Source organism: Shewanella halifaxensis HAW-EB4, assembly GCF_000019185.1.
Taxonomy (GTDB): domain Bacteria; phylum Pseudomonadota; class Gammaproteobacteria; order Enterobacterales; family Shewanellaceae; genus Shewanella; species Shewanella halifaxensis.
Genome location: NC_010334.1, coordinates 4843308 through 4900978, shown reverse-complemented (window position 1 = coordinate 4900978; position 57671 = coordinate 4843308). Strand labels below are relative to the sequence as shown.

Sequence of the window (57671 nt, the reverse complement as noted above, 5' to 3'; positions counted from 1 at the left end):
TGTATTTGCCGTCGGCCAACACCGGCTGAGGGATATCAAGTTTGATGAACTTCTCTTTCATTAGGCGCTCATAGGTTACGCCTTTGTAGTCAGGAGAGTCGGTATCAAGCAGCTCTTTGATGATGTCATCATTGCTGGCCTTAAAGACGTCATCTTCGAAGCCCATAGCTTGACCTAGCTCGCGGAAGAAGGTCCAGTTACACTTAGACTCACCAACTGGCTCAATCACCTTTTGGCATACTTGAATGTAGTAACCGTGATAATCACCCACGATATCGTCGGTCTCAAATTGACTCGCCGATGGCAAGATGATATCGCAGTACTGGAGGGAGTCCGTCATTACCATGTCGTGGCCGACGACAAACAGATCTTCACGTTTCATGCCTTCGATAACGGCATTGGTGTCAGGGGCGACGACCACCGGGTTGCCGTTATAGATAATCATGGCGTGGATAGGCTTACTTGGTTTGTCATGACTGGTTGGATTTGTTGGATGAATAGCTTTGGCTATTTCAGTCATATTAATGCGTTGAGCATCTTTGTTCTTACGCATATATTTGCCGCTGGCGATAGATTGATTTAGACCTGCACCAGCATGAATGTTGTCATAGACCAGGCCATTACCTCTTTTACCAAAGTTACCTGTAACACCAAGCAACATGGCCACAGCACGAGACATACGTGCACCATTAAAGTTACGTTGGAAACCGTATCCCATTCGCAGCATGGTTTTTTCGTTTTCACCTAGAATCTGTGCGAACTCGAACATCTTGGCTCTGGGAACACCGGTGATTTGCTCGATTTCGTCATAGCTAAGCTCGTCTAAACGCTTGAGTAGGTCGTCATAACCAATCGACTGTTCTTGGATAAACTTATGGTTAACTAGGTCTTTTTCTACCAGATACTTCATTATGCCAGCGCACAGTTGCACGTCGGTACTTGGTTTTGGCTGTAGGTACACATCAGCCTGGTTGCATAACGGTGTGCGCTGAGGGTTAACCACTAGAAACTTAGTACCATTGTCGCGTGCCTTGTTAATTAGCTTAATCGCGATGGTGTTAGAAACGGTTTCATCGTGCCCCCAGTTTAGGTAGACATCGCTCAACATGACGTCTTCTGGATCTGGACCTAAGAAAGTGCCATAGACAGACTCTAAGCCATCATAAGCTGCGTAAGTACAGACTTTACGCTCTAAAATAGAGGAGCCGATTCGATTCCAGAAACGTTCCCCCGACGCTGACATACCGATGGCACCATAGTTGCCTGAATAACTGTAAGGAAGGATTGACTCTGAGCCGTGTTCAGTAATCACTGATTTTAAGCGATCTGAGATTTTCTTATAGGCCTCATCCCAGCTAATACGACGCCATTTACCTTCACCTTTTGCCCCTACACGTTCCATAGGGTGCAAAATACGATCAGGAGCGTAGGTATACTGAACATAGGCTTGTCCTTTTAAACATGGTGCCTTACCCGTCTTGGCCTGCTCTTCGGCGCCAGAGACATAGGTCATGCGGCCATCTTGCACTCTAAACTTTAATAGGCAGCGGGCGGCGCAGTTGCGCAAACAGCTGTGATAAACAACTTCACCATTACGTTTAGCGAGTAGGTTTGAATGTGCCCCCGTTGTTCGCGCATTGGCGATACCCGGTGTTAATCCAGATAATGAGGAGAGTATCGCCGTCGCTCCGGCTCCTTGCATAAATGTACGTCTATTGATTTTCATATGTTCACTCTGCATCTATTTTCGTTAATTTAATATCTTGATTTCGCTCGCTTAGCGTTTCGCCCCTAGAGTGATTTCTGGGGGCGGAACAGCCTTATAAGCCGTAGGTTTGTAAGATGTTCTTGCCGTTAATTTGGCTAACAGTCGATACGAGTTGATCTTTAATAAGCAGCCCTTGTGGGTTGTTCACCTGAGGTAGGATGGCTAAAGGTGAGACTTGTCCATTGAGTAGGTCGAGTTGCATTATCTCGCCTGCATCGTTATTTAATATCCAAGCCTGAGCGTCTTCGATATGAATACCGCTGATCTGAGGTAGAGTCGTTAGGCCTTTAAGATTCGATTCTGCTGCTAGCGTCATATCTTGTTTGTCAAAACGTGAGACGACTAGGTTGTCTGCTAACTCATTTCGGGTGGTGACAGTGACAAATTGGTCTAATTTGTCGCTATATCCTAGTGCTAGGCTATAACTTGTCTTGGCACGAATCGTGCTGAATTGACCGCGATTAGTTTCGCCCATACCTACATCGCTTTCATTGAATCGACGATAGTTAAGTTCCCAGTTTTGCTCGGGATCTAAAATCAATTCGGCATATGCCTTGTTGAATCCCATCACCACAAGACTATTTTCGCTGGTGAAGCTGACGCCATTGAGCTTCTCTATATGTAACATGTACATACCGTCAACTTGTGCTTGAGTTAATAGCTTGAAATTACGATCTAAAATGTATACCCAGTTTTCCGAAGTCGTTAGTGCATAGAGTTTGGCATCTGCTTGATAATCGATAGCGGTGACTCGACCCTTTATCTCATCTGGAAGTTGAGTCTCATTGAGTAGGTTGAGTGTTGGGGTCGATGAGAATGTGGCCGTTGTCTGCTGCCAGTTATCGATATCTGGGTTATCTATGGCGTATGCTCCACGGGCATTAGGTGCATAGGTTGGCCAGTGATCTAATTCCCAGCTCATATACTGGGGGTTAAATGAGACTCGACCGGGGCTATCTTGGCCGATGAATGGAGCTGGGCCTGTTTGGGTAAATGCTTGAACTATGTTGCCGGCAATAACCACTAAAAATACGATAAAGGCATATTTAGGTAGAGGGTCTAACGCTTTTTTTCCATAAGCATTGTCAGGAAATTTATTACCCAATGTAAACATGAGTAGAGCGACGACGACGAGCACCATAACAAAAACAAATAATGCCCAAGTGTAAGTGTGAGCGCCCATTATTTTAAGCGAGAAACCTTGACCTATATCACTCCCTAGGTTTATCGATGTATGCACTGCCGCCATAAATGCGCCATAAACACCTAGCCATACTAAAGCGGCAATATATTTAGGTTTTAAACCATAGCGAACGGAATATAGTGCCGTTAAGGCTATAAGGATCATTGCAGTACGTTCTTGCCAACAAAATGCACAAGGGTTATCTAATAAAATAAAACCGAAGAAGAAACAGGCTATACCCACAGGAAGGGCCATAATAGCTAACGATGCACCAGAGGCTAACTTATTAAATACATGATTATTCATAATGACTCTTTAATAATTTCCGATGGGAAGAAGGATGCCCCAAGACATCATGATCCAAATGAAAAAACTCAATCCGATACAGCCAAATAAAAGTCTGTCGGCTAACTTTTCTTTTTCTGGTTTTTTAAAAACAATGTATGCTGCGTAGGCGGCAATACAAAACAATGTAAACTCCATAAAAGCCTCACTTGCTAAGTAAAATAATAGTGGTTATTAATTTGATTTTAACGTTTATTAATTCAGGTTGTTAATTGCCAGAAGGTGACTGGCAACTTATATTTATTAATGTGACGCTAGTTGTAAATGATTACTTTTCAGATGCGGTTCGCCATTCTTTTTCTAGTCCATAAACTAATTTTGATTTCACCCAGTTAAATACCGGTGAGTTATTGGTGTTACCATAAAGAATATAATTACCCACGGTACGTTGTTCGCTGCGGATCTCTTTAATACTTTTGATTATTTCGTCTGGTAAGCGTCTGCTACGAACACTTGGCATCATGTCAACAAACTCACGGGTGAAGTGATTGCAACTAAGAGTGATGCTATCGCTGACTGATAACAGCCTCATTGCGGTTGCTACGCTATCGGTATAACCATGAACATCCATTTGCAAACCTGAGTCACGGCATAAGTTGACTAATAGAGGGCAGGAGAGATCACTATAGTTATCGATCTCCAATAATGAATACTTCGATAGATTCTCTAGCGATAATGTTTCATGATGAATTGGGTGTTCTTTATTAGCTAAAATATAGATATCACCTGTCTCAGAGAATATTTCGTAATTTAATCTAGTGTCATCAAATCCTTCGTAGACAACGATGAAGTCAACGCTACCAGCAACTAAGTCTTGAGTGCAGTCATGGCTAAGTCCTCTCACATCGAATCTTATATTTGGTGCTTCTGGTGATATGTAGGTTTCAATCACTTTATGAACGGCGTAAATGAATTCATCATAAGCTCTAATAATAAAGTGTCCGCCTGATTGACTTGGTGAAAAAACAGAATGCTGGTTCTCTATTAAACGATACTGTTCAATTAACAGTTGAGCGTGCGGTATCAATTCTTCTGTTTTTTGTGTTGGAATTAACCCATTAGATTTTCGGATAAATAAAGAGTCCATGAAAATATTGCGTAAACTATTTAGCGTTCTAGTAATTGTGCAGTTTGTGACGCCCAGCTCTAGCGCAGCTAAATTGCCCTGCTTGTGTTTATAAACAGCAAGAAGAGTTTTTATTTGGCTATAGTTCAAATTATCCATTTTCATTTTGTAAACACCATGATTATCGCTTAGTCATACTATGATTCCTCATTGTTAATTCAGTTAGGATCTTTGTCACAAATATACGAGGTGAATTTTTGATTATATGAGTTGTGATGTAATTTTCAGTATGGGAAATACATGGATTTTAAAAAGTGAAATACGCTTCTTAATAAATGAAATAAACTGAATGTTAATTTAATATATGCTTATTGAAGGTTTGGTTATTTATTGTTTGTTAAACAATAAAGGGGGGGCAATGGGGGAGAGATTTAAACTTTAATGAAGTGATGGCTGGGGCAATACTCATCACTTCTAGTTGTGTTGGCGTGCTATCAGCATACCGACGCTACGGAGTTAACACGCTATTTCCTTCTCAATTTAATATAAAGAACTTTCACCATCGGGGCGATTTTTGAAGCGTCTATGCAGCCACATATATTGACTCGGGGCATCCATAATCGAGGTTTCGACAATCTTATTGATAAAGCGAGCACCTGCGTTTTCGTCCCCCTTAGGGAATTGATCTATCAACGGCTCTTTGATGGTTAAGGTGTAGTGACCATTATCGTCATTACGCACCATCACAATAGGTACAATCGCACAGTCTGAGCCTTCGACTAAGATACTGGTTCCTGTCGTAGTGCAGGCATTTTCTACCGCAAATAGCGGCGCAAATGTCGAGCGACGGCGACCATAGTCATGGTCGGGGGCGTACCACATAAACGCACCGTTATTGAGTGCTTCCAGCATAAATTTAACGTTCTTACGATGAATTAGCGTATGTCCACCACGAGAACGCCCCTTTAATTGAAAGTAGTCGAAACAAGGGTTGTTGTTGGGACGATAGACACCCATGCCAGAATTAAATAAACCAAATGCTCGGCCGCCGAGCTCTAGATTGAGTGAATGCACCGCTACTAACAGTGCGCCGCGTCCCTCTGCCTTTAGCTTGTCGATATGTTCCATACCTACAACTGTCATGTGTTTAGTCACGCGGGTTTCAGACCAAAACCAAGCCATCCCCGTTTCAAAAAGTGCCAGCCCGGTATTTTCAATATTTTGCTTAACCAGCAGTTCGCGCTCGGCATCACCCATCTCTGGGAAGCATAACTCTAGATTACGCTTAATCGTGTTGCGGCGCTTCTTCATAAGGCCGATTGCGATGCGCCCAAGAGCCTTACCCATACGGATTTGGATGGCATAGGGTAATAAACTACATAGATAACTAATGCTTACCATTAGTAGCACACCCCAATATTTGGGGTGAAGCAATGCAATTGAAAAGGTGGGAGCGGTGTACTTACTCATAACGCGGTAGTGCTTTTAGTCGATAGAAGAAAATGTCGCGCGAGTATACGTGATTGAGGCTGCTTAGGCGCTTTATATATGTGGTTTCTGAGTGATTGAAGCTGAGTTGCCGCAGCATGGCTGCGGCTAGGGTGGCTTACTTAAGCTTGAACTGGCTTACTATCAGCTCGAGTTGGTGGTTGGCCGTGGCTAAGTTGACGGTCTCTCGACTGGTATTCTCACCATTTAAGGCTAGCTCGTTAGCCATCTCGCTGATGGCCGACATATTGCGGGTGATCTCGCTCGATACTGAGCTTTGCTCTTCGGCTGCAGTCGCTATTTGAGTATTGAGATCATTGATTTGATTGACGGAGGCTCCGATTGCGTCGAGATCGCTAGCCACCTTCTTTGTGGTATCGGCGGTTTTAATGCAGGTGTTTTTAGTCTCATCCATAGAGAGTATTGCCGCATTAGAGGCTGCCCTGAGTTTATTTAGGGTAACTTCGATCTCTGCGGTGCTGGACTGAGTTCGGGCGGCTAAGGCGCGAACTTCGTCGGCCACCACTGCAAACCCACGCCCCTGCTCACCGGCTCGGGCGGCTTCAATAGCCGCGTTAAGCGCTAATAGATTGGTTTGATCGGCAATTTCACCAATCACTTTAAGTACTTGAGTAATATCGACCGTGTCTTTATCGATTTGGGCAATATTGGCAGACGTATTTTCGACCTCTTGGACCAGCTGAGCCACGGTACTGGTTGCTCGGGCTACAACCGCTTTAGACTCGACGGTCTGTTGATTGGTCATCTGGGTAAAAGAAGCGGTTTCGGCGCCATTTCTGGCTACGTCGTTGGCGGTGGCGCTCATCTCTTCGACGGCTGTGACGATCTGCTCTGTTTCTGTGGTATGCGCCGCTAAAATGGTGGTATTAGCCTCAGTTTCAGATCGTAGGCGCTCAACGCTGCTGGCGATATGGGTCGATGATTGCAACACCTCTAGCATCATCTTCTGCAGGTTCTCGATAAAGCGGTTGATGCCTTTTGAGATCTGACCTAGATCGTCATCACTCTTGGCTTCAAGACGTCGAGTCAGATCACCATTGCCCTTGGATAGTTCGGTGACCATCTCTTTGAGTGACAAAATAGGCTGATAGAGTACGAAGAGCACGCCAAGTAAAATACAGATGGTTATTGCCAGTATGATGCTAGAGGAGATAATGGCGTTGTAGAGGGCACTATTGACCGCGGCATAAGCGACAGATTTATCTAGGCCGACAAACAAGTACCACTTCTTGCCGTTAACCAAGTGGATGGCTTTTGAGAAGGCCAGTTTATCTTGGCCATCTAAGCTGTACTCCTGTCTGGCTTCATCATTAGCTAGCAGCTTGCGTTCGACAGCTCCGAGTCCGAAATCTGAAAAATGGCTGCCCGCGACTAAGGTTTTAGACTCTGAGGCTAACACTTTTCCGGTTTGATCTGTGATTAATACGACTGCACCAGGATAGTCGACCGACTTTACGATGTCGCTGAGATAGGTCAGCTCAATATCTCCCAGTACCACGCCGTCACCCAGGTTCTTCAGAATCGAGATCACATCGTGGCCGGTACCATCATCGACATAGATATCGGTGATATCGAGGTTGTTAGTGGATTTTCCTTGTTGGTACCAGGGACGAGTGCGTGGATCGTATTTCTCCGCTATTGCTTTGCCGTTTATCCACTTGTCACTGCTCTCTGTTGAGTAGGCGCTGCCGTCATCAAAGCCGAAATAGATACGGGCGACGCCACCGACATCGGTAGAGATCCGTGCAGCATTAACATAGTTATTACGGTAGCTACCCATCCGGTAATGATTAGCGAGTGCGTCAATAGCAGAAGCTTTTTCTGTAAACCAGCTTTCAATCTTGCTGGACTCATTATTGACCACGGCGCTGAGTTTCTCATTAGTGTAGGCAATGGTGCTTTGCTTGATCTCGATATAGGACAAGTAGTTTGAGATCAAAAGGCAAAGGGCGACTAGAGTCACCATTGACGCGATTAGCGATTTTCTAAATCCTAGCAATTGTTTATCTCCACGCTGTAACGCGAATAAAAGAGGCCGGGGTCGGCCCCTTAGAAGGGAGTATTAAGGTTTACGGCTAAACTTTTACGTCAGCTTATACGTTAGTTTTTACGTCAGCTTAGCCTTGCCATGTGAGATTAAAGTCGTATCTAAAACCGATAGTGATCGAGCGGTCGTCATCACGATTGTCGAAGTTTTTATCGAGATACTCTAAATGCACTCGTACATTATCGACAGGGTTCCACTCAAGCGTGGTATTGAAGCCGTCATAGTCGGCAGAGGTGTTATCGTCGATACCGTCTTTAAACTGGAAGTAACCGAGTTTGACCTTGTAGTCGTCAAAGATAGGATAGGCCAGTGCGGTGTCTAAGGTGCTGCCACTGCGATCTTTATTCATACTGCCAGCATCATAGTTGTATTGCTTATCTTGATAGCTCACGGCTAGATACAGATCATTGCTAAAGGTATAAGCCACAACTCCGCCAAGGGTATTGTCATCGCCCTCGATATGCTGGTTATCGACAGTGTTTTGGCTGACATAACCTAGACCGATATGTAGCTGGTTTAGATCGTATCCCACACCGACGTTAACCATATCCGTAGCATCCTCACCGCTATCGCCATTAAACTGTGCCCCTGCCATCCAGGTAAAATCGCCGGTGACCAGTTGGTAAGTCACGAAGTTATCGACAAAAAATGGGCTTTCATGATCGTAGCCAAAAGGACTATTAGCGTTGTTAAAGATATCCACATATTCAGCCACTAAGGTGTATTGCGCTGGGCGCTGCTTACCAATGCCGACTTGGCCGTAAGGTGAGGCGATAGCGGCATAGGCTTGGCGCGCTTTACCAAAGTTGCCAGAGTTAGCGATATCGACGCTCCATTCGCCTTGGGCGATAGCGCTCCAGCCATCGGCAAATTCGGTGCTGGCTTTAATACCGATGCGAGAGAGCGCATCACGCACATCCCAAGTTTTATCTTGATTGTCGTCGAGGTAGCTTAAGCTTGGGCGAAGTGAGCCGTAGAGGCTGACTTGGCTATTTTTAAATTGTGATGGTGCAGCGTTGTTTTCGAGTTTGGCGATACGGGCTTCAAGTTCGGCTGTTGTGGCAGAATCATCGGCATAAGCGTTTATACAACATAGGCTAACGGCAACGGCCAGTAGTGATTTCAATGTTTTCATCTATGCATTTCCCTATATTTCGGCTGCAACAAGTCGCCCTCTCTAAAAGGCTAGAGTTGGTGCAAAGCGAATAAATATTATTGGTATAAGAGCCCACCAGCAGTAGTGCTGGTGGGGGATGGTGCATTAACTAATGTTTTAGTTGGGCTGAGTTACTTCAGCTCTTTGAACCATAAGTTGTGATGCTGTTTAGCCCAGTTTTCATCGCAGTAGCCAGAGGTCATGTTAGACATGCCGCCTTCAGACATCACAGTCGCCATAAAGATATGCACAACCGAGAAAGCCGTGATGATGATGGTCGAGACGATATGCATCAGTAGCATGGTATTAGCGGTGTTTTTGGTCACCACAAAGGTTTCTGGGAACATCATGGTGAGGCCTGATATCACCATTAAGCCGCCAAACAGGGCAAATACCCAGAACCACAGCTTTTCTCCTGCGTTGGCAAAGCCCGCATCTGGATGATGTTTCTTACCTGTGTTGAGGTAACCGCCGAGTACGGCAAACCACTTAAGATCGTAGCTGGCAGGAATTTGCTTCGGTGCCCACATCAAGATCATCAACACGTAGCCTAAGATGAATGGGAACGCCATCAGCTCATGCAATCCGCTAGAGAGCCCTATAAGTGATGCCCAGCCAGATTGATTCATGCTTGGTTCGAGATACAAACGCCCACCAGATAGTACTAAACCGGTTAGAATTAAGAAGATACAGGCGATGGCTCCTAGCCAGTGCACACTGATGCTTAAACCTGACCAGCGCTTAATTCGCTTGCCTGAATAGCCGTCCTCTAGACGTGAAATACCATTTACCACGATGAAAATGATAAATAGCGTGATAACCGCAAATAGGCTGGCGTAGACCAACAACGCGATAGTATCGGTTGCGGCTAAATAGCCTAATACCACTTCGTTGGCATCTTCTGGAACGGACTCAGGTAACAGTAGCTGGGGATCCGTTGGCATACCGCGTAGTTCTGGGATATCGCCAGCAATGGCTTCGACTTTAATCGGTTGCCACTGCTGTGGCTGTAAGTTTGCCTCATCTGCCGCCATCGCTGCGGTAGAGACAAACAGGCTGATCACAATAAAACTAAGCCATTTTATTGCTCTGTTCATAGGTAACTCCTTTAGCGGCTTAAGGCCGCCTCTTTTGCTTTATCTGGCGTTTAGATACGTCATAGATAAAGTCTGATCCTGATGTGTAATAGACTGTTTTTACAGGCAGCCTATTCATGCAGTTGTTTGGTGATAAAAAGTTGCAGTTCATTAGCAAATTCTCGCCAGAAAGCCTGCTTAGCGTGCTGCTTAATGCCTTCACAGAAAGGATTAATCCACACTCCAAGGTGCTTATTAACAAACTCATCCGCCATGGCGTCGAGTTCGTTAGCCGCCTCTAGGTTATCTGCTTGTCTCTGCTCACTCGCAAGGGCGTGCACACAGTAAAGAAACTCCAACTCGTTACCGATAAAATCGGCGGGTTCATTGAATTTGTCGTCAATGACCAGTCCTATCTGCTGATAGAAGTCGGCAACCTCAACGGTTTCATCTGTGTTTATGACGTGGTTACCGCTGCGGTATATGCCCTCATAAGGGGCGACCAGCAACTTATATGGGCCTATACACATGCGGTTGAAGTCAAACTCCAGCTCCGATGCATCGTCGATAAACTGTTTCGCCTCTACTAACAGCGGACTTTGTGGATTGCTCGACTCTAGATAAGCGATTAATCCGTTTAATGCCTCAGCTTGTGAAGGAAAGAAAATCATCGATTTAAAGGCAAAGTAGGCCGTTGCCATAGGACCATATTGGTTTGTCATTATGCGCGTTCCTTAATAATCACCATGTTAGGTTTCGTGATGCAGTCGCCGTAGCCAATACCTTCTTTACTGGCAGATGGCTTCTTCAGCACCTCTTGCAAGTTGCCGACTTTGAGGCACTCTACTGGGCAACCGTGGACGCACGCTGGCTGCATACCGCGATCGAGTAACTCGACGCACATGTTGCACTTATCCGCCTTGCCATCGTCCTCACGAATGCTGACTGCAGAATATGGACAGGCGCTGGCACATAGGCCGCAGCCAGTGCACTTCTCACGATCTAGCACCACAATGCCGTCATCTCTTACGTGGTAAGCCTTTGCAGGGCAAACCATCAGGCAGGCTGGGTTTTCACAGTGCATGCAAGAGTGCGATAGCCACACATCAATTGCGCCATCATCGCGCTTAACCTCATAGCGGTCGACCTTACGGAATCTGTGGTTCTCTGGTAGCTCGTTGTGAATTTGGCAAGCTACAGTACAGGCACCACAGCCGACACAGTTCTCTTGTCTGAAGACAAAGCCTACTTTTTTGTTCATAGTCATTATTTACTCCTTAGGCTTTTTCTAGCGCGACTTTGGTCGAATGGTAAGCTGAGCAGTGGCCCATATCGCTAAACTTGTCGGTGGTCAGGTTGTTGGTACAGCTCGCTTTACCGTGTGGATCCATACGGCGCCAGTTGTTCTTAGGTGCCATAACAGTACCGCGGCCAACTTGTCCAGAAACCTGCGCAGTAAAGAATGCTTCACCTCGGTGGTTACTGAGTCTGACTCTGTCGTTATTTTTAATGCCTAACTCTTTAGCATCTTCGGTGTTGATCTTGGCCAAGTATGCTGGGAAGTTACGGATATATTTAACGTTATAGAAAGAGCTGTTAGCACGCTGCGGAATGGCAGGTGACAACATACGGAAAGGCAGCTTCTTCTCTTCAGGGATCATCTCGTCTTCGGGTAAACCGAAGTCGATAACAGGGTGGTAGCCTGCATCTTTCATCATCTGCGAGTAGAACTCGATCTTGCCACTGTCAGTCTTGTATTTGCCATCACCAAAGTAAGGGCGCTGATCATAGACGGTGACAAACTTGTCTCTGATGATCGTCTCGTAGGTGATGTTGTTGTGTCTAAATGCTGGCTCGTCGGTATCGAGGAAGTCTCGTAAGATCTGCTCGTAATCGACGCGCATCTCTGGGTGGTAGTCCAGTCCCATATGCGCGGCTAACTCTTTAAAGAAGATCCAGTTATCTTTAGATTCACCTAAAGGCTCAATCACTTTCTCTGAGATTTGCATATGATACCAGTTGTAGTCGGTACCCATATCTGGGAACTCAAACTGGGTGGTTGATGGCACGATGATATCGGCAAGTTCTGCGGTATCTGTCATCAAGAAGTCGTGTACCACAAGGAACAAGTCATCACGCATTGCACCTAAGCGACAAGCATTTGAGTCTGGCGCAACCGAGACGAAGTTACCGTTGTAGTTAATCACCGCCTTAATAGGCTTGATAGGCTTGCCGTAAGCCGTTGGGTTGGTGGGATGAATCGCCTTGGCGATTTCAGTCATGTTGACGTGGCCAACGGTGTCGCCGTTAGGGTGAATATGATCGGCGCGGCCTTTTGAGTAGTTAAGGCTGTCATCGGCCTGGGTATTATCATAGATAAAGCCGTTACCAATCTTGCCGTATTGACCCGCGACAGCGTGCATCATGGCGATGGCGCGAGACATACGTGCGCCGTTGTAGTTACGCTGCATACCGTAACCTAAACGAATGACTGACAGTTCTGATTCGCCATAGACTTTGGCAAACTCGAACATCTTTTCTCTCGGTACACCAGTGACTTGTTCGATCTCGTCATAGCTCATCTCATCGAGACGCTTCAATAGATCTTGATAATCAAGGGTATTGGCTTCGATAAACTTCATGTCGGCCAAGTCGTTCTCGACGAGGTATTTCATGATGCCCGTTGCTAAGTATGTATCGGTACTTGGCTTAGGTTGTAACCAGACATCGGCTTGCGAAGCAATTGGCGTACGCATTGGATTAACTACGAGTAGCTTGGCACCTTTATCGCGCGCTTGGTTAATAAACTTGATACCGTGCACGTTAGTGGCAGTTTCGTTTTGACCCCAAGAGATATAGCAGTTGGTGTAAATATTGTCGTAGGGATCTGGGCCTTGGTAAGAGCCAGTAACAGACTTAAGCCCTGCATAAGCGGCATTAACACACACTGTACGATCGAGCTTACGGGCACCGACTGCGTTAAAGAAACGGCTTGGTCCACCGTATTTACCGATAACGCCTTCATGCCCCGAGTAGCTGTATGGCAAAATGGCGTCAGCGCCATGCTCCTTGATGATCTGTTGTAAACGACTAGAGATTTTTGCATAGGCTTCATCCCAACTGATACGACGCCATTTACCTTCGCCTTTTTCACCCGCGCGTTCCATCGGGTGCAAGATGCGATCGGCGGCATAGGTGTACTGCACGTACGCATGGCCTTTAACGCAAGGAGATGTCCCCATTTTCTTCATCTCGGATGCGCCTTCGACATAGGTCATACGGCCATTTTGTACGGTAAATTTCAGCAGACAACGGTCGGCACAATTTCGCTGACAAGTGTGATAAACGATTTTACCTTCACGTTTAAGCATCTTGTCGGGTGCACCACCGCGCTCTGTTGCGTTAGCTATGCCTGGCATTAAGCCAGACAAAGAGCCGACAACAGAACTGGCTCCAACTCCCTGCAGGAAGGTGCGTCTGTTAATTTTCATATGTTTTCCCCATCTTGATAGTGTTAATTCACTATTTATTTTTGTAGCAAAGACGACATTAATATTGCTAAGTGAGAGCCTTGCTTCAGGCGTAGCAAGCGCTCACTCGGTTACACACGGTTTTAACTCAGGTAGAACTCCTCTAACTGCAAACTCTGGCCTCTCATCGGCGCAGAGTTCGACTTTCCCTATGGATTAATAAGCTAGTCTTCACTGGCTAGACGCCATTCTCTTTCTAGCCCACAAATTAACTTTGATTTGACCCAGTTGAACGCGGCTGAATGGTTGGTATTGCCAAATAGCACATAGTTGCCAATCTCGCGGTTTTCCCGGCGACGCACTCGGCACTTCTGTGCTAGCTCTTCCGGCAACTTGACGTAATCGATACCGGGTAACATGTTGACGAACTGACGGGTGAATTGATTACAGCTCAGAGTAATGGCATCGGTTTCACTCAATAACCGCATGGCCGACGCTAAACTATCTGTGTAGCCTTCCACTTCCATGCATAGATCTTGCTCGCGACAGAGATTAACCAGTAACGGACAACTAAGGTCGTCATAGTTATCGATCTCTAAACAGGAATAGCGGGAAAGGTTTTCGAGTGTGAGTTCTTGGCTTAGGATTGGGTGATTACGTCGAGCTAAAATATAGAGGCTGTCGGTTTCACTAAACATTTCGTAGTTGAGATTCTTACCGTTAAATCCCTCATAGACGACAATAAAGTCCATATCGCCATTGGCCAGCTCAGTGCTGCAGTCATGGGTAAGTACTCTGACATCGAATCTTAGATTGGGCGCTTCCGTTAAGATATCGTTACGCACCACTTTTTGCACCGCATAGACAAATTCATCGTAGGCATGGATAACAAATTGCCCACCCGATTCGGCTGGCGTGAACACCGAGTGTTGCATCTCTATTTTCTGATACTGCTCCACCAAACTCTTAGCCATGGGAATAAGTTGGTGAGTTTTCTCTGTGGCAACAAAACCGGAACAGCGTCTTATAAAGAGTGAGTCTTTAAATATGTCTCTTAATATCTTTAGTGTTCTACTGACACCTGAAGCTGTCATACCCAATTCATTTGCAGCCTGATGACTTTGACCGTGCTCATATATGGCAATAAATACTTTTAATTGATTGTAATTTAATTGGTCTATTTTATTCATAGTTAATCATAGGCTGGATTCATTAGTTAATATCATCTATATATGCGTTGTAATGTTCAGTGTTGCGTGTCACATTTTTAATAAGCTTATTTTTATTAGTTTGATATGGCTCTCGTGTTTTACATATTAGATTTTGCAAATCGCAGTTTGTGATATTTGCGGTGGATATATTTTTAATACGAGTATCAATGAGTTTTTATTGTAATTTTCACTCTATGTTGCGTAGGATGTCGACTCATCGCGCGCTTTCAATCTCTTTGATTTTAAAGGCTTTGCTTTTTAGGTTGGTGCTGGGTTATTTCGTGCCATGTTAAGTGTGAATACTTGAGATACATATTGATACGTTTATTTTGTGTGCAGTATTTGTTTGTAAATGTATCTATCGATTTTATTTCATAAAAAATTTAAATATTTTTCTATTGTGATCTTTAGTTGATATTCGTTTTTTAAATTGCGCCTTTGTTTATAACTTTATATTTTTGAGTGTATTTTAAATATAAAGTTTTTATAAGTGATATCAGTAATATTTACTGTGTTCATAATAAGGAATAATTATGTTGGATAGACGCTCCATATTAAAAATGGCTGCTGGTGGTGCAATGTTAACCCTCATCCCTAGTGCTCAACTTCAAGCTAAGACACCTGATAAACGATTGGCCATGGTGTTTGATGTTCGCCGTTGCACAGGCTGTCTATCTTGCACTGTGTCTTGTGCGATGGAAAATCAGACCGATGCGGGCCGCTGTCGAACTCGGGTTAATCAGGCTGCGATTGAAACTGAATTGGGGTTGGCCACACTCGCAGTTCCTAATCAATGTAATCAATGTGATAACCCCGCTTGCGTCTATGTTTGCCCAGTCGAAGCGACCTATAAGCGTAAAGAAGATGGCATCGTCGTGATCAATCATGATGAATGCATTCACTGCCAGTTGTGTGTCGATGCCTGCCCTTATGGTGCACGCCGTAAAGATGAAACTCTTAACTCTCCACCTGAGAAATGTAACTTCTGTATTCATCGTGTATCGGTAGGCTTGCTACCAGCTTGTGTGGAAACTTGTATTGGGGAAGCGCGTAACTTTGGTGATCTTAATGATCCTAATAGCAAGGTTTCTCAATTGGTTCGCGACAACAAGGTATACGCCATGTTAGCCGATGCCGGTACTAAGCCAAATATCTTCTATATCGGCTTACCGGAACAACCTAAAGATAAACAAATTTTGTCACTTAACTTCCTCGAATGGCAACGCTAGGAGCTGATAATGGATAGACGTAAATTTTTAACCCAAGCGGGCGTTGTCTCTGTCGCGGCGGCAACTGTGGGTTGTAGTGAAAAAACTCAACCAATACATCCAGTGCGTAGCCAAGATGTGAGCTGTTTTGGCCACCCCATCCCAGCAGAGTGCCAGCAAGATGCTAAGGGCGATTGGCAGCTGACACCGGGCGTGCGCACCGCATATTCACGCTGCTTTAGTTGCTACAACATCTGTGGCTTACGGGTACGGGTGGATGAGAAAAATGACAAGATTTTAAAAGTGGGCGGTAACCCATATTGTGAGAATAACTCTGGTTCACCACTGCCAATCGAGACCAGTGTGAAGCAGAGTTATATCGCGCTAGCTGGAGAGAATGGTCTAAAGAACCGTGCAACCACCTGTGCCAAAGGGGCCAGCTGCGCCGACTCTGTCGATGATGAGCGCCGTGTCACTCAAGTGCTTAAGCGTGACGGTGAGCGTGGTGAAGGTCGCTGGGTCAGCATTAGCTATGAGCAAGCGCTAAAAGAAATTCTAGAGGGGGGCGATCTGTTTGGTGAGGGTCATGTTGAGGGGCTGCGTAGCCTGCGTCAGCTTGATAAGCCAATTAAACCAGGCTTCCCTGAGTTTGGCAGTGCGGCTAACCATCTATTTGCCACCTACTGCGCCGAAGATACGCTACGTGGCAGTTTCTATGCGCGCTTTATGCAGCAGTCTTGGGGCACCAGTAACTTAGGCACTAAGCATGCCTATTGCGGCGCGGCTCAGGCGACTGGATATAGCCTAGGTATGGCGGCTGGATTTGAGGAGTGGCTCAATGATGTCGACTGGGAAAACGTCGAGTACGGCCTATTTATGGGCACCAGCCCTGGCTCTTCTGGAGTCAGTCTTAACCGCGTCGGTCGCGGTCTTGCCGACAGTCGTGTCGATAGGGAGTTTAAGTATGTGTGCGTCGATCCGCTGCTGAGAACCACTGTGGCCGCCGATACCAATGCCACTTGGTTAGCGGTAAAACCGGGCCAAGATGCGGCGTTCTCCTTTGGGGTTATTCGCACCATGTTAGAGGAGGGCTGGTTTAACAAGGTTCATCTTGAAGGCGCCAGCGAGAAGGCGGCAAAGGCCGCGGGCGAGCTTAATTTCACCAATGCTGGCCATTTGGTGGTTGTGGATCCTAAGCATCCAGACTATCGCCGTTTTGCTAAGGCGAAAGACTTTGGCCTCGGTGGCGATGAAGCTCTTATTGTTAAAGCGGGTGGCGATAAGTTTGTCTCGGCTGAAGGTGGTGATAAGGCTGAGCTGTTTGTTAGTCAAACCCTAAAAGACAGGACGGGTCGCAAGGTTGAGTTAGCGTCATCGCTTTATCTGTTACGAGATGAAGCCCAACGCACCAGCATGCAAGAGTACGCCGCTAAGTCGGGCATTAGTATCGAAGCGATGCGCCAAGTGGCTAAAGATTTAGGCAAGTATGGCCGCAAAGCTTGTGTGGCGGGTAATGGCGGTACCAACTCATCGGATGGATTCGTGATGGGCTGGATCTGGGCAACCCTAAATACGCTAGTAGGTAGCCATGATGCCAAAGGCGGTGCGATTTACGGCAATGGTCCGATTAGTGGTATGGAAGGGCGTTACGATCTTGCCAATATCGATAATGGTGTCAGCCTTGATGGTATTGTGAATGCCTGTCGAGATGGTGCCTATGAGTCGTCGACGGAGTACAAACAAAAAGTCGCGAAGGGACAAAATCCCTATCCTGCTAGCACGCCTTGGCATGAAGTATTGCCAGCTATGAATGCGGCCGAGCAATGGACCAGTCACGCCAATAACGACCCTTACCAAGCGAAGGTGTTATTTAACTGGCGTAACAACTTCCTCTATAGCGCGGCATCGATTAGCCAAGAGGTGGTCGCGAGTATCTCTGATCCTAAGCGTCTGCCACTTATCGTTGGTATCGATTGCCATATGAATGAGACTAACCGTTACGCGGATTACTTTATTCCAGACCGCTCTATGCTGGAGGAGTATGCTGCCGACCGTATGTGGGGATCGTTTATGTTAGGTGTGGTGACCGCTGCGCCGCTCGTGACTCCAAGAACCGTGAAAAATGCAGCGGGACAGCATGTATGTATGGAGCAGTTACTTGTTGATATCGCACTCGATATGCAGCTTCCAGGGTTTGGTAAAGGCGCAATAGCCCATGAAGATGGTAGCAAGGCCGATCTACTTTGCTTCGAAGACTGGCATGCAAAATATCTAGCAAACGTGGCGTCTCAGTGTGAAAACCTGCCGACAGTCACGGCTGAGGATAGGCAGTGGGCGGGGCTTGAATATGCGATGAAACCACTGACACCTAAATTAACAGCCAACGAGGCGACTGAGGTCGAGGCCTTATTGTCGCGTGGTGGTTACTATGTCGCCGATGAGCGCTATGACGGTGAATTTGTAAAAGGCGCCGAGCCTAAGTGCCTGCAGCTTTATCATGAGGCGGTAGCGCAGCTGCGTCACGCCTACTCGGGCGAGCATTATCCGGGCACTATTACTCACCATGAACATAGATTCTGGAATGGTGATAGCTGGGAAAGCCACTGGCCTGCATCTGAATACCCATTGCTGTTCTCAAGTTACAAGGCAACGGTGCGCTCAAATTATGCGGTGGCTTATAAGCGCATCGCCGAGATCAGCCCGACTAACTTCGTCTATATGCATGAAGAGACTGCAAAACAGCAGGGTCTTAAAGAGGGTGATGAGGTGAGATTAGTGACCGCCAATGGCAAGCCAGCGACAGGCTTTTTGCAAACCGACTTTGGCGTTGCACCGGGCGCTGTGTGTGTCTCTCACGGCTTCGGTCATGCTCAGGGGTTTGGCGGCGATGACAGGATCATTAACGGTGAGAAACTACCTGGACTTAAAGAACGCGCGGGTGGGGTGGCGATTAACCAGATGATCCCGTCAGACCCAACTCGCAAGCAAACTGCCAGCATGCTTAATGATTACTGGACGGGCGCGAACTGCCGTCACGGGATCCCTATTCGAGTAGAGAAGGTGTAAGCAAACTGTCGTCAGGGGCTCCCTATTAGAGTTGAAAAGCTTAGTTAGTCCAAAGAGTTGCGCCCCTGAGTTTATCGCTTTTGGGCATTATAAACCGGTTATGTAGACAGGCTCAATTCGCTTCAGCCTGCAACTTTCCCCCTCAGCACTTTATTTCGCTGAGGGGGCTTTTCCTTCCCAATATCAAAATTTATGGCTTCAGTTAAAATTTATCTCTTTATGGTAGTCTGCCAAATACCACTTATTGGAGATAATAATGAAAACAATAAAATACTCACAAATCGCTCTGCTAGCGGCTACCAGCTTTGCACTACCAGCCATGGCAGTTACCTCTGAGCAGACGGCTTTTTTTGATAACCTAGCGGCTCACTGTGGTAAGGCGTTTGAAGGAACTGTCACCGCAGGCAATAGCGCGGATTCAGCTTTTAGCGGTAAGAAGCTCATTATGCATGTACGTGAATGCAGCGATACGGTGCTTAAGGTGCCATTTCATGTGGGTGATGACCACTCTCGTACTTGGGTTATCACCAAGACGCCCTATGGATTACACCTCGCCCACGATCATCGCCATAAAGATGGCAGCGAAGATAAGGTCACCATGTATGGTGGCATGACCGCCGATATGGGCAGCGCGACCGAGCAATCTTTTCCTGTCGATGCCTACTCAATCAATAACTTTAGAGAAAATGGTTTAGATGTGTCGGTAACCAACGTGTGGCACATGTACGTCAAGCCGCAAGAGTTTACCTACCGTTTAACCCGTGAAAACCGTGATTTCAGAGTCGACTTTGACCTGACTAAGCCAGTTGATTTACCACCAGTACCTTGGGGTCATAAATAGAGTACTCAGCTTTGATGTGTCTAGGTTCTAGTTTTTAATTGCTAGAACCTAGAGCTGTTTCGCTTTAGCTTCACTCGCAGTGACGAAGTCATGTCCTCGTAGGGCGAAGCCCGACCTCGTCTTTGCTTTAACTCTTTGCTTTTCCTAGAACCTTCTTTTCCCTACTTCTCTTCAAAAGTAAACGACTGGCCAGCGAGGGCTGCTTCAAACATTAATCCGCCTTTGGCTACGGTAAAGACTGCCATCCCATTGATATAAGCGGCTTTAGCTGCGCCTTTCCCCGCAGCTGCTGAGTTACCTGTAGTACCTGCTTGAGCATTGGCGCCAATGTTGATGGCGACAGCAGAGGCTTGAGCGCCGAACTCGAAGCTACCACTGGTAAAGTCTCTATAAGCGGCCTCATCTTTGAAGAAGATAACTTCGCTATAGGCCTGACCACCAAGCTGAAAACCAAAAGAGATCTGAGTTAAGCTGGTGTCACCGGTATAGCGACCACCACGGTAAACTTTGCCTTTACCATAAGCTGCGCCAATGCCAATACCGCCTTTTCCCACGGTTGGGAAAAGCGCATAGCCGTAGGCGTTATTGAAGAATTTTTGAGTTTCGCTAGCTTGTTGAAAGGTGCTCTTCGCTTGAGCATAGCTATCTTCTGCGAAAGCCTGTGGGGCTATCATTACACTCGCAAGCAGACATAAGCTGGCGGTGATTCGTTTGATGAAGCTTGTCATTGAATTATCCTTATCTAGCAAACTGAGCTAAACCTTAGCATACGCTTACTGAACAGAAAGTGAATGCCAGAATTGTAACGGGGGTTATCTATTTAAAGGTAAAATAAAAGCGCCGATAGGCGCTTTTATAGGGATAGTTAATCGACTCTAAACAGATGATTTATTCGACAGGCTGCCCTAACACATAGTGGTTGAACCATTTCTGATCCCACTCCATCTTTGCCTTGCGATGTTGATACTTACTCAGGCCGTGACCTTCACTCGGATAGACTACCAATTCGACAGGGACGTTGAGGTAGTGGTGCAGCGCGCGATATAGACCTTGTGCATGACCCAGAGGTACACGCTGATCGCCTTCGCCAATATGGATTAACGTCGGGGTTTTGATCTGATCGGCATAAGTCAGTGACGAACCATGGTTATAGGCTTCGGGCTTTTCCCAAGGCAACCCTTCCATAAAGTTGACCACATGACCCGGGGTATCTTCGAGGATCCACTGTAGACGTTGATCGAACACGCCAGCGCCAGAACTTGCCGCTTTGAAGCGGTTATTGGTACTAATAAGGGCGTTAGTAAGGTAGCCACCGTTACTCCAGCCCATGACTGCCATCTTGTCGCCATCGATGATGCCGTCCGCTATCAGCTGATCGACACCGGCCATGATATCTTTGACTTCAATATCATGCTCACGGCCAACCAGATCGGTGAGAAACTTATCGCCATAGCCCGTAGATCCACGATAGTTTGGTGATAGTAGCGCCCAGCCGTTAGCGGTGAAGGTTGAGCGGCCGTAGGATCGGTGTTGCAGTGCATAAGGCGTTGCGGCAGTTGGTCCGCCATGAATTTGCACGATTAATGGTAGTGGTCCATCTTCCTTCTTATAGCCTGCAGGAAGATCCAATATTCCCTCGACCACTGCGCCATCGGGTGCCGTCCATTTAACGATAGAGACCTGTGGCAGCTTCCAGCTATCAACTTGTGGGTTGATATTGGTCAGGCGTTTAGCCTTGGCGAGGCTGCTGTTGGCATCGGCGATAAACATGTCGGAGAAGTGATCTAAGCCGTTGTGGCTAAAGGCGACGGATTTGCCGTTTTGGTTAAAGCTGTAGCTGCCGATAACCATGTCACCCGGAACCACGGGGCGGGTATCGCCCTGTTCGCCATCATCGATTTCAGTGCAGAACAGTTTGACGCGGCCATGATCGGCGCCGCGATAACAGATCTCATCACTGTTAGGGCGCCAAGTGAGATCACTTGATGTCAGTGTCACATCGCCGGGGCGAGTCACTTCTAATGACGGCTTATCAGTTGCTTTTGCATCGGCGATAAACAGCTGGCCAGGGTGACCATCATAGTCGATTCTAAAGGCTAGCTCGCTGTTGTCTTGCCAAGCTAAACCTAGTAGCCAGCCGTAAGGTGAGGGCGCATTGTCACGCCACTGGCTATCGGCCAGTACACTATTTTTCTGAGTGTTAGTATCGAAAATTTCAACATCAGACCAACCTTCTAGGAACACCAGTTCATTATCTGTGGTAGTGATACGGGCAACCTTACTGCCATCTTGGCTGACCTTAAATTCCCAAACCACTTTGTCATCATCGAGGAGTAGTTTCTGCTTAAAATGCTCGAGATCGAGCTGATACAGAGGGTTGGTTTTTTGTTCGCCGTGGCCATATTGGGGCGCGCTGTGGCTGGCTCGCATCGACGCCCATTGATCTTTATCGGTTGTGGTTTTTGTGGCTAAAAAGTACAGGCTCTTACCATCATGGCTGAGCTCAAACCCTGCCACTCCTTCGGCTTCCTTAGTTATAGGTTGGCTGTCACCATTACTGACAGATAGGCGAAAGACCTGAGTCTTGCCGTTGAAAGGCGCCTTGGCACCTTCTTGCTTTATTTTACCAAGGTAATAGACGTACTCACCATCGGGGCTCCATTGTGGGCTAGACTCACTCTCGTTGGTGAAGGTCATGCGTTTTGACTGGCGAGACTTTATTTCGACTAGCCACAGGTCGCGCTGGCTCTTATCTAGCTCTTTGTCCCAGCGAGACTCAAGCCAAACTGCTTGTTTGCCATTAGGACTCAGTGTTACCGAGCCCATGCTACCGATATCAAAAAAGTCATCTATGGTGATGTCGTGAGTTCTATCTGCCGCCATGGCGGAGAAGCTGCTGCCGATCAGCGCGGCAGCAAGCACTGACAGCTTGTGTGTTTGCTTCATGTATTAATACCTACCCTTCAATATGTTAACCGTTATTTATTGTTATTATTACTTGTTGTTGTTTTGAACTAAGGCTTAGTACACTAGCGCAACTTTTACGCTATTGGCTATGAAAAATACTCATTGGATAGGGTTTATTTGAGGTGAATCAAAAGCGGTAATTATTGATGCTTAGACTCTTTAAGTTGTTTTTCTTCCTGCATTAGCTGCTGCAAGTAGGAGAGTTCTTCGGAGCTTAGTAACTGCTGACTAGCTTGCATCGGTCTCTTTTGTGGTGGCTGCTGAGCAAGTTTACCGCGCAAAAAGGCGGCCCGAGTGATCTGTTTAAGGCCGTATATTGCCAATACGTACACGGTTAATAGTAAGGTCAGTTTAGTTGCAGCTTGATTGACAACAATGGCCTGTTCACCAAAGTAAAGCGGCACAATGATAAGCACGGCCCTAATAAGCCAGTTACTCATTAATGCAAGAGTGAGCACCAGTAACCAACGAAACTTTATGTCCTTGAGGCTATCTTGATGCAGTCTTGATGTTCGGCCAGGATAGCGGCTAAGCATCTTAATGATGTAATAAAAATAGACTCCAGTCTGAATAAATAACATTGCTGGAAGCACCATGCCTAAGACACTTAAGTTGGACAGCGTTGGTGGTTGACTTAATTCAATTTGAGGCCAGTTATGCTCAAAGATGAGCCGGTAACTGGTGGCTAATACCACTAAAGTGGCGATGATGACGACGGGATAGAAGTGTGGTGAAAAACCGATTGGTTGTTCGATTTCATTGAGGCTGCGATCGCAATATAAGTAGAGCAAGGGCATCATTAAAAAGTAGACGGGAATGATTAAGATAAACAGCAGGTGAATGGGCGCTGGGGCGTTATTAATGTTTAGTAACCCGGTAAAAAAGTACAGGGCCATCAAGCTGAAAATACCACTCAGAATTTTATGATTACCACTTCTCTCGCTGTAAATATAACGGATATACAGGCCTAGCCCTAGGCAGTGTAGACCACCAAGCAATGAGAGCCACCAATAACCTTGAGAGAAAAACTCGTTAAATTCATTCATGCCAAACTCATTTCAACCTATTGCAACCCTAGATGCAAGTGTTTAACTTTTAAACATCGCTAACTAATAGCAATATCTTCTGACGTTCAGGTAATAAGCGAATAATAATCACTATTTTACGCTGGCAGTTGCGAAGAGTTTGCTGGCGGAGACGGTGACATCGATGAGGTCCAACTCAAGCTTAACTGGCGAGCTTGGAGACCGATTTGAGTTTATGCAGCAAGGCTTCCTTTTTAAATGGCTTGGCAAGGTAGTCATCCATGCCTGACTGGTAGCACCTTTTTATATCCTGATCGAGCACGCTGGCTGTTAGAGCTATGATAGGCAGTCTAGATTGGGAATGTAGACCCTCCCACTCTCGAATTTTTTCAGTTGCCGTAAAGCCGTCCATAACGGGCATCATGCAGTCCATTAAAATGGCGTGAAAAGCCTCTCCTGAACTGATGAAATCTAAGGCCTCTTGGCCGTTATTAGCGATAATACAATCGAACCCCGCTTGTTTGACAAGCAAGGATGCTACTTTTTGGTTTACTAGGTTGTCTTCTACTATCAGTATTACAATCCTCACTTTTTCAGGCTCTTCTACGAGCTTGCTATTATTGATCGTACCGTTAGAGTGTTGCTTCTGCCTCAAGTTGCGCCTCTCTAATCCATTGTGTACTGCATTTTTAAAGCGATTGCCTAGTAACGGTAGTGTTACTGTTGCGTCCATATCATCTAATTCTCGCTTCTCTGTTGGTGCATTGATTGCAATCGTAAAAATATCCTTCTGCCTTAGCAGCTCAGGCAAGGCTGCAATGGTGTCTCTCGTGGATGAAAAACTGTCAATAAACAATAGGTCAAATGTTTGTTTATCCTGTAACAGATCGAAGCAAGATTGATAGTGGAAGTTGAGGTTAAAGCCTTGTTGCTGACATTCTCTATTGAGTCGCTCACTGATCTCAGAGTTATTAGAAATAAGCGCAGCAGTTAAGCCTTCGAATTGGTTTGATACAGGCTTTTCTTGGGTGACAATTTGAGATCTTAGTTTAATTGAGAAGCAGCAACCTTCTCCTTTCTCAGAGATAAGGCTGATCTCTCCCCCCATTAATGTTATGAGCTGCTTACAAATAGCGAGCCCAAGACCGGTACCGCCAAACTCTCTTGTGGTCGTGTCATCTTCTTGGGTGAATGGAGAGAATATATGTTGTTGTTTCTCTTTTGCGATACCGATCCCGCTATCATGAATACTAATGAGTAGGTCGCAATAATCTGCAGTATTACTGCAGGATATGACCACCTTAACCCCACCTTCGTGGGTAAACTTCACTGCGTTAGAGAGTAAGTTGACGAGTACCTGCCTCATACGGTGTTCATCGAGGGAGATAAGGTAGGGAGTGTCGTTATCTATCTCGACTTCTAATGTCAGGTTTTTCTCGGCAATCTTTGCCAGTACTATGGTTAAGGTGTCGTAAACGACCTCGGTAATATCGGCATCGGTATTAGTGATAGAGAGATTACCAGACTCAATTTTAGATAGATCGAGTATGTCATTGATTAGAATGAGTAGCGTCTGGGATGAGGTCTCGATAGTTTGTAGGTACTCATTCTGAGTTGCGGTCAGTTTAGTGCCAGCCATAATATCGGACATGCCAATAATACCGTTGAGCGGGGTTCTAATCTCATGAGACATATTAGCCAAAAATGAACTCTTAGCCTGATTGGCTTTCTCTGCCTCCTGTTTTGCTTGTAATATTTTGAGTACATTCTGGTGACGCTCATTGATGAGCTTATTGAGCATTTTGGAAAATAGGCTTAACTCATCGCTTCCCTCTTCGTTAATTTTTTGGGAATAATCATGGGTCTCCTCAATCTGTGACATGGTGTTAATAACATGGCTTAGGTAGTTGATAATCCGTCGGTAGAGATTTGCTCCGATGATGGCAATGATGACTAGAGAGGCAAATAGTGCAGTGCAGAATAGTAAGATTAGGTTTTTAGACTGAGCGATCTCGCTCTGAATGTTGCCAGTGAGCTGGGTGGAAAAAGTGCTCACGACATACTGGATTAAATCAAGACGCTGACGAAATGCTTCTAAGCTTATATTGGGAGTATTCGTTAAGGCTTGCTTATTTAAAATATGACTTCTTAATTGATAACTCTGCTCGAAAGCTTTATCAGAAAAAGTACTGAGTAAGAGTGAGACCTGATCAGGTTTGGCATTAATATCAATAAAACGCTCCACATAAAGTTGTTGGCGTTCCGTGATGGAGTTTAACTGGCTCAGCAGTTCGCTGTCATCGCGGTTTTGTAGCAATAAATTGATTAACCATTTCTCTTCTGTAGACCATAAAGACAGCCACTGCAGCTGGTATAAGATTGCAAGCTGTTGATTTATCTCGTCGTTAAACCCTGAGTTGTCTTTCTCTAGTGTGTTTAACGCTTGAACCTGTAGTTCATTAAACCAGACTGACCAGTCAGCGAGCTCTTCAGCATTAACTTCTGCCAATTCTTTTAGTGCGTCATTGGTGCTAGCTAACCAAGCCTGCATCTCTAAGGTGTTCTTGGATGTAAAGGTTTGTGGCAACTGTTGCTTTATTTGAGTGAGGCTAGGGGTGAAGGAGTCAGGAGTCACTTTTATATCATGCTTAAATAGCTGCTCTTTTGCTTGGTTGGTAAGTTTGTTTAGTTGGGATAAAGATTCGAGAAAGTTAACTTTACTGTTGAGAGTATTTAAGGTCTGAACATTTTCTCTTTGCTTTTTGATTTCCAACGCCGATAAAAATGAGGCAAAGATGAGCGGTAATAGCACCAAGGCTAACATCCGTATTCTTATTGAAACATGATTCAATATGCTCATTTCTACTCCATGAATTGAACAAGTTAACGGTGATCTTGTAGTTTAACTTAGCCTTGACTATATTCAGCATAGTACAAAAACTATCTAGGATTGAGGGTTTTAATGTTTAAGGGATTAAACGAGCGAGCTCGACTTGTCTGTTTTCAGCTATTTACCATGCTGATATTTCTGTGTGTTTCTCCCCCCACTCTCGCTTTAGAGGCCAGTACTGACGAAGACGTTGAGTTTGCAATATTCACCTTGAATGATGACTTGCCGTCGTTAAGTAAGAGCAAGGCAAGAATGATCTATCGCGGTAAGAGTAAGAAAATATCGGGTAGCTTGAAAATTGTCTTGGTAGACCTTCCTGAAACCTCCATTCACAGAGAAGACTTTTATAAGATGCTACTCGGTAAGTCCATTTCGCAAATGAACGGTTATTGGGCTGGGCTTGCATTTTCAGGAAGAGGCACCCCTCCCGAAGAGTTAGACAGCGATGATATTAAACAGATTTTAAAATGGCTTAATGATAACCCTAATGGCATAGCTTATGCGCCTATCGAATCAGTGCCCAAAGAAGTCAATATCTTGATAACCGTGCCTCAGGGAGAGTAGTCATGTTATTTCGCCGACCATTACTTATTGTATTATCTTCAATCATATTTTTACCTGTCGCGCAGGCGAGTATTGAGCTTACCGATAACATTGCTCTCAGTGGCTTTGGCTCTACAGCGATCAGTAAGACTGATAATCGTACCCCGTTGTTTATTAGTCGAGAAATTACCGATGAGACCTGTTATGACTGTGACACCATATTGGGTTTACAGCTAGATGTTGAGCTATTTGATAGTTTAAGCGCATCTGGGCAGGTGGTTAAGCGTACCCAAGATGAGTGGAGTGATCCCGAGCTCGAGTGGCTCTATCTGTCATATGAGTTTGATAATTTTGAGGTGAGAGCCGGGCGTTTACGTTTGCCGCTGTTTCTCGCCTCTGAATACTATTATGTTAGTCAAGCCTACCCTTGGGCCAGACCTCCTCAGGAGGTGTATGACAGCATTTTAGGGTTTACATTTTATGATGGTCTGTCAGTTTCTTGGGATTATGAGATCTCCGATGAGCTACTGTTAACGGTGTCGCCCTATTACGGCTTTGAACGGGTCAATAAGGTCGAGCTGGGTGAATATTTGCTGATATTTGATACCGAATATATGGCTGGGTTCTATATCGACTTAGTCGGGTTTAACTACCGAGTCCATAGCGGTTTTATGCAGACAAAATATCGGCAGCAGCCTTCGGTAGAACAGCAAAAACTGGATATTTACACTTTGGGGGCCGAGTACAGTTATGAATCCTGGCTATGGATGGCGGAGGTGGAGTTCGACCGATTACAAACCAACTGGTATGCCTCAGCTATCTATGCCTTTGACTATTTATCTCCCTATCTAACCTACGGCGAAAGTCATCAGCTGCGCAAATCTAAGGGAGTGACGGCTGGAGTTCGATATGATGTGACCTCAAGTATTTCATTGAACCTTGAGTATCAGATGATCTTCTCTCAAGAGGAGGGCAATCGAGCTCAGTTTGTGACGTCTCCATTGGTCTATGATGAAAGCTCCGATGTGGATTTAGTTACCCTCAGCGTCAACTTTGTATTTTGAGTATGAATAATGTTTTATTTTGGCTTAGCTTTTACCTGTTGATGTTAGCGGTATCGATAGCTATCGGTTACTGCAAGGGGAATATGGTTGCTGGGGCGCTGTTAGGGTATGTGTTGGGCCCGGTAGGGGTTATCTTGATGTTACTGAGTAAAAACAGAAAAATGCTGCCATGCCCAGAGTGTGGCGATCGAATTCACCGTCACACCTATATATGCCCCCATTGCCAACAAAAGGTTTTGAATCGATTACAGCCCTAACCCTTTTGTTTCTGAAGGTGCGCGCTCCCCTATTGAGAGCGCTAGAATTTAAATGAGTAACTCACGCTGATCGAACCATCTTTAAACCGCCCAGTTTCTGGGCCTCTATCCGCACTATTCCAACGGTTTCCAGAATAATTGTTGTACTGCACTGTCACTGTTCCGGGATGCCAATCAAAATAACCAAAGCCATAAGTAAAGTCAGGGTTCCAGGGTTGTTTTTGTGAGCTATCGAGATAATAAAAAACGGTCGCATTGGCATACCAGTTCCCCACTATTGAGTACTTGCAACCTAAGCTAAAAGTTTGATGCTGGGTTTTATATTCAACGCTTTCGAGATCAAAATACTCAGGGGTGTAGTTATAATCAACCTGACAGCCGATAGCGCCTTCATCAGTAAAAGACAGCCAATCAACAAAGGGTTTGGTGATTGGGAATTTCCAGCCTAATGACCAAGTGCCTTGAGAAAACTCGGTATGCTTAACCTCTGAGCTCGGATTGAATCGATTTCCGCCATAGTTTGAGTAGAGCAAACTAAAGGTATAGGGGCGCCAATCACTATAGCCAAAGACATAGGTAAAGTCAGGATTCCAGGGCTGTTGTAACTCGCTATCGAAATAATGATAGGCAGTAGCCGAGACAAACCAGTTACCGATAATAGAATACTTTAACGATAAGCTTGCTGTTAGGTTTTGGTTACTGGGTCCGGTCGTTGCGTTAGCGGGCAGGGTCGCTGGCGTTTCGACGAGTGGATAACCCAGGTTCACGCTAGCGCTCCAGCGTTTATACCAAGGCAGATCGTCTTTCCATTGCTCAAAAGGTAACATAAACGAGCTACTGATCCCTTTCCATACTAGCTCGGCCTCGATGGTCTTTTCAGGTGTGTTGCTGTTGCTGCTGTTGATCACTGCTGCAGGTGTAGAATGAGGGGCGTGTTTGGCCATTTGGGTTTGATGTTCAGTAGCCCCCGCCTCAAGTGTCATCATGAGCAAAATCACAGCGTAGGAGCAGCGCTTGAGCATCCATACTAAGCCATTTATCAATGATTCAATCCTTTAAATCCTTAATGCTTTCATCGAGTATCCGGTGAGCTGTTATATCGGTTTGCAAACTTTTGTTATCGAGTAGAGTCAGAATCGCCTGTTGAGCACGAGTTTTGTACCAAAGGCTGACTAAAATCAGTGAATTAGTATTTATATTATAGGCGGTATTTGTTTTTCCGTCGGCATAAAGACCTGTTGGTATAACGGCGTGCCTAGCGCTGTTGCTAACAACAAGATTGGCAAGTTGTTGGCTATAGTCATCATTAAAAAGTACGCTCATTGCAAATGCCGCTTTATTGCTAAATGTCTGAGAGTTGCTTGTAGCTTTACCTGAGTGAGAAACGCTTTGCCAAGCGACTCCTTGATAAATAATGTTGTTATATAAAAACCAAGGCGATTTGCTTAATGAATCCTCCGCGTAGGCCGTGAGCCTATTAGCGGATTTAGCGTTAAGTTTGTGTACTTGATAAAGTTGTTTAAGTTGGTTCCAACAGGAGTCTTTATAACCTATCTCTATCGCATAAAGCAGGTAGGGATCGGAGGTGAAAAAAGGCAGGTTACCTTTATCGGTTAGTAGTGAAACACCATTTAACTCTGTGGTTTCGAGGTTCTCGCAGCGAAAAGCCTTGTCGACATTGAGGCCAGCTAACCGATAGCCGGTAGCGGCATATTGTAAGTAACCTAGACGACCTTCTTGGCGAAAATACTCCTTACTTGAAGTGAGTTTTGTACCGTATAAATTACCATTTTTTGTTGCACGCTCAAGCTGCCATCTGTTTTGCAGTATTATGATCTTGTGGCCCAAGCGGGGCTTATTTTGCTTAAGTATTTCAAACCAAATGTAGAGACGCCCTAAATCTAATGCTGACCAGCCGTTACCGTTCGATGGAGTATGGCTCATTCTGCCTGAGGGAAGTGCCGTTAAGGTATTGTATTGGCGATTCGGCAGCACCCCTTTATAAAGTGGCAATTGCAGCAATGTGTTGAGCATCTTCTCGAGCCGAAAATCGGTAAGTTGTTGGCTATTAATCGCTAAGGCTTCCAATGCCAGTAATCCAGCAATACCACTCGCAACATCCCACATAGTGGTATGACTATAACCTTGTACAGAATCGATTAACCCGGTAGTTTCATTCCAATTTTTATCAAAATACCTTTGTGCCTTGCTGATGAGTAGCTTTTCATGGCGTGTGAGTGGTTGGTGACTACTCTTTTTTAAGGAGTCCACAATTTTGACACTTGCCGTAATTGGCACTGCTATTTTGCTCGGGGGCCGGGGAATTATGGCTCGACGTTGAAACTGAATTGGCGACGAATTTTCTGTCACCTCTTGCTGTTGAATACCACGAGAGAACGTTTGGATATGAGATTTTGTCGCTACATCTTCAGCGTAAAGATTAGTTGTAGCCAATACGAGCAGCCCTGCAAGGCTTAACCGGAATGGATAGGAGGGGTTCATATCCTTATCGGGTTGTAAGCTATTGTAAGATAGCTTGAATTTGTTTATTAATCGCTTGAATTTCACTACAGAGGTTATTTATTGCACTTCTATCCGGGATGGTGCCAGCCTTTGAGTTTGATTCTACAACTTGAGCTAAGCTCATGGCTTCTGTTGCACAGAGGTTGCTGTACATCCCCTTTAGCTCGTGTGATATCTGGAATAACCCATCGATATCCTCTGTGTCATATCTTTGCAGAATGATGCTATCACTCGCTCCATACTCCTCGATATAGAGAGAAAGCAACATGTTAACCATAGAGTCGTCATCCCCGCAGAGAGACTTTAGTTCATCAACTTTAATCATAGAATGCTCCTTTGCATTTTTTGCTGTATGCATTTAAGAAGATTATAAGCTTGTCTCAAGTGGTGTCATTTTTACTTTAGTTAACCAAGCGGCTAATGCTTTTGCTGTCATTAGGTTTTCACTTCCTAATTCACAGTCTTTAGCGTTGATGAGCTCGTCAGGAAGTTTATCGATAATGATCTCAAGATCTGCGGCAGTTTTAATATGCTCATCAATAAGTTGTGCCATTTCATGGCTGTAATTGATATCTCTGGCTCGCAGTGCGGTGACTAGCCCCTGTAATAGGGTTAACCAAGTGCTCATCGGCCCCTGAGTGATCGAAGCGGACTCGGCAGCTGAGTCGACGAATGCAAATGGCACGGTGACAATTTTTTTATCGTATTGCATTGCCGCTAAGATCCAGTCGGTATCGAAAGAGAAATCAAAAACACTAGGTTTTGCAAGAATGCATTGTAACGCTTCACGACTAAACAGTTTATAGGCTGCTTGGGTGTCATGAATACCTTGAGAAAAGATACTTGAACCTACCATTCTTTGCATATGTCGCAAGGTTTTAATGCCTATTCCCCAGCGCTGCTCCTGCTTGACGAGTACTGACATCGGGTGTTTACGATTGCCGAGCACCACCTGCGCCTTTTGCTCAATAAAGGGCTGCAAAATAAGGCCTAGTTGTCCCATATGTACTGAATTATCGGCATCGGTATATAGGACTGCGTCCACATTGTCGGTGAGGGCCTGGATACAGCCATGAATAATGGCACCGCCTTTTTTTGAATCATCGACATGCTTAAGATCTGCAAGCGGTCCATGATTGGTATTAAGACCATCACTAAGCTTTAAGACTTGTATCTTTGAGCTTTGTTCTGACAACGCGGCGATACGAGTGGCGATATCGAAACTTGTATTAGGGCAGCCATCATCAACTGGATACAAGCGCCAGTCGACCAGTGTGTCTTTGCATATCCACTCGAGTTGCTGCACTTTGGTGAGTAATGAGTTTTCGCCATTAGGATTGGAACGGGTCTTTGTAAGCAGGCGGTGATGCTCTCCCCACATTGCAAACACGACCCCTATGGTTAATGGAGTCGAGATTTGGCGTATAAACTGCTTAGAGAGTGCGAGTTTGACGGCAATCTTGAATAGCAGCGGGCAATCACTTTTTTGCGACAAGGCAATAAGCTGTTCTGATGAGGTTTGTTTGAGATCCAGTAGCGATTCAGCCAGAAGAAGTAAGGCATCTTGATGGGAGGACTCGGTTAAGTCAAATTGGTTGCTGGCGGCGCGGTAGAGTTGCTCTAGATCTTCTCTGGGGGTCATCATAACGAATCCTTTCATTGGGGCGAGGCAGTGCAAAGCGACCTGTATGTATTGCCACTAAATATAGGCTAGTAATAGAACTGTGAAACAGCAAGTTTTAGCGCTGCTTTATCTATAATTTTAAGTCGTTTAGTCCTGCTCTATTCCATATGACACGCTTCACTTTTGTTCGGGGTGTTGCTCATTATTTTTGCTTTCTTGCGGTGTTTTTGTTTGCGTGGTTATCGGCTCTATTTGACGCTTCTGCTTAGCCGCGACATTGGGGTTTGGCGCCGTTCCTAAGTTGCTTTTTGCCATCGGGTTTTGCTGTCGTGTCGATTGTTGTTGTGTTGATTGTTGGAGCTGATTCTGTTGGGCGGCTGCCGATATGCCGGTTTCAGATGTACTAGGCTGTTGAGCGGGGTCGTATTTTTTTGAGATTTCATTTGCTGGCGCGAAACCGAAAGTGGGGGTCTTTGATATATTAGTTTGTATGCCTGAAAGCCTCTTTTGCTGACGATTAGTGGCCACTGGCGCTTGGTCACCGAATTGGGGCGAATTATGTGGGGGCAGAAGTGCGGCTGCGGGTTGGTCAAATCGGTTTAGTCCAAGCTTTGGCGAGTTAAACTCAAACAGATTCAGTTTATCATTCCATATCTGTAGTACGCTTAATTCAAGATCGAGTGTCGCATCGATACCCCCATTAATATCATTAACTTGCATCGCTACCGATAGTTGAGTATTGGCTATTTCGTAACGCTGGTGGAGTTGCTGGCGTAGTTGTGACCAATTGGTTCCCCCAGTGAGTAGATAGCGAGTGCTATCGGCCCAATGTTGATAGGCAATGGGATCTGCTTCCTTGTCGGCGGCAATAGCGGCAAGTGATGCTGCCAGTCCGGCAGTCTGCCACATCTCTTGTGGGGATAAGTTTTGAGGATTACTAATGAGTAATATGCTGAGCCGTTGCCAGTGCTCGGCGGCCTTGGCATATGAATCTTTAGCTAATAGATAGTTGCCCTTACTAAAGGGTTTGAGTGAAATTTGCCGTGGCTCTGCCTGTAATCCAAGACTACATAGTAAAGTGAGGCATAAAATAGTGTATCTCCAGTGATAGTGTTTGCTCATCTAAATGTCTCCACTAAACATTTTCCTGGATGTTCAAAGCGTGAGTTTAGGCGAACGTCACGATAATCCTTTTGTGTGTTAGCCTGATAAAGCTTGCCGTTTTGCTTGTACAGCAGTGCCTCGAGGATCCCCGCATTGGTTTTTATGGTGATACTTTTTTCGTAAGCACTTGAGGATTCATAACGTCCCTCGTACCAGCCTCGTTGGGGGTGGTACATCTCCTGTACTAGAGTGAGTAGCTGTGTGGTGTACTCAGTTCTCCAAAGCGCCCACATCTGAAATGCTACCCGAGTCGACACGAGGGCGAGATGGTCATGGCTACTGCCGTCTTCGGCAACGGTTATCCAAGGCGTGCCCAGCGCATAGATAGCATCGTAAACAAAATAAGGGGCACCCGATACCACGTGCTCACCTCTGGCGGTATAGATGCGCTCTAACTCCCAGCGACTCTGTTGAACTTGGTAGACTGAGTCGGCCATGGCAGCGAGGGCTTTATTGCTATGGCTTGCATCAGAGGAGTGACTATCGCTAATGTCATCCCAGTTGAACTCGAGTCCTAGCCATAGAAATGGGGTGCTAAAAACAGGGCGAAGCACGTCAAAGAAGCGAGGATCTCGACCATCAAAGAGCAGGTCGATACCATTGATAGTAATGACCTCATACGGTTCAAGACTGATGCTTTTACTGGGAATAATCTGCCAATCTAAATAACCATAAGAGGCGTACTCTTCTATACCAAGACGCCCCTCTTTATAGCTATTGACCTGGCCTTGATTGATATTTCCGCCATAGAGCTGTCCATCGTCAGAAACGAGACTGCAAAAATTCCAGCGTAGTACGGCTTTATCGATATATTCTGCAAATTGGGGGTTTTTCTGTTTAGTAATAGCCAGAGCGATCAGTAGTCGGCCTATATCGATGGCTGACCAGCCGAGTTCGGCGCTTTGATTGGCATAATTCACCATCTCTTTCGTGCTGGTAGAATAGACTTTATTGGGTACGCCTTGTCGCGTCAGTGGCATGTTGCGCAAAAAATCGATCACCATGGTCAGGCGTTCATCATGTTCTCTGGTTGAGATCAATTCGAACTGAATCGCAGCTTGCAGAGCGATTAAGTAGTCCGCTAAGGCTGCCATATCCATGGTGGGGTAGTTGTCAATTGAGTTAACTAAGCCTGATGAGAGCTGCGTGTTGTTGATGAAATAGCGCCATGCCGTGTTAGCCCAAGTGAGTTCTTGCTCAGTGAGTTCACCATGTCGTCCCTGACGGATTAGTTGGGACTGATTAATTTCAGACACACCGGACTGCACTCCCTGGTACACAAGACCGCAAGCTTGAAGGTACATCAGTAATAACAGCAGTGCACATCGTCGTAGCATATGACCTCTGTCAGAATTAATAATTAGTTTGCGTCGGTGACTCGAGGTAAGCACTTTCCTTCATGTCCAAATGGTGATTGTAGAGCTTTTGTCCATATACTCGGTGCTGTAGTTGCCTGATACTGCAGTAACTTACCTTGCTTCTTATAGAGTAGAATTTCCAATAGGATCCCGTTATTGTTTGAGGTAAAGGTGTTAATGAGTCCAGTGCCATTTTCAAAAACACCTTCATAAAAGCCTTTCTCACGGTCATAAACATGGCTCACGTGTTCAAATAATAGGTCGGTATATTCTGTATCCCACAGAACCCACATCCCCATCGCCCCTTTAATAGCAACGGCAGAGTATTGAGGCAAGAAATCGCCGACTTCAGAGATGGTGTTCCAGGCAAAGCCGTCGGTATAGATGGTGTCGTAGACAAAGTAGGGAGCGCCGGCGAGTTGATGTTCGGTTCTGGCGGTGATGATCCCCGTTTCATGATAACGCTTCTCCTGCACTCGGTAGATCTGTAATGCAAATTCGGCAACCCAGCTGTGGCTGTAATGAGCATCATGCGAACTTCTATCGGCGGTGAGATCCCAGCCAAGTTCAATACCATCGAGTACGTAACTTTCTGTCACCACGTAGCTGTGAGCCTTAAGTTTGCGTGGGTCGCGAGTATCATAAGGGACATCGTAACCATACATGTTTATTGTTGCATAGGGCTCAGGCATTAAGGCTTGTTTGGTGTTGAACCCCCAGAGTTCGAAGCCTTTTGCCGCATACTCTTCGTAGCCTAAGCGTCCCTCTTGTAGGTACTGAACCGGTTTACCAGGTTCTAGTAGGGCACCAAACATAGTGCCGTTTTTGTCGACAACATTGCAAAAGTTCCAGCGCAGTACTGCGGAGTCAATAGCGTTGGCATATTGAGGAAAGCGGTGCTTGATAATATGCAGCCAGATAAGCAGTCGGCCTAAATCCAGTGCGGAGTAACCAATTTCGCCAGGTTGGTTAGCATAATCAACTTTTGCTGCATTTTGGGTATTGTAGGCTTTGTTGGGTAGCTCCCCCATAAAGAGATCGATGGTGTTTAAGGTTGCAATAAAGCGAATGAAACGACGATCGAACTCCTCTTTCTCAATAATGCCAAACTCTAGGGCGCTGACCATGCCAGCTAAGTACGACGAGGCGTCCCACCAAGTGACAGAGGGGTAGTTATTTACGGCATTGACCAGTCCAGTCGACTCTTGATAGTTATTTTCAAAATATTTCCAAGCGATCCTTGCCATCTCTAACTCTTGCTCTGTCAGTTCACCAGATCGCGGCTTTGGGGTACTCCAGTGGTTGTGCCGTTGAACAATATCAGTGGAAAAACTTTGATAACTATTGCCGCAAGCAGTCATTAAAAAAGCTAAGCATACGGGCAGTGCTAATCGCATAGAGGCTCCTTTAATGTTGAGCTTCAACGCCAATATTGAGAAGCGCTCCGCTTTGAATATAGGCAAGCGATTCCAATACGATGCCATTAGTATTGGCCGTCAGTGTTTTATTTATCTGTCCATTTTTTTCATATAGACCCGAATACCACCCCTCTTTGTCGGATTTGAGCGTGTTGACTCCCTTAATCAGATTATTGGCATATGGAGTGTCATAGAGTGAGTACCAGCCAAAAGCAGCTTTGGTCGATAGGGTCCTAAATTCTGAGGCATCGTCACCGGTGTCGGTAATCGCATTCCATTTTTTACCATCGGAAAAAACCGTGTTGTAGACAAAGTAGGGCGCCTGATCGATATGGTCTTCACTCACGGCAGTCAGTACCCCTAATTTTTTGTAGCGTTCCTCTTGGGCCTTGTAGACTCTATAGGCAAATACTTTTGAGATGCTGTCTCCGCCAAACTCAATGCTATCTAGGATGTATGACTCGCTAACGACATAGTTGTGGGCATGATACTTATCGGGATCTCTGCTATCGGTAGGAATATCGACACCATTGATGTTGATAAACTTTAGATAATCTGCGTATTTAAGGGCATTAAATACGTCTCGTCCCATTAAGCTAAGAGCCTTGGAAGCGTATTCTTCATAACCTATACGCCCCTCCTGAACGAGTTCAAACTCCCTATTTGAAGAAAGTCTGGCGCCATATAAGTAGCCATCTTGCGTCATGGCAGATATTTGCCAATGCTGCAGCACTGCATTTACTTGACGATTAAATTTGGGGTATTGCCAAATCAAAATGTTCATTGGCACCAAAATTCGACCAATATCGATGGCGGACCAACCTATCCCTCCTTCTACAATTTGGTTGTTGTAATCAACCATGGCTAAGGTTTGAGTGTTGTAGGCTTTATTGGGGAGCTCGTCCCGCACTAAGGGTAATCTAGCCAGTGAATTAAGTGCTTTCTCTGTCTTCAGGCTAAACTCTTCATAGCTAATAACATTCAATCTTTGGGCTGAAATCAATGCCATTAAATAGGAGGCCGTATCCCACATCGTCGTGGATGGATAACCATCGACAGAATTGACTAATCCGGTGTTGTCTTGGTAGTTATTTTCAAAGTATTGCCATGCTGTTTTTGCCCACAGGTATTCTTGCTCGGTGAGTACCCGAGTTTGTCTAAAGGGGAGCTGTTCGCTGGGGGCAAACGAAAGGTTGCCCATCACTTGGTTGTATTCGCGGGTTTCTATGCTGAACGCAATCGCAAGCGCGGTAAATAACCCCACTAAGAAAACGATATGATGCCGAGCCTTTACCCATGAGTTACTCGATTCCATAATTTAACTCCTCAACTTTTATTTGACTCGGCATATTTGCAGATGGTGGCGACCAACAAGCCGCGGCTATCATTCCCCACATGGCCATCATGTTATTGATAGCCCAAAAGCTGTTTAAGATCAGGCCTCCTAATGAGTAGTCACCAAATGTCTGTGTACTATAGGCATACCAAGCAAAAAGCATGCTGGCTAAACTGAGAAGTAACACGGCTATCTGCGGGATAACCAAATGTAAAAAGCGTCCCTTCTGGCGGTTCTTAGGGGTCGTTGGGAAGCTGATCTTTCTGCCTCTTAATACCGTCCAAAGTGCTCTTAGATTGACGGGGAAAAACGAGAGAAAGTTCGTTTTCCCTTGGTAACCCGAGACGCCCCACGTACCGACCATCATGGCCAGCTCCGCGGTAATAACAAAAGGTAAGAAGTGCATATAGAAGGTGGTGTCGTAGGCGCTAACGGGGGCGATACTTGTTAGAAAGTAAACGATAGGACAGGCGAGGAATATGATGTTCCAAATTGCAGATAAATTAGACCAAAAACTGGCACCATACATGAGTTTTTGCTTCAGGTTCATGCCTTTTTTAGTGAGTGGATTATCGTTCATGAAGATATCGATGGAGCCCGCTGAGTATTTAAATCTTTGTACCGTCCAGCTTTGCAGGTCTTGGGGGGAGAGCATCTTGCTCTCAACCTGCGGATGTTGAACCGATCTCCACTGGCGTTCGGTATCACTATGAAGAATGAGTGAGGTATAAATATCTTCCGAGACATGAAATTTATAGGGAGTAAACTCGGTATCAAATATGATCTCTTGGCGCAAGTTGAGTGAGATGTTGCTGTCGACCTGTTTCTCTTTGGTCAATTTACGGATCTGTTTCTCTACGGCGTCATGTTCTTTGCTGATCTGACGGCTATAGCTACGTAGCGCAGCTTCCATGACCGCCTCTCTACGGTGTATTGAGCCTGCACCACAACAAAATGATGCATTTGCCCAATTGCGGCGGCGTTGAATGATGTCATAAAACATCTGCGGGTCATTTGCGAAGGGGTCGCGTCCTAGCGTTACAGGCCCGTAAAATCGCTCTATTACACTACCTAGCCAGCCTACAGGGGTTCCTAACCGCTTCTTCAACCATAGAGGTAGGCGCTCTCCGGCAGGTAGATCGAAGAACCATTGTGGAGTTTGTACCCAGGCCACATCAGGATTTTTAAAGTAGCCCAATGTGTTCTCTAAAATACTCGGGAATGGGCGAGTATCTGCATCGCAAATAACAATAAAGTCGCCATAGGTTTGTTCTAGTGCATTTCTTAGATTGCCCGCTTTATAGCCGATGTTGCTGTCTCGGGTGATGTATTCAACCTGCATTTTTTTGGCAAGCGCTGCCATTTCAGGCCTTTTCCCATCATCCAAAATAAAAATTCTAATTTCGATTTCATGAGGGTAGGTTACTTTGAGCGCATCTTTTATGCTGAGTTCTACTAACTCGGGTTCTTCATCAAAGCTCGGAAATAAAATATCTACGCTTAAAGGCCTATCTTCCATTGGTTCAGTGATGCACTCATTGATGGTTTTTGGCGGATTTTGTTTCGGTTCATCTTTGGTTTTCCAAAGATTGAAGGTGAATAGGATGGTACCGATAAAGGCACAGGACTCAGCAAAAGCCAGTGGAAATGAAAACCACATCGCCTCGTAGTTTAATGCAAAACCCCAGCGCCAAATTAAGTACCAGAGCCCTAGGAAAATATTACAGGTGGCGAGGTATTGATAGAGTAACTCCCTAGGCAGGCTGTGCGGCGTTGGCTGTGGCGGTTTACGTTTTTCAAACTCGTTGAAGTAAAAATTCATTTAGGTGCTCTCCGTATCCATACTGTTAACCTTTAAACTTCTCGAGTGGGATAAAAATAAACCTTTCAAATATCATGACAAATTCAACAAGCTTTTTTTAATAGCTTGAATGTGTTTTTATTTTTATTTGAGCTGTACTCAATTGCGTCTGAAAGCTGCTGAATGATCTTCAAACCTCTATTACTTTGCAGCCAAGTAGTCGGGTCTTTTTCTATAGGCTCAATAAAATCGGTGTCAGGCAGGTTTTCAAGAATATGTAATGGCATTGAGCTACCGTAATCAGATACCTCAATAATTAACTGCTTTGCTTCTGTTAGATAAGATGTAATGTCGAATTTTGCGCCGTCGAGATTAGCGTAAGCATGCTCAAATACGTTGTTGACGAGCTCTACGAGACAAAGCTCCATCTGTCCGATAACTGCGACATCTAAGTCTAGAGATTGCCAAAAAGGAAGAATATCAGAGGCCACTGTGCGAGAGGCCTCCAAGCTACTGGAATATTGTTTGTGAAACTTCCTTGTATTCACTTTAATCCCCTTATTTGACTTGTTGTAATGACATTGGGAGATTTATAGGAGCTTGTAGAGATTTATAAACCTCTTCCATGCTGGCATTTCCGAGTAATGGCCGGGAAACATTGCGATTTTTCAGAATATGCACGTACTGACAGTCAGAAAGTAGTTGGGTATAGCCATCGTGTCCAAGCAAGTAATCACCGAACATGGTCTTGTTCGCTATGTATGCATCATCGGCAAGGTGAATGTAGTCGCATATTAGGGTATTGCTAACGAGGCTTTTACTCTCAACTTTGCAGTTTGCACCAATGACTGCAGGACCTATTATGGTGGCGCCATCTTGAACTTCACAGCCACTACTGATAATAACGGGAGGCGTTATTCTGCATTGGCCGATATTGATCCGGGTATTGATCCCGAGCCAAATACCTGGGGAGACTTGAGTTCCGGGTATTGGATAGCCTTTTACCTTGCCATTTAGGATGTCACTTGTGACCTCCCAGACATCTTTAACTTTCCCGACATCAAGCCATTGAAAGTCCATGTTCACCGCGTAAAAATCAACCTGCCTCTCTACGAGCAACGGAAATAGGTCGCTGCCTATATCGAATTCGGTATTTTTAGGAATGAAATCAAATATCGCGGGCTCAAAAATATAGATCCCGGTGTTAATTTTATTAGAGAGTGCTTCTGCTTCTGCAGGCTTCTCTTGAAAGCTAGTAACTTGGTTATACTTATCGGTGACGACTACACCATATTTGCTGACTTCGGAGGTATCAACTTCTCGGGTAATGATGGTGGCTAGCCCGCCGTGTTTCTTGTGATGCTCTACCGCCTCTTTCAGATCGAGATCGATCCAGGCATCTCCACATACGACGACAAATGTTTCGTCAAAAAAACCGGAAAAGTCTTGTACTTTCCTCATCCCCCCAGCACTACCCAATGCTTGGCTAATATATTCACCATTAACTTCTTTTGTTTCATAGGAATAGGAAAGCTGCACATTAAAATGGTGTCCATCTCCAAAATAATTCTCGATTATTTCGGCTAGGTGGCTGGTATTGACGACTATTTTGTCTATACCATTTTTGGCAAATAATTGAATCATAGACTCCATAACTGGCTTGCCTAAAATGGGTACCATCGGCTTTGGTATCGCATAAGAGATTGGTTTTATTCGAGTGCCTTTCCCTGCGGCGAGTATCATCCCTTTCATTACATTGACCTCTTTATGCTGTTGTTGCTAACGCATCTTCTATTGTCGGATGGCTTAAAATGAGCTTGTCCATACGGGTTAGTTTGAGCAAATCTAGAATAGGTTTTTGTGGATTGACTATGCTGATTTTGGTATTGCGAAGCATTTTATAGGCGCCCATCACAGCACCGAGCCCGCTACTATCCATAAAGCGAACGGCACTTAGATCAAGCACTAGATGATCGCGGATATTCCCCTTTATCTGTTCGAGTTCTTCACGAAAAGAGGGGGCTAGTCTTGCATCGAATCTAGCTTCATTGATCTGTATTACGGTATATTGGCCTTTCTCAATAATATCGAACTGCATGATGTTTCCTCTCTTAATTGCCTTTCCATTCAAAGGTTAGCAAGCTGATATCATCGTCGAACTGCTCTATGCCACACCAGCTCTTTACGGTATTAACAATGGTTTCAGTTTGCTCTTTAGCTGGGTTTGGTGCTAACTCTTGCACCAATTGCTTTAACCTTAATTCTGAGTATTGCTGCTTATCTAGGGACTCTGCTTCAGTAATACCGTCAGAGTAAAAAAATATTCGGTCGCCCTGATTGAGTTGTACTTGTTCGGTCTGATAGTGGGCAAAATCGAACATGCCAGCGACAAAACTGTCTTGTTCGATGAATTGGCATCTTTGCTGCTGTTTTTGTAGCCAGATCATCGGAGGATGACCGGCACTTGCGTAGCTTAAGGTGCCACTTCTGATATTAAGAACGGAGTAAATCATGGTGAAATAGAGGTTGTTATCATCTTGGCTAAGGTAGGTTTGGTTGAGCCTAGATAACACCTCACTCGGATCTCTCAACATATAAAATGGATCGGTGTCTTTTTTACATTTCACATTTGAGCTCGTGCCTGAATTAGCACTAATGCTCTGTTGAATGGCAAAAGACATTAATGCAGAGGCAACGCCATGCCCGGCAACATCAAATAGATAGATGGCAACGTGCTCTTCATCGAGTTGCATACATCCCAGCATATCGCCGCCTATTTGTGCACTGGGGATATGAGTGTAATGCAGCTCGACGCCTTGAAATGTCGTTTGACTCGGTAGCATTCGGCGGATAAGGGCATTAGCGGAATCTAAGTCTTGGCGGATGGTTGCGTAAGCGCGGTCGAGTTCAATATTTTTGGCAAACAGTTGGTTGTGCAGCTCTAAATTTCTAAAACCAGCCTTAAGGCGAGCATCAAGCTCATTAATGTTGGTTTCTTTAGCGACAAAGTCGTCTGCCCCAGCATTGATGCCTTCGACAATCGACTCTTCATCATCACGGCCTGAAAGTAAAACGAAGAAGATATAGCGACCATAATTGGGAGACTTTAAGTGATAACACAGTTCGATGCCGTTCATTCCAGGCATCATCCAGTCGCTTAAGACGAGTTGAATCGAGGTGTGGGTTTCGAGTTGAGCAAGTGCGTCAATACCGTTGATAGCAGTAATGACATGGTAGCCTCGTGAAGAAAGCATTTTAGTCATCAGTAGCTGCATAACTTTATTATCTTCTACGAGTAAAATCTCATTGCTCAAATCTTCAGCCTCCGTGCCGCATAAACCTACCGAGCTAAATCTCGTTCGGTTTCGAATAAGTCCTTTTACTTTTCAAAAGTCTAGTCTTGAATTTAAAATACGACAAGAAAGTTGCAGATAGGAAGGCAAAATAAGCTGGCTAAGATAACTTTTAAACATTTTACAATGGCTTATAAGCTATCTTACTGACATAGAATAATGCTTAGGTAAGAATAGTTAATCTTTGCTAGCAAGGTTTATGCGTTGATGACGGTTTGAGCTTGCTGCAGGTGGCTTACCCGGTGCGGGCTTGCGTTCCGATAATAGATGAAGAACGGCCATAACTGGATGGGGAAGTAACATTCTTGGGCCGGCAAAAATCATGATCTCACGGGCTTTAGCTTTCATATGTGGCTTATAGCAATGCACGGGACACTTATTGCAGGTTGGCTTGTCTTGCCCGTAAGGGCACCTGTCTAAGCGAGTATGGGCATATTCAATAAAGCTTTCACACTCTTCACAGGGGTGTAATTCAGAACTTTTATGGTGTGCCTTACAGTAGATCTTGACCATAGCTGAAACCGTTTCAAACTCTCTGAGAAGCTTGCCACTGAGTAGTTGTTCAAATGCCATGGGATACCTTAGTAAGTTACTGGGTTATTATCATCATAAGAGGGTTCGCTTTTGCAGACAAAATATAAGCTCGAAAGTTTGAAGATGTGCACAAAATAGTGTTTTCCTGTCTAATCTTATTCTTGACGGCACGGTAGCAGCAATAAGTGAGTGATTTAATTAACGCAGAAATTAGGTCAAAATGGCGGGTGAATGAGACTATTTATGCTTTGTAATACTCAAAAAAACGAATAATTTTGATACCCGATTAAAAAAGAGATATAAATACTTGATTTTATGAGAGAGAATGCATTAATAATAATGTTTAATTTTCACTCATTCGTGTCGCCCTGTAGCGGGGGGCGGATGTGTTCGTGGCCAACCTATGGTGGAAACAATGAAAGAAATAGCCATTATCCTTCTGATTGTAATAGGTGTTTATCTCTATAGACGCACTCAAAAAGCGGCGCAAGCAGAGAAAGAGCTGGCAGCTAAGCAGTCTGAAGAGGCGCTAGATGTGCCTGAGGCGCAGATCAAAGATATTACCCCAGAGACAACTGAAGAGATATCGACGCCCACCGTTGAAGGTGTGAGTTTTGAGTCTAAAGTTGACAACGTTGAAGCGATCCAAGCTGCTATTGAGCCTGAGCCAAAAGCTAAAGTAGAAGCGGTTGTTGAAGCTAAAGCTGAGCGCGCCCCCGAAGTCGAGGAAAAAGTTCAGCCTGTTGCAGAGCCTGAACCAGAGGTGGTAACAAAGCTTGAAGTTCAGGCGGAAACTAAACCTGAGTCTGAGGTTAAATTAGAAGCTAAGCCAGAAACTCAGGCTGCTGACTTGTCATGGGCAAATCCGAAATTGACTAAAGCCCTTGCTGATTTTGAACAAGCCAGCGACACTCCAGCGCAATATTTAGCGGTTTCTACGGCTATTGCTGAGTGTTATAAGCAGCGTAAGCACAGCGAATATGTGCAATATGGTGCAACGCTTTCTCAAAGCTATCTTGAGCTGTTTTCGGCCTACGTTAAGAGTCTTAAGGCTGAAAATCCAGACGCTGAAGTGAAGGGGGCCGCAATGATGCACCTGTCGACCCTACTTAATGATAATGGCGAGTTCGACAGTGCTATATCAATTTGTAAGACTGCAATCGAGTATGGTCTGACCGATGGTACAGTGACGGGTTTTGAAGGACGAATTACCCGTATCGACAAAGCTAAGGCGAAAGCCAACAAATAGCATTAACAGTTAAAGGCAATCGATCACTAAGCTGTGTAGAATAAGCACAGTGGTTACCGAAAAGGCGAAACCCAGACTCGAACTTGGGGCTTCGCCTTTTTATTTATAGGAAGTGTTATATGAGTTTTCGTTCGCTATGTTTGTTAGGTATGGCTTCAATTGGCTTGGTGGCTTGCACTCAATCACCCGAGTGGACGCTACTGTATTATCCCGATAGTCAAACCCAACCCAGTGTTGAGCAATCATCCAGCTATATTAGTGGCTACTATGAAACGATCGAACAGTGCCATGCAAAAGGAAAGGGACTTATCCGCCTAGGTGATGATATCAGTGGTCATTATGTCTGTGGTTATCAGTGTGAGGCCGATGGTCAGTCACTTAGCTGTCAAAATGTGATTTCCTCAAAATAGCATGCGGTTTAAGCAAGATTTTTTCGAGCAGCTGGTTGGCTATTATTCCCAGGTTTTCCCTCAGGGAATTAGCAATCCACATTGGCTCGCTTGGAGTGAGGATGCGGCTGGATTAATCGGTTTGACTCAACCCACAGATGAGTTGCTTCAGGGGATGTCGGGCAATGCTCAGATTGATGGGGCAAGCTACTATGCCCAGGTCTACAGCGGCCATCAGTTTGGCGGTTATTCACCACAACTAGGCGATGGTCGCTCAATCATTCTAGGAGAGGCGCTAGGGCCACAAGGCACGTGGGATGTAGCGCTAAAAGGTGCTGGCCCGACTCCCTATTCTCGCCACGGAGATGGCCGCGCGGTGATGCGCTCTGCCGTGCGTGAGTTTCTAATCTCAGAAGCCCTGCATCATCTGCATATTCCTACCACTCGGGCATTAGCGGTTATCGGTTCTGACGTTCCTGTATGGCGTGAGACTCAAGAGACGGCGGCAATTACAGTTCGACTCGCTAAAAGCCATATTCGCTTTGGTCATTTTGAGTTCTTTTGCCATAGTGAGCGTGGGGCGCCTACAAAACTAAAGCAACTACTGGATTTCACCATCAGCCAACATTATCCTGACTTAAGTTGTGATGCCGCGGGCTATAAAGCATGGTTTGCGCGAGTGGTGACCGATACCGCTAAAATGATTGCCAATTGGCAAGCGATTGGCTTTGCCCACGGCGTGATGAATACCGATAATATGTCGATTCTTGGTGATACCTTTGATTTCGGCCCATTCGCCTTTTTAGATACCTTCAAAGAAGATTTCATCTGTAACCATTCCGATCCCGAAGGGCGTTATGCTTTCGGGCAGCAGCCAGGCATTGGTTTGTGGAATTTACAACGACTGGCGCAAGCGTTATCGTCCATCATCGCTTCGGATGATTTGATTGCGGCATTAAATATGTATCAAGGGGAGTTGGTAAAACACTATCTAATTTTGATGCGTGGCAAGTTGGGATTAACGACTTCTGTAACAGAAGCCGAGCTGGACGATCAAGACTTAGCGCTGATTGGCGGCTTTACAAGTTTGATGGAGCGCAATCAGTTAGATTATACCAATACTTGGCGACGGTTCGGCCAGTTAGATCCTAGCTCAAGCCACTCCTCTTTACGGGACGATTTTGTTGATCGTGACGGTTTCGATGCTTGGTATCAGCTTTATCAAGCTAGACTCGGAAACGTTGAGGAAGTCGAGCAATGGCAAGCGGCGCGCAATCGAGCCAATCCGAAATATATTTTGCGTAATTATTTAGCCCAAGAGGCGATAATTGGTGTCGAGGAAGGCAACTTAGCACCACTGCAGCAACTGCAACAAGTACTACAAAACCCGTTCGATGAACAACTCGAGTTTGACGATTTAGCTAAGCGTCCACCAGATTGGGGGCAAGGTTTAATTATGTCTTGTAGTAGTTAAATAGCTGATGAGTGTTTGTCGATACAAATAGAATAATAAGAGTAGACTAATGTTATTAGCCTCAATTAAATTAGATCGTGAAACCTTAAGTTTAGCAGTACAGGCAGATATCGATTTTGAGCAGTTTGAGTTGTTTGCCGATCCCTTTGCTAAATCACTCGATTGTCGAGTTGTTGAGAGGCAGTGGGGCGCCGATCGTCACCAGTGGTTGCTGGAGTTCGAAGGCACACACCTGCAACTGCACTATGAATTTTATGGCGATATCTGTTGGTTATCCACCGACAGAGAAGATGAATATGAGGTCCTAGTTTATCTTGCAGAGTTAATGAAGCCTTATATCAATGAGTATTCTCGGTAGTAAAAAGCGCTAAATAAGCATTTATGCTAATCACTTTAGGAAGTTACTCAGAGAAATTTCGATAACTTCGAAAGATAGGAATGGACCACAAAGGACACGAAGAGCACGAAGAAAAGCAACCTCGAGCTGTTTCTTTTCTTCGCGTCCTCAGTGTAGCAAACGAAGTGAGCGCTTTGTGGTTTATGGCTTTTAAAGCAAAGAGCCCAGTTTATGCTGGGTTCTTAGTTTCTTGTTTATTAAAAATTTAGGCTTAACTTACCGGCATGACTAAATAAGCATGAATTTATTTTATAATTTGAAGGTCAATCTAGGCTTTCACCATTGAGCATAATCAAATGAATATCGATCCACCTAAAGCGGCAATGGAGCAAGACTCAGGCTCGGCTTTTCACTATCAAGCCCTGACGCCTGATCTGATTTTAACCGCCATTGAAACCTTAGGGATCTACCCTGAAACTGGGCTGTTAGCACTCAATAGCTACGAGAACCGTGTTTATCAGTTCCGCTGTGATAGGGGTCAACGTTATGTGGTGAAGTTTTATCGCCCTGAGCGCTGGACGGATGCACAAATTCAAGAGGAGCATGACTTTGCAGCTGCACTTGCAGAGCAAGAGGTGCCCATCGCCACGCCAGTGATTATTGACGGTAAATCGCTCCATGAATATCAAGGCTTTAGGTTTGCACTGTTTCATTCCATAGGTGGGCGTGCCTTTGAAGTTGATAATCTCGATCAGCTAGAGCAGGTGGGGCGCTTTATCGGTCGCATCCATCAGTACTCTCAGCAGGCCGATTTTAAATACCGCGATGTGATGTCACCTAAGTTACTGGGTGAGGAGTCATTAACTTGGCTTAAAGCTTCGGGCCATATTCCTGCTAGCTTGGAATTACCTTACTTTACTGTGGTGGAACAGATATTAGAAAAAGCTTCGGCGCTATGGTTACCCGAGAATTACCGCTCAATCAGGCTCCACGGCGACCTGCATCCGAGCAATATATTGTGGACGCCAGATGGTCCAGGTTTTGTCGATCTCGATGACGCCAAGATGGGACCCGCTGTACAAGATATCTGGATGCTGCTCGCCGGAGATAGGCCGCAGCAGTTATTACAACTTGAGATCTTGCTCGAAGGGTATGAGGAGTTCTGTGAGTTTGATAGTCGCGAGCTTAAGCTGATAGAGCCACTTAGAGCGATGCGTATGCTGCACTACAACGCTTGGCTCAGTCGCCGCTGGGGCGATCCCGCCTTTCCGATGAACTTCCCTTGGTTTGCTGAGGACAAGTATTGGGAACAGCAGATTTTAGCTTTTAAGGAGCAATTAGCTGCATTGGATGAGCCCCCATTAAGCTTAATTCCTCAGTATTAAAACAGCTGAAGGCACTTATTTTGTAACAGAAAAATGAACTTTTGCGCTTGAGGTCAACTCCAAAGCACATTATGTTATATCCAAATTATTAGCGTGATGCACGATTTGCATCGAGGGGAAGTTAGATGAAAAAAGCTTTATTAGTTGCATTTGCACTATTGATGGCGCCTATGGCTGCGATGGCGGCTCAATACGAAGAAGGCGTACATTACACGGTTATTAACGAAGGCCCTGGCACGGCTAAGCCAGAGATTGCTGAGTTCTTCTCTTTCTACTGCCCACACTGCTACACCTTTGCTAAAGAGCAGGTGCCTAAGATCAAGGCGACTATTCCTGATGGGGTGACATTTAAGCAAAACCATGTTGATTTTATTGGTCGTGAAATGGGCGTTGAGATGTCTCGTGCATTCGCTATCGCACATCAGCTAAAGATTGAAGAGAAGATGGAGCACGCTCTGTTTTCTGCAATTCAAGATAAGAAGCAGCACTTCACTAATCTAGACGATATCAAGGCGCTTTTCGTTGTTAACGGTGTCGATCCTAAGGCATTCGATGCGGCGGCCAAGTCGTTCATGGTTAACGCGCAGATGTCTAAGATGAAGCGTGATACTGAAAATGCCAAGATTGCAGGCGTACCAGCATTGGTGGTTAACGGTAAATACCGTGTTGAGACGGGGGCTATCAAGTCTTACCAAGAACTACTCGATATCGCCTATTACCTAGCAACGCAAAAGTAATTTGCAGCTGGATGAATTGAAAGGAGCCTAACGGCTCCTTTTTTATATTTTATTTATGCATTTGATTGCCATAGACATTCTTCTTTTGCGCGCAATTTGATTAAAATTATTACATTTATTTTCTTAAAAAAATGCAACTCTCATGGTACAAAATATGTCCAATTAAAAATAAATAACAACAAGCGAAGACGCTATCGGGAGGTCTTATGAGAGTTTTTCCTGTCTATGCACCCAAACTGATTGTTAAACACGCGCGTATTTTTTTGTCTGGGGTGATCTGGGTTAAAGATCTAGGTCGACTAGAGTTTGATAAGGGGCGGTTTTTACTGCCAAGAAAAAGCCTGCCTAAAGTTAAGCAGGCTATTTTAGAGCTCAATGAGTTAATTGAGTCCCAGAGTAACGAGATGCAAACTGCATAACGTTTGATACCAATCAGTATAAAGATTTGCTCGCTCAGCGAGAGTTTAGCGATTCTGAGGCAAGAGCATAGTTATTCTGCGGTTAAGCTCGTTAACACAGCATCAGGAGTGCTAAAACTCGCCATTCTGGAGCGTTTTTGGCTGCCTACTTCTGCGTTGAACAACTTGACAAGGGAACAACCATTCTTTCAGTTATTCGCCTTGAATTAGTTTGCCAAAAGCGCTCTGAGTAGATCAACTACTTATATTGATTGGTATTAGTTTACTTCTTCGTTGAGTAGACCAACTAGGCCAGTTACTTTCTCATTCCAAGAGGTAAGTTCCTGCTGTAGCTGTTGGTTCTGCTCTGACAGGCTGCTGCTAGTCTGCTTCTCTTCCTCAAGCTCCATTTTTAGTAGCTCGATAGTTTCCAGTGCGGCTTGGATTTTTGTTTCCAATTTGGATAATAGTTCTAGGCTCATGGCGAGTCCCTTTGATAGCGAGATGATAGCTCCGATTCTAGCAGCGACGCGGCATGGGTGAATAGTTAATTATGCTAAATGAAGAAAAAATAGCCGATAAAATTGTTAAAAATAGTTTTTTTTTGCACTTGTTGCTAAGTCGTTAGTATTCTTCTAATTATTTCTTATTGAATCGTGACCATGACCAGCAATCTCCTCGTCCTCGTTCCGCTGCTGCTGACACTGATTCTGGCCCTTTTGCTTCGCAGAACCTTGGTTGCTTTGGGCGTTGGAATTGTCTCCGGTGCATTGATCTTAACGGATTTTAGTTTGACTCAATCAGTCTCATATATGGCTGATAGGGTTTGGCTACAATTCTACCGCGATGGCCAATGGCAAGCTTGGCACTTAAATGTACTGGCGGCCATGATTCTTCTCGGGATGATGACCCAGTTATTAGCGCGGGGAGGAGCGGTAAAACAATTTGCCGACTGGTTATATCACAGGATAAAAAGTGGTCGTCAGGCACGGATTGGTATTGTGCTACTGGGTTGGATAGTATTTATCGATGGCATCTTTAGCTGTTTAGCCGTGGGGCATGTTTGTCAGCCCCTTAGCCAGAGGTACAAGGTGCCTCGTGAGCAAATTGCTTATCTGGTCGACTCGAATGCTTCCCCTTTATGTGCACTTCTGCCTTTCTCTAGCTGGGGACCTTATGTAATGGCCATCCTAGCGGGCATAACCTTATTACCACTAACACCATTAGAGTCATTTGTTGAGATCGCCAAGATGAACTTCTATGCGGTTACTATAGTGCTACTGTCTTTATTGGTAGCTTGGTTTGGTATTGGCTTTCATTCTGATTTCGCTATCGAGCAAAACAGTGAGGAGGTAGAGGCGGGCAATCCTTGGCTATTAGGCTTGCCTATGGCGACGCTACTTTTAGCCTCTATCAGTTTGACCTTGTACTCTGGAGCCAGTAATGCACAGGGTGATAGTTTGGGTGATTGGATTGCCGCGGCAGATATCGGTACAGCTATGCGTAATGCCTGCTTGCTGGCAACCGTGTTGGCAATTTTTATACTCAAGTTAGGTGGACGCAGTTTGAGCTTATTGTTGGGCGATCTCGCTTCTGGGGTACGCAGTATCGGTTTTGCCATCGCTATTTTGCTATTTACTTGGATGATAGGCGCGGTGATAGTCGATTTAGGTGTGGCTAAGCTACTTGCTGCTTGGGCTGAGCAGTTTTTATCAAAAGATATGCTGGTCTCAGGCACTTTTTTACTCTGTGCAATTATGGCATTTGCTACAGGGTCAAGTTGGGGAACGCTTGCCATTATGATCCCGATTGGCGCAGAAGTCGCATTAACGGTTGAAGCTCAACTCCTGTTACCCGCGTTAAGCGCGGTAATGGCAGGCTCCGTATTTGGCGATCATTGCTCACCGATATCTGATACCAGTGTGATCAGTGCAACTAGCTCAGGTTGTGCGCCCCATGACCACGTGATTACGCAACTCCCTTTTGCCATTATTGCGGCGGTCAGTTCACTGGTTGGCTTTCAGTTGATTAATCTAGCGGTATCAGAATTTTGGGCTTGGTTAGCGGTTATTCTGGTGGCGGTATCTATGTTGGCCGCATACCAAAAGTTTGTTCAAGCTGAACGCTGAGCTCTTGTTTAGATATTGCTTAACTGATGTTTAGACATCGCTTAGCTGCAGATAGCATAAGGCCGCCAACTCAGTGAGTTGGCGGCCTTATTGTTTTAACCATTTTTCTTAGAAGCGGCTCATTTAGAAGCTGTAGCCCTTAGAAGCGGTAGTCAACAGATAGGTAAAGTTGCTGGCTATCGTTTAATGATGCGCTTTCTGAGCCAACAATAGCGCCGCTGTACGGTGTTGGGCCTGGTGCACTTACATCATAATCTTGCTTAAGGTAGCGGTAGCCAATTTCGGTGCTCACCTTGTCGTTAATCTTATACATTAGACCTGTTTGACCACCCCAGACGAAGCGGTTCTTCGAATCCAGAACGCTGGCTTCTGGGCTTATATGGTTCATACCTGCTGTCGCACCAATAAACCAGTTAAGTTTGTTGCTGTCGCCTAGGCCAACTAAGTAGTCATAAGACATTAAGAAGCTTTGCTGGCGGCTAAAGTCATCTGAGTTGTAAGAGTAAGTACCGTAAACACGGTTAGCATCATTTAGATAGACACCGGCTCTGACTTCATAGATAACGTTATTTTCGGTCTCTTTTAGATGTTGAGTCTGAGAGCCACCCTCAATTGGATTTTGGATTTCAGGGTCGTAAGAACCTTTGTAAGTGTTTTGCTGTGCGCCAACACCGCCACCAATGAACCAGTCTGCAGCCATAGTGGGTGCCGAGATTGCCGTTGCCATTACAGACGCTAAGATAAGTGATTTAGTTTTCATGTTGTGCTCCCACACTAGGTAAAATTGTTTAGGTGTTGCGTTTCGTTGGAGACATCATAGGGGGAACTAGCTGAATAATAACTGAATGGTATTAACGATCGCTGATGTTGATTATTTTGCTATATAGATACTAAGTGCTATTTGCTAAGCTGTTGAAAATTACTGATTAGATAATCTGTACTGTATAAATAGGTCGAAGCAACTTGTCATCAAGTGGTAAGTTGCTCGCTGTTGAGGTGATGATGGAATTGGTCTTTGTTCATGGATGGAGTGTTACCAATACAGACACTTATGCGCAGTTGCCACAAGCGCTCGTTAAACTGATGGACCCAGAGGTTGCTCTCTCTATTCGCCATATTCACCTAGGGCGATATATTAGCTTCGATGATGAAGTTCGCTTAAGTGATATCGCCAAAGCCTTTAATGATGCCCGTGAAGAGTTGCTTGGAGATAAACCTTTTGCAGTGATCACCCACTCTACGGGGGCACCTGTTATGCGCCAGTGGTTGCAGATGTATTTTGCCGCAGACAAGCTTGCCCTTTGCCCGTTAACTCATCTGATTATGCTTGCTCCTGCAAACCATGGCTCAGCACTTGCTCAGCTAGGTAAGTCGCGGCTGGGACGTATCAAGAGTTTTTTTGGGGGAATCGAGCCGGGTGAGCGCATCTTAGATTGGTTGGAGCTTGGCAGTGATGGCCAGCATCAATTGAACCTGCATTGGCTTAAAGAGTTTACTCTCGCAGGTCCCTTACCGTTTGTTCTTACGGGAGAGACCATTGACAGCCAGTTCTACGATTATCTCAATAGTTATACCGCAGAAGCAGGCTCAGACGGTGTGGTGAGAGTGGCGTCGGCGAACCTTAACTTTAGTCACCTACTGTTAGCGCAGACGACGCAAACTTGTGACGGTTTTGATGGGCTCTGTGTCTCAACACTTGAGCTGCGTAAACATTCCAAGCCGAGACAGCGCACCGCCTTCGAAGTGATCAATAATGCCAGCCACAGCGGTAGCAAAAAGGGCATTATGGGCTCGGTAACTAGCCGCAACGCGGCAACAAAGCCGGTGGTGCAGCGTATTATTCAGTGCCTAAAGGTGGGTAATCTTACTGAGTATGAGGCTCTTTCAGAGCAGATGACACTAGCAAGTCAGGTTAAACGTAAACCACGCGCGAGTATGCTGGTGGTGCGAGTTACTGATGATACAGGTCTACCAGTAGAGGATTTCGATATCATTTTACTCTCGGGCGTCGAGTTTGTTCCCGGTAAGTTTACTAAAGGTTTTATGCTGGATAAGCAGAAAAATCATAAAAATAACCACGTGGTTACCTTCTACTTTGATGCTAACAAGTTAGCTAAGGTTAGTGATGGCAAGATAGGTTTGCGGGTAGAGCCTAGACCTAATAACGGCATGTGCTACTACCGCAGCGGCGAGTTTCATTCCGATAGTGAGCAGATGCAAGTACTGCTGAAAGCCGATCAAACCACCATGGTAGATATCATATTGCAGCGGCAGATCAGCCCGAAGACATTTACCTTAGTCGCCCCTGAAGATAGTGGCGATTTCTCCCATTTAGCCGACAACTAGCGAGTCATTTTGCAACATATTCACAGAAAGCTTTTTTTGATGTGACTTTCTGATTAGTCTTTATGGGTTAACAGGTTGTGGACTTTTCGTTTGGAGTGTTTACTCTAATTCGTGGTGTTGCCAGAGACAGTTTCAGATTGAATTCAGCTTGGTGGGTAATAATTAACCTAAGTTATTTATCTCCTGCCAGAGTGTTCAGCGATAAACTCTTTTTTATATTCGACATAAAATCTTTTATTTTAAGGTTCAATCTATACATGCTTAAAATTACTTCTATTTTGACAGCACTTTCGGTGCTGTTTTTCTTTTCTCCTGTTCAGGCTAAGTCTGAATCTGAGTCGATTGAACGAGAGCCACAAAAAGCACGTTACGACAGAACCTTCCCTATCTGGGCCCAAGAAGCGATCGACTTGGGCCATGAGCTGCCCAAGCCTTACGGCTTTACGCTGAACTACATGCAGATGGATCAACCCTTAGTCGTCGACTCGGTAGGCTTCTCTGGGCTGGGTGGGTTAGATGACATTTTAAGTATTAAAGGCAGCAAAGCTAAACAGACGTCTGAAACCTTGACCCTGAGAGGTGATATGTGGGTGCTGCCCTTTTTAAACCTCTATGGCGTTATCGGTCATACCAAGGGCAGTAGTGTTGCAAACGTAAAGTTGGAGGCTGACTTAACCGAGGTCTTACCGCCACTATTTTGCAAGTTTAACCCTTGTACCGCTACTAGTCCGGCATTCGACTTTGTGTTGGATTTTAAGGGCACCACTTATGGGGTCGGCGGCACCATCGTTGGTGGTATCGATAATTGGTTTGCTTTATTGGATGTCAACTACACCAATACTCGCCTGAATATTCTCGACGGTGAGATCAGCTCCATTGTGGTGTCGCCGCGTGCGGGTTATCGCACCAAGTACAACAATCACGATGTTCAAGTTTGGGTTGGCGCCATGTATCAAAATGTGGAGCAGACCTTCAGCGGCTATCTGCGTGATATCGGCATCCCTTTAGGGGATGCAAAGTTTGAGGTTAACCAGCATCTTGAAGATAAGTGGAACGGCTTAATCGGCAGTCAGGTTGGACTAACTAAGAATTTCGATCTGTTAATGGAGTTCGGGGTTGGTACGCGTAGCAGCTTTATGCTGGGACTAGGCTACCGATTTTAACGACATCTTATAAATAAATCTTGGAGGGAGTATGCGCCATATTTATCTATTGTTACTGACGCTATTTATCAGTGGCTGCTCTGCCGTCGATATCATCGACTCTCGTGAAAAACAGCAACTGCAAACAGCGGGGTTCGAGCAACATAAATTGGCGCTGACTGAGGGCGGCGAGCTTAATTACTGGCAAGCGGGCCAAGGTAAGGCTGTGCTGCTTATCCATGGCTTTGGCGGTACGGCGGTGACCAGTTGGCAGCAGGTGATGCTGGAGCTCAGTAAGGATTACCGAGTCATCGCCCCCGATCTCGCTTGGTTTGGTGAGTCAGTGAGTCTGGCTGCCCCAAGTTTGGCGACTCAGTCGCAGGCGGTAATGCAGCTGATCCAAGAATTGCAGCTGGATAAGGTCAATGTGGTTGGGATCTCTTATGGAGGTTTCGTTACTTTTGATCTGATGATCAACGAGCCTAAGGTCGAGAAAGCGGTACTGCTGGCGAGCCCCGGGGTACTGTTTTCTGACAGCGATCTACTGCAGATGAATCAGCGTTTTGAGGTCGATGATCCAAGCGCTATCTTTGTGCCTGAAACGCCAAAGCAGATGCGGCGCTTACTCGATGCCACCTTCGTCGACTTCCCTTGGTACCCTGGCTTTATCGATTCGAGTATTTATGACAAGTACTTTGCAGGTTATCTAGATGAAAAGCGCAAGCTTATCGATGGGCTGCCCGCAGATAGAGATAGAATTGCCGCCAATGTCGTGGCCGACTCGTTGCCGCCCAGTGTGTTGATTTGGGGTGAGAATGACAAAGTTTTTCCTTTGGCATCAGGCATACAACTCGCCGATTACCTAGCTGCGCCGATAGTGGTTATCCCACAAGGAGCTCACGGGATCAGTAACGATTATCCAGAGATTGTCAGTCAGACAATTAGGGCATTTGTGCAATGATAAGTCGTGTATTTAGCCATGGGATGGTGAGTGTTGTCGCTATCTTTGTACTGAGTGCCTGTGGTAGTAGTGACTGGCAGGTGCGAGCCTTGCCCAGTGAGGTTGCTATTGGCGCGGCTCTCGACAACGAACCTGACATAAACCTTTTGCACGCGATAGAGCTGCAAGAGCTGCCTTTGGTACATATTCCCAAGGCGGTGCGTCCTTGCTGCGCCTTTGGTAACGCACAGAAAGTGACTATAGGGCCGGTTCCGGTGCCATTTTTCCGTTATGCCAATACCTTAGCCGTCGATAGAGTAGGGCCCCATGCCTATGAGGCGGGCACCTTTAGCTATCAAAAAGATGCGCCCAATGGCAGTCGCGGTACCGAAAATAATGGTCAGATGTATACCTTGCAAGGGGGCTTTATCGATCTGGCCCATGTGCGCGATACTGCTGACAATGCCATCGCCCTGTTTTACCGTGTCTACCCAAAACTTGGACAGCTGCAAACCATTAAGCTCCCAGATGAGATCGGCCCGAGAACCATTGAGCTCAGTGAGTTTGATACCAAGCACTTAACCGCGCGACAGCGCTGGGAAGTTGCCGCAGCCATTGCAGTCAGGCAGGCTTACTTTATGGCTGAAGCCCATGAAGTTGCCCAGTGGCATGGTTATCGCAGCTGGGCGCCTTGGTCAGAAACGGTCTCGGCGTATTCTCCTGAAGATCTCTACTCCAATATGCTGGGGGCCAAAATTGCGTTGGCGCTAATCAATAATAATTTAGCGATGAACAAAGAGCTATATAACCAGCATATGACCCAATGGTTATTGGCAACCCTTAACTGGCTTGAGCCTGTCTCTATCGAGCAAACCAACGCGCTATTTGATGTGATTGATGGTCACTGGTGGGACTCGCAGCAGCCCTTGCCGAGCAAGTTTATGTTGCTCAAACGCCACTACAAATTAGGCGATAAGCAGTCTCCCTATCTAGTACCTAAAGCCTTAGCTCAGTCCCACGCTAAGTGGAGTGAGGTGGAGGCGCTGTTTGAGTCGGCGCATCAGGCGCATCATCTCTCTTTGAGCAACTCTACCCATGGGATCGATATCGATGCCATTGCCGAGCAGAAGTTGATTGTGGCCGAGAAATACAAAGATAGCTTTAAGCATATTCCAGTTGAGCTTTGGCAGGATGGCTTTACTCAGGCCGATTTCTATCAAATTAGTCTATATAACCAAGCACAAGATGAGCTAGAGCTGCGCCAGCACCAGAAGCGAGATGATGTAGACGAATCCACAATAGAGCAGGAGTCACAATGACCGTGAGAATAAACAGAGCCGTT

51 protein-coding genes (2 of these 51 cut by a window edge) are annotated in these 57671 nt (G+C 45.4%); 19 read left to right on the top strand and 32 right to left on the bottom strand.

Annotated elements, in window-relative coordinates; genetic code table 11:
- The 12 genes from SHAL_RS20760 to SHAL_RS20710 all read right to left on the bottom strand — a co-directional run.
- A protein-coding gene (locus tag SHAL_RS20760; RefSeq protein ID WP_012279077.1) for a molybdopterin-dependent oxidoreductase crosses the window boundary here: on the bottom strand, positions 1-1726 show its 5' portion. 476 nt of this gene lie to the left of the window's left edge; only the first 1726 of its 2202 coding nucleotides appear in the window; it begins with the start codon at positions 1724-1726; its stop codon lies off the left edge, out of view.
- A gap of 94 nt (positions 1727-1820) precedes the next feature.
- Positions 1821-3257: a disulfide bond formation protein B gene (locus SHAL_RS20755; RefSeq protein WP_012279076.1), complete on the bottom strand. Its 1437-nt coding sequence runs from the start codon at positions 3255-3257 to the stop codon at positions 1821-1823.
- A 9-nt stretch (positions 3258-3266) separates the two neighbouring features.
- Positions 3267-3434 carry a hypothetical protein gene (locus tag SHAL_RS23355; protein WP_190273613.1) on the bottom strand — a complete coding sequence of 56 codons (168 nt, stop codon included), beginning with the start codon at positions 3432-3434 and terminating at the stop codon, positions 3267-3269.
- Positions 3435-3564: 130 nt separating this feature from the next.
- Positions 3565-4527, bottom strand: a complete 963-nt coding sequence (locus SHAL_RS20750; RefSeq protein WP_012279075.1) for a LysR family transcriptional regulator — start codon at positions 4525-4527, stop codon at positions 3565-3567.
- Between the two features lie 375 nt (positions 4528-4902).
- Positions 4903-5832: an LpxL/LpxP family Kdo(2)-lipid IV(A) lauroyl/palmitoleoyl acyltransferase gene (gene lpxL, locus SHAL_RS20745; RefSeq protein WP_012279074.1), complete on the bottom strand. Its 930-nt coding sequence runs from the start codon at positions 5830-5832 to the stop codon at positions 4903-4905.
- Positions 5833-5968: 136 nt separating this feature from the next.
- On the bottom strand, positions 5969-7837 hold the full coding sequence (locus tag SHAL_RS20740; RefSeq protein ID WP_049763893.1) for a methyl-accepting chemotaxis protein: 1869 nt from the start codon (positions 7835-7837) through the stop codon (positions 5969-5971).
- 151 nt (positions 7838-7988) lie between these two features.
- Positions 7989-9053 (bottom strand): porin, encoded by a 1065-nt coding sequence (locus SHAL_RS20735; protein WP_012279072.1) that lies wholly within the window; start codon positions 9051-9053, stop codon positions 7989-7991.
- A gap of 152 nt (positions 9054-9205) precedes the next feature.
- Positions 9206-10171 carry a formate dehydrogenase subunit gamma gene (locus SHAL_RS20730; RefSeq protein WP_012279071.1) on the bottom strand — a complete coding sequence of 322 codons (966 nt, stop codon included), beginning with the start codon at positions 10169-10171 and terminating at the stop codon, positions 9206-9208.
- A 110-nt stretch (positions 10172-10281) separates the two neighbouring features.
- Positions 10282-10872: a TorD/DmsD family molecular chaperone gene (locus SHAL_RS20725; RefSeq protein WP_012279070.1), complete on the bottom strand. Its 591-nt coding sequence runs from the start codon at positions 10870-10872 to the stop codon at positions 10282-10284.
- A complete protein-coding gene (locus SHAL_RS20720; protein WP_012279069.1) occupies positions 10872-11417 on the bottom strand; it encodes a 4Fe-4S dicluster domain-containing protein in 546 nt (181 codons plus the stop codon). Before SHAL_RS20720 ends, SHAL_RS20725 begins: the two co-directional genes overlap by 1 nt.
- A gap of 10 nt (positions 11418-11427) precedes the next feature.
- Complete coding sequence (locus SHAL_RS20715) at positions 11428-13641, bottom strand: molybdopterin-dependent oxidoreductase (protein ID WP_012279068.1); 2214 nt, start codon at positions 13639-13641, stop codon at positions 11428-11430.
- A gap of 203 nt (positions 13642-13844) precedes the next feature.
- Positions 13845-14810: a LysR family transcriptional regulator gene (locus SHAL_RS20710; RefSeq protein ID WP_012279067.1), complete on the bottom strand. Its 966-nt coding sequence runs from the start codon at positions 14808-14810 to the stop codon at positions 13845-13847.
- Between the two features lie 554 nt (positions 14811-15364).
- Between SHAL_RS20710 and SHAL_RS20705 the strand changes: the two genes are divergently transcribed.
- The 3 genes from SHAL_RS20705 (at position 15365) to SHAL_RS20695 (ending at position 19946) form a co-directional block, all read left to right on the top strand.
- Positions 15365-16060 carry a 4Fe-4S dicluster domain-containing protein gene (locus SHAL_RS20705; RefSeq protein WP_012279066.1) on the top strand — a complete coding sequence of 232 codons (696 nt, stop codon included), beginning with the start codon at positions 15365-15367 and terminating at the stop codon, positions 16058-16060.
- Between the two features lie 9 nt (positions 16061-16069).
- Positions 16070-19105, top strand: a complete 3036-nt coding sequence (locus tag SHAL_RS20700) for a molybdopterin-dependent oxidoreductase (RefSeq protein WP_012279065.1) — start codon at positions 16070-16072, stop codon at positions 19103-19105.
- A 256-nt stretch (positions 19106-19361) separates the two neighbouring features.
- Positions 19362-19946, top strand: a complete 585-nt coding sequence (locus SHAL_RS20695) for a hypothetical protein (RefSeq protein WP_012279064.1) — start codon at positions 19362-19364, stop codon at positions 19944-19946.
- A gap of 161 nt (positions 19947-20107) precedes the next feature.
- On the opposite strand, the gene SHAL_RS20690 is transcribed toward SHAL_RS20695, so the two are convergent.
- From SHAL_RS20690 to SHAL_RS20675, 4 genes are all read right to left on the bottom strand, one after another.
- The gene (locus SHAL_RS20690; protein ID WP_012279063.1) at positions 20108-20674 is read right to left on the bottom strand and encodes a lipid-binding SYLF domain-containing protein; all 567 of its coding nucleotides are present in this window, start codon (positions 20672-20674) and stop codon (positions 20108-20110) included.
- Between the two features lie 160 nt (positions 20675-20834).
- The gene (locus SHAL_RS20685) at positions 20835-22892 is read right to left on the bottom strand and encodes a S9 family peptidase (protein WP_012279062.1); all 2058 of its coding nucleotides are present in this window, start codon (positions 22890-22892) and stop codon (positions 20835-20837) included.
- A gap of 161 nt (positions 22893-23053) precedes the next feature.
- On the bottom strand, positions 23054-23959 hold the full coding sequence (locus SHAL_RS20680) for a hypothetical protein (RefSeq protein WP_012279061.1): 906 nt from the start codon (positions 23957-23959) through the stop codon (positions 23054-23056).
- A gap of 181 nt (positions 23960-24140) precedes the next feature.
- Entirely contained in the window at positions 24141-26798 is a 2658-nt protein-coding gene (locus tag SHAL_RS20675; protein ID WP_012279060.1) for a hybrid sensor histidine kinase/response regulator, read from the bottom strand.
- Between the two features lie 102 nt (positions 26799-26900).
- On the opposite strand from SHAL_RS20675, the gene SHAL_RS20670 reads away from it, so the two are divergent.
- Genes SHAL_RS20670 through SHAL_RS22845 form a run of 3 tightly spaced genes read left to right on the top strand, consistent with a single transcriptional unit; the run spans position 26901 to position 28692 of the window.
- Positions 26901-27392, top strand: coding sequence for a hypothetical protein (locus tag SHAL_RS20670; protein ID WP_012279059.1), 492 nt, complete (start codon positions 26901-26903; stop codon positions 27390-27392).
- Between the two features lie 2 nt (positions 27393-27394).
- Positions 27395-28435 (top strand): hypothetical protein, encoded by a 1041-nt coding sequence (locus SHAL_RS20665; RefSeq protein WP_012279058.1) that lies wholly within the window; start codon positions 27395-27397, stop codon positions 28433-28435.
- A 2-nt stretch (positions 28436-28437) separates the two neighbouring features.
- Complete coding sequence (locus SHAL_RS22845; RefSeq protein ID WP_012279057.1) at positions 28438-28692, top strand: membrane protein; 255 nt, start codon at positions 28438-28440, stop codon at positions 28690-28692.
- 41 nt (positions 28693-28733) lie between these two features.
- On the opposite strand, the gene SHAL_RS20660 is transcribed toward SHAL_RS22845, so the two are convergent.
- From SHAL_RS20660 to SHAL_RS20595, 14 genes are all read right to left on the bottom strand, one after another.
- Positions 28734-29735 carry a hypothetical protein gene (locus SHAL_RS20660; protein WP_223296226.1) on the bottom strand — a complete coding sequence of 334 codons (1002 nt, stop codon included), beginning with the start codon at positions 29733-29735 and terminating at the stop codon, positions 28734-28736.
- A 4-nt stretch (positions 29736-29739) separates the two neighbouring features.
- Complete coding sequence (locus SHAL_RS20655) at positions 29740-31146, bottom strand: DUF3131 domain-containing protein (RefSeq protein ID WP_223296225.1); 1407 nt, start codon at positions 31144-31146, stop codon at positions 29740-29742.
- A gap of 67 nt (positions 31147-31213) precedes the next feature.
- Positions 31214-31540, bottom strand: a complete 327-nt coding sequence (locus SHAL_RS20650) for an Hpt domain-containing protein (RefSeq protein WP_012279054.1) — start codon at positions 31538-31540, stop codon at positions 31214-31216.
- 42 nt (positions 31541-31582) lie between these two features.
- On the bottom strand, positions 31583-32860 hold the full coding sequence (locus SHAL_RS20645) for a glycosyltransferase (RefSeq protein WP_012279053.1): 1278 nt from the start codon (positions 32858-32860) through the stop codon (positions 31583-31585).
- 156 nt (positions 32861-33016) lie between these two features.
- A complete protein-coding gene (locus SHAL_RS22425; protein WP_012279052.1) occupies positions 33017-33961 on the bottom strand; it encodes a hypothetical protein in 945 nt (314 codons plus the stop codon).
- Positions 33958-35340, bottom strand: a complete 1383-nt coding sequence (locus SHAL_RS20635) for a DUF3131 domain-containing protein (protein WP_012279051.1) — start codon at positions 35338-35340, stop codon at positions 33958-33960. The genes SHAL_RS22425 and SHAL_RS20635 overlap by 4 nt, the downstream gene beginning before the upstream one ends.
- 23 nt (positions 35341-35363) lie before the next feature.
- On the bottom strand, positions 35364-36758 hold the full coding sequence (locus tag SHAL_RS20630) for a DUF3131 domain-containing protein (protein ID WP_012279050.1): 1395 nt from the start codon (positions 36756-36758) through the stop codon (positions 35364-35366).
- 10 nt (positions 36759-36768) lie between these two features.
- On the bottom strand, positions 36769-38094 hold the full coding sequence (locus SHAL_RS20625) for a DUF3131 domain-containing protein (protein WP_012279049.1): 1326 nt from the start codon (positions 38092-38094) through the stop codon (positions 36769-36771).
- Entirely contained in the window at positions 38081-39937 is a 1857-nt protein-coding gene (locus SHAL_RS20620) for a glycosyltransferase family 2 protein (RefSeq protein ID WP_012279048.1), read from the bottom strand. The genes SHAL_RS20625 and SHAL_RS20620 overlap by 14 nt, the downstream gene beginning before the upstream one ends.
- 83 nt (positions 39938-40020) lie before the next feature.
- Positions 40021-40464, bottom strand: a complete 444-nt coding sequence (locus tag SHAL_RS20615) for an ATP-binding protein (protein ID WP_012279047.1) — start codon at positions 40462-40464, stop codon at positions 40021-40023.
- A 10-nt stretch (positions 40465-40474) separates the two neighbouring features.
- Positions 40475-41668: a nucleotidyltransferase family protein gene (locus SHAL_RS20610; RefSeq protein ID WP_012279046.1), complete on the bottom strand. Its 1194-nt coding sequence runs from the start codon at positions 41666-41668 to the stop codon at positions 40475-40477.
- Between the two features lie 13 nt (positions 41669-41681).
- Positions 41682-42014, bottom strand: coding sequence for an STAS domain-containing protein (locus SHAL_RS20605; RefSeq protein WP_012279045.1), 333 nt, complete (start codon positions 42012-42014; stop codon positions 41682-41684).
- Positions 42015-42027: 13 nt separating this feature from the next.
- Entirely contained in the window at positions 42028-43230 is a 1203-nt protein-coding gene (locus tag SHAL_RS20600) for a fused response regulator/phosphatase (RefSeq protein ID WP_012279044.1), read from the bottom strand.
- Positions 43231-43446: 216 nt separating this feature from the next.
- Positions 43447-43842 carry a nitrous oxide-stimulated promoter family protein gene (locus SHAL_RS20595; protein WP_012279043.1) on the bottom strand — a complete coding sequence of 132 codons (396 nt, stop codon included), beginning with the start codon at positions 43840-43842 and terminating at the stop codon, positions 43447-43449.
- Positions 43843-44218: 376 nt separating this feature from the next.
- Here SHAL_RS20595 and SHAL_RS20590 point away from each other — a divergent pair, with 376 nt between their 5' ends.
- The 7 genes from SHAL_RS20590 (at position 44219) to SHAL_RS20560 (ending at position 49793) form a co-directional block, all read left to right on the top strand.
- Positions 44219-45052, top strand: a complete 834-nt coding sequence (locus SHAL_RS20590) for a hypothetical protein (protein WP_012279042.1) — start codon at positions 44219-44221, stop codon at positions 45050-45052.
- Positions 45053-45171: 119 nt separating this feature from the next.
- Positions 45172-45462 (top strand): hypothetical protein, encoded by a 291-nt coding sequence (locus tag SHAL_RS20585; protein WP_012279041.1) that lies wholly within the window; start codon positions 45172-45174, stop codon positions 45460-45462.
- Between the two features lies 1 nt (position 45463).
- Positions 45464-46915, top strand: a complete 1452-nt coding sequence (locus SHAL_RS20580) for a protein adenylyltransferase SelO (protein WP_012279040.1) — start codon at positions 45464-45466, stop codon at positions 46913-46915.
- Positions 46916-46964: 49 nt separating this feature from the next.
- On the top strand, positions 46965-47273 hold the full coding sequence (locus tag SHAL_RS20575; RefSeq protein ID WP_012279039.1) for a DUF3630 family protein: 309 nt from the start codon (positions 46965-46967) through the stop codon (positions 47271-47273).
- A gap of 335 nt (positions 47274-47608) precedes the next feature.
- Complete coding sequence (locus tag SHAL_RS20570; RefSeq protein WP_012279038.1) at positions 47609-48637, top strand: serine/threonine protein kinase; 1029 nt, start codon at positions 47609-47611, stop codon at positions 48635-48637.
- Positions 48638-48762: 125 nt separating this feature from the next.
- The gene (locus SHAL_RS20565; RefSeq protein WP_012279037.1) at positions 48763-49374 is read left to right on the top strand and encodes a thiol:disulfide interchange protein DsbA/DsbL; all 612 of its coding nucleotides are present in this window, start codon (positions 48763-48765) and stop codon (positions 49372-49374) included.
- A 206-nt stretch (positions 49375-49580) separates the two neighbouring features.
- On the top strand, positions 49581-49793 hold the full coding sequence (locus SHAL_RS20560; protein ID WP_012279036.1) for a DUF1107 domain-containing protein: 213 nt from the start codon (positions 49581-49583) through the stop codon (positions 49791-49793).
- 257 nt (positions 49794-50050) lie between these two features.
- Here SHAL_RS20560 and zapB read toward each other — a convergent pair whose 3' ends face one another.
- Positions 50051-50254, bottom strand: coding sequence for a cell division protein ZapB (zapB, locus tag SHAL_RS20555; RefSeq protein ID WP_012279035.1), 204 nt, complete (start codon positions 50252-50254; stop codon positions 50051-50053).
- 180 nt (positions 50255-50434) lie between these two features.
- On the opposite strand from zapB, the gene SHAL_RS20550 reads away from it, so the two are divergent.
- Positions 50435-51901, top strand: coding sequence for a Na+/H+ antiporter NhaC family protein (locus SHAL_RS20550; RefSeq protein ID WP_012279034.1), 1467 nt, complete (start codon positions 50435-50437; stop codon positions 51899-51901).
- Positions 51902-52040: 139 nt separating this feature from the next.
- On the opposite strand, the gene SHAL_RS20545 is transcribed toward SHAL_RS20550, so the two are convergent.
- Entirely contained in the window at positions 52041-52661 is a 621-nt protein-coding gene (locus SHAL_RS20545) for an outer membrane beta-barrel protein (RefSeq protein WP_012279033.1), read from the bottom strand.
- A gap of 203 nt (positions 52662-52864) precedes the next feature.
- Between SHAL_RS20545 and SHAL_RS20540 the strand changes: the two genes are divergently transcribed.
- From SHAL_RS20540 to SHAL_RS20520, 5 genes are all read left to right on the top strand, one after another.
- Entirely contained in the window at positions 52865-54247 is a 1383-nt protein-coding gene (locus SHAL_RS20540; RefSeq protein WP_012279032.1) for an esterase/lipase family protein, read from the top strand.
- Between the two features lie 257 nt (positions 54248-54504).
- The gene (locus SHAL_RS20535; RefSeq protein ID WP_012279031.1) at positions 54505-55410 is read left to right on the top strand and encodes a hypothetical protein; all 906 of its coding nucleotides are present in this window, start codon (positions 54505-54507) and stop codon (positions 55408-55410) included.
- Between the two features lie 31 nt (positions 55411-55441).
- Positions 55442-56350 (top strand): alpha/beta fold hydrolase, encoded by a 909-nt coding sequence (locus tag SHAL_RS20530; RefSeq protein ID WP_012279030.1) that lies wholly within the window; start codon positions 55442-55444, stop codon positions 56348-56350.
- Positions 56347-57648, top strand: coding sequence for a DUF4056 domain-containing protein (locus SHAL_RS20525; protein WP_012279029.1), 1302 nt, complete (start codon positions 56347-56349; stop codon positions 57646-57648). Before SHAL_RS20530 ends, SHAL_RS20525 begins: the two co-directional genes overlap by 4 nt.
- Positions 57645-57671: the start of a BamA/TamA family outer membrane protein gene (locus SHAL_RS20520; protein ID WP_012279028.1), read on the top strand. Its footprint extends 1224 nt past the window's final position; 27 of the gene's 1251 nt are visible here — the first part of the coding sequence; it begins with the start codon at positions 57645-57647; its stop codon lies off the right edge, out of view. Before SHAL_RS20525 ends, SHAL_RS20520 begins: the two co-directional genes overlap by 4 nt.

Excerpts from the sequence above, each read along its gene's own strand:
- SHAL_RS23355 (WP_190273613.1), bottom strand. The coding sequence starts at position 3,434 with ATGGAGTTTACATTGTTTTGTATTGCCGCCTACGCAGCATACATTGTT.
- SHAL_RS20675 (WP_012279060.1), bottom strand. The coding sequence starts at position 26,798 with ATGAGCATATTGAATCATGTTTCAATAAGAATACGGATGTTAGCCTTG.
- SHAL_RS20625 (WP_012279049.1), bottom strand. The coding sequence starts at position 38,094 with ATGGAATCGAGTAACTCATGGGTAAAGGCTCGGCATCATATCGTTTTC.
- SHAL_RS20710 (WP_012279067.1), bottom strand. The coding sequence starts at position 14,810 with ATGAATAAAATAGACCAATTAAATTACAATCAATTAAAAGTATTTATT.
- SHAL_RS20545 (WP_012279033.1), bottom strand. The coding sequence starts at position 52,661 with ATGAAAACTAAATCACTTATCTTAGCGTCTGTAATGGCAACGGCAATC.
- SHAL_RS20525 (WP_012279029.1), top strand. The coding sequence starts at position 56,347 with ATGATAAGTCGTGTATTTAGCCATGGGATGGTGAGTGTTGTCGCTATC.
- SHAL_RS20650 (WP_012279054.1), bottom strand. The coding sequence starts at position 31,540 with ATGATTAAAGTTGATGAACTAAAGTCTCTCTGCGGGGATGACGACTCT.
- SHAL_RS20755 (WP_012279076.1), bottom strand. The coding sequence starts at position 3,257 with ATGAATAATCATGTATTTAATAAGTTAGCCTCTGGTGCATCGTTAGCT.
- SHAL_RS20665 (WP_012279058.1), top strand. The coding sequence starts at position 27,395 with ATGTTATTTCGCCGACCATTACTTATTGTATTATCTTCAATCATATTT.
- SHAL_RS20565 (WP_012279037.1), top strand. The coding sequence starts at position 48,763 with ATGAAAAAAGCTTTATTAGTTGCATTTGCACTATTGATGGCGCCTATG.
- SHAL_RS20715 (WP_012279068.1), bottom strand. The coding sequence starts at position 13,641 with ATGAAAATTAACAGACGCACCTTCCTGCAGGGAGTTGGAGCCAGTTCT.
- lpxL (WP_012279074.1), bottom strand. The coding sequence starts at position 5,832 with ATGAGTAAGTACACCGCTCCCACCTTTTCAATTGCATTGCTTCACCCC.
- SHAL_RS20580 (WP_012279040.1), top strand. The coding sequence starts at position 45,464 with ATGCGGTTTAAGCAAGATTTTTTCGAGCAGCTGGTTGGCTATTATTCC.
- SHAL_RS20560 (WP_012279036.1), top strand. The coding sequence starts at position 49,581 with ATGAGAGTTTTTCCTGTCTATGCACCCAAACTGATTGTTAAACACGCG.
- SHAL_RS20575 (WP_012279039.1), top strand. The coding sequence starts at position 46,965 with ATGTTATTAGCCTCAATTAAATTAGATCGTGAAACCTTAAGTTTAGCA.
- SHAL_RS20740 (WP_049763893.1), bottom strand. The coding sequence starts at position 7,837 with ATGGTGACTCTAGTCGCCCTTTGCCTTTTGATCTCAAACTACTTGTCC.
- SHAL_RS20705 (WP_012279066.1), top strand. The coding sequence starts at position 15,365 with ATGTTGGATAGACGCTCCATATTAAAAATGGCTGCTGGTGGTGCAATG.
- SHAL_RS20610 (WP_012279046.1), bottom strand. The coding sequence starts at position 41,668 with ATGAAAGGGATGATACTCGCCGCAGGGAAAGGCACTCGAATAAAACCA.
- SHAL_RS20690 (WP_012279063.1), bottom strand. The coding sequence starts at position 20,674 with ATGACAAGCTTCATCAAACGAATCACCGCCAGCTTATGTCTGCTTGCG.
- SHAL_RS20750 (WP_012279075.1), bottom strand. The coding sequence starts at position 4,527 with ATGAAAATGGATAATTTGAACTATAGCCAAATAAAAACTCTTCTTGCT.
- SHAL_RS22845 (WP_012279057.1), top strand. The coding sequence starts at position 28,438 with ATGAATAATGTTTTATTTTGGCTTAGCTTTTACCTGTTGATGTTAGCG.
- SHAL_RS20735 (WP_012279072.1), bottom strand. The coding sequence starts at position 9,053 with ATGAAAACATTGAAATCACTACTGGCCGTTGCCGTTAGCCTATGTTGT.
- SHAL_RS20670 (WP_012279059.1), top strand. The coding sequence starts at position 26,901 with ATGTTTAAGGGATTAAACGAGCGAGCTCGACTTGTCTGTTTTCAGCTA.
- SHAL_RS20535 (WP_012279031.1), top strand. The coding sequence starts at position 54,505 with ATGCTTAAAATTACTTCTATTTTGACAGCACTTTCGGTGCTGTTTTTC.
- SHAL_RS20620 (WP_012279048.1), bottom strand. The coding sequence starts at position 39,937 with ATGAATTTTTACTTCAACGAGTTTGAAAAACGTAAACCGCCACAGCCA.
- SHAL_RS20720 (WP_012279069.1), bottom strand. The coding sequence starts at position 11,417 with ATGACTATGAACAAAAAAGTAGGCTTTGTCTTCAGACAAGAGAACTGT.
- SHAL_RS20730 (WP_012279071.1), bottom strand. The coding sequence starts at position 10,171 with ATGAACAGAGCAATAAAATGGCTTAGTTTTATTGTGATCAGCCTGTTT.
- SHAL_RS20605 (WP_012279045.1), bottom strand. The coding sequence starts at position 42,014 with ATGCAGTTCGATATTATTGAGAAAGGCCAATATACCGTAATACAGATC.
- SHAL_RS20590 (WP_012279042.1), top strand. The coding sequence starts at position 44,219 with ATGAAAGAAATAGCCATTATCCTTCTGATTGTAATAGGTGTTTATCTC.
- SHAL_RS20585 (WP_012279041.1), top strand. The coding sequence starts at position 45,172 with ATGAGTTTTCGTTCGCTATGTTTGTTAGGTATGGCTTCAATTGGCTTG.
- SHAL_RS20550 (WP_012279034.1), top strand. The coding sequence starts at position 50,435 with ATGACCAGCAATCTCCTCGTCCTCGTTCCGCTGCTGCTGACACTGATT.
- SHAL_RS20645 (WP_012279053.1), bottom strand. The coding sequence starts at position 32,860 with ATGATGACCCCCAGAGAAGATCTAGAGCAACTCTACCGCGCCGCCAGC.
- SHAL_RS20680 (WP_012279061.1), bottom strand. The coding sequence starts at position 23,959 with ATGAATGAATTTAACGAGTTTTTCTCTCAAGGTTATTGGTGGCTCTCA.
- SHAL_RS20695 (WP_012279064.1), top strand. The coding sequence starts at position 19,362 with ATGAAAACAATAAAATACTCACAAATCGCTCTGCTAGCGGCTACCAGC.
- SHAL_RS22425 (WP_012279052.1), bottom strand. The coding sequence starts at position 33,961 with ATGAGCAAACACTATCACTGGAGATACACTATTTTATGCCTCACTTTA.
- SHAL_RS20595 (WP_012279043.1), bottom strand. The coding sequence starts at position 43,842 with ATGGCATTTGAACAACTACTCAGTGGCAAGCTTCTCAGAGAGTTTGAA.
- SHAL_RS20725 (WP_012279070.1), bottom strand. The coding sequence starts at position 10,872 with ATGACAAACCAATATGGTCCTATGGCAACGGCCTACTTTGCCTTTAAA.
- zapB (WP_012279035.1), bottom strand. The coding sequence starts at position 50,254 with ATGAGCCTAGAACTATTATCCAAATTGGAAACAAAAATCCAAGCCGCA.
- SHAL_RS20685 (WP_012279062.1), bottom strand. The coding sequence starts at position 22,892 with ATGAAGCAAACACACAAGCTGTCAGTGCTTGCTGCCGCGCTGATCGGC.
- SHAL_RS20635 (WP_012279051.1), bottom strand. The coding sequence starts at position 35,340 with ATGCTACGACGATGTGCACTGCTGTTATTACTGATGTACCTTCAAGCT.
- SHAL_RS20570 (WP_012279038.1), top strand. The coding sequence starts at position 47,609 with ATGAATATCGATCCACCTAAAGCGGCAATGGAGCAAGACTCAGGCTCG.
- SHAL_RS20630 (WP_012279050.1), bottom strand. The coding sequence starts at position 36,758 with ATGCGATTAGCACTGCCCGTATGCTTAGCTTTTTTAATGACTGCTTGC.
- SHAL_RS20530 (WP_012279030.1), top strand. The coding sequence starts at position 55,442 with ATGCGCCATATTTATCTATTGTTACTGACGCTATTTATCAGTGGCTGC.
- SHAL_RS20700 (WP_012279065.1), top strand. The coding sequence starts at position 16,070 with ATGGATAGACGTAAATTTTTAACCCAAGCGGGCGTTGTCTCTGTCGCG.